Genomic DNA, 57,671 nt, shown 5'->3' on the forward strand with positions numbered 1-57,671 from the left:
ATTGACATGATGGCTTTGATTTGATCCAGATGATGTTGTTCATGTAAAGCGATGGTTTCAGCTAATACTTGGACGGTCATCACTCCTTCTTCCGGATGCAGACCGGATTGTTCCCATATATCTTTTTCTAATAGCCGAAGCGTGTTGTTTCTTCTCTCTTTCATCCGTTTGATCAATGCTTTGATCTCCTCTGCGTTATACCATTCATACGCTCTTTCTTTCACATACCTTTCAGGATCATATGATTGAAAGGGCGTGTGATGATCTGATATCGCCTGTTCTATCCGCTCTGACCAGACTTCTTCTGTGTCATACAAATGCCCGGTGAGCTGCTTGATTGACCATTTCTCCTCCCCTAAAGATCGATCCAGTGTATAATCATCACAAGCCTCCACTAGCTTCTCTAGTTCACTCATACTTTCCTGAAGCGATGTGATGATGTCTGTTTTTGTTAATTTCCCAGTTTCCATTTAATTTTCTTACCCCCCTTCAAATAAATATAAGTCTTCTTTAATATCATTTTCTATTTATTAAATAGAAGCCCTATCATCAAGATAGAGCTCTTCATTACATCTACTTATTTTTTCTCTAATAAAGCATGAATCGTTGATTCTAGCAATTCTGGCAAAATGCCAAAAGAGAACGGGACGTGCAGCCGCTCTGTCCATTTGTGCGGGTCCTTTCCTAGTGGACCTACGTTGATGACTGGAACGTAAAGGGCTTCCTTTTCTCCTTGCGGTAAAGAATAGCCTTTTTGGTAAAGCGGCATATTGGTTGTATAATGACCTACTTCCTGCTTCTCGAGCTGTAAGTAACTTAAATCAGACAATCCCGGGAAATATTTCACTTCCTCTACTTCAAGTCCATATACCTCTTTTGCCTCTTTTTGAATCTTCTTGAATGTCTTCTGAATATGCGGATCTTCTGTTGAGGACACAGAAGGGTAAAATGGCGGACTATAAAATAGAACAATCAGCGGGCCTTCTTCCTTACATAGCGTCGTCAGCTCCGAGACAATTTTCGTTGAAAAATCTCGATCTCCAAGTTCACCTCGGTTGGCGAATGCATAGTTGACAATGCGCTCGACTTCCTGTTCACCAGAGCGTTCTGCGGCTTTTTGATACAGCTCGTGATACGTAAGAACCGTCACCTGAGTGTCAATTGGAGTAAAGTGTTTAAAGCGCTGAAAGTCCGCTGTTTTTTGCTGAAGATTGGCCTCGATTTGGTCTGCTGCTTGTTTCGCAGTTTCATAGAGAAGTCCGTGCAGTTCTTCACTTGAACGTTTCATCATGAGCACATTAAATAAAGATACGGCTGTGTGAGGTGTTTGAACGGAATAGGCTTCTTTCAAGTCCTTTTGCATTAAGTTCGTTGGAGGCGGCGTTACTTCACCATCTACTTCCTCACAATAATCACTATTGAGCTCTAACAGCCGGTTTAGTTCAGATACCATAAAATTCGCATTTAATCCTGAGAAAGGCTCTCCTACATGTGTTTCAATCCCTTTACAGAAAAATCCGGCTAATACCTTTCCTATACTGCCTGTATACATATAATGATGTTCATCCCCTGGATACTTTTCAAACATCGGCTCACTGTTTAAACACGCGGTATAGTCAAGATCATGTTTTTCTCTAAGCTCTTTTAATTTCGGCACAGCCTCAAGCATTCCTTGTGAATTCACTTCTTCATCAGGAACTGTGACGAGCAGGACATTTCCATCAAATGTTCCTGTCATCGCTCTTTCCAGCATAGAAAGCTGCACGGTGAGACCTGCTTTCATATCCATGGCCCCTCTTCCAAACAGCCAGTCGCCTGAAGCAAGGTCCTCTCTTGCCCTCTTTGGAAGAAGCTCACTTTTTTGCGAAAAGGAAGCCATTAACTCTTCAGGCTTGCATGCCATGTTTTGAAATTCGCCGTAATCTTCTGTATCGACTACATCAAAGTGACTAAGAAGCAGCACGGTACGCCGCAGCGTACTGCGCTTCACAAGTGCCGTTAAATAATACCGGCCATCTTTCATCGGATGCAAAGCCAAATGATCAGGGTTCTGCTCAAAATAAGGCCGCTCCCTTAGCAAATAATATAAATATTCCGCTAACGCGACTTCTCCTGTTGTACCTGATATGCTTTCATACTGCATAAGAGCTGTCAGGAGCTCCCTTAGTTCACTCTCTGTTTGCCATTTCATCCGTTCTCCCCCTTTGATGTCTCTATCTCTCCATTATACAAAAACGTGTATAAAAGCTATATTCTTTGAGCACCTTTTATGACGAAAGTTTGAATGGCTGTTATAATCGGCTATACAATTCCATGAGGAGGCGAAGGTATTTGGAAACAAAACTCTTTTCACCTTGGACATTAAAAGGTGTTACACTGAAAAACCGCATCGTGATGTCCCCGATGTGTATGTATTCATCCTATGACCGTGATGGGAAATTACAGCCTTTCCACTTCACACATTATATTTCCCGTGCACAAGGTCAGGCTGGTCTCATCATGGTGGAAGCAAGTGCTGTATCTCCTGAGGGAAGAATTAGTGATCAAGACCTCGGTATTTGGAGCGATGAGCACATCGAAGGATTCGCTTCATTAAACGAACAAATCAAAGCGTACGGAACGAAGACAGCCATCCAGCTAGCCCATGCAGGACGTAAGGCTGAACTTGATGGAGACATTCTTGCACCATCAAGCATCCCATTTGATGAAACATCTAAAACCCCTGTCGAGATGTCTGTTGATCAAATCAAAGATACCGTTCAGGCGTTTCAGGATGCAGCTGTACGGGCAAAAAAAGCGGGTTTTGACATCATTGAAATTCATGGTGCACATGGCTATTTAATCAATGAATTTCTTTCACCGCTGGCGAATCACCGAACAGACGACTATGGCGGTTCACCAGAGAACCGTTATCGTTTCTTAAGAGAAGTCGTAGACGCAGTCAACGCCGTATGGGACGGACCTTTATTTGTCCGTGTGTCAGCTTCTGATTACACGACAAAAGGACTTGATATTGCAGATTATATTGGGATTGCCACTTGGCTCAAAGAGCAAGGTGTCGACTTAATTGATGTCAGCTCAGGTGCTGTCGTGCAGGCGAAAATCAACACATTCCCCGGCTACCAAGTAACATTCGCAGAGAAAATAAAAGAAAGTGCCGGCATTCAAACAGCAGCTGTCGGTCTGATTACATCTGGTGTACAGGCAGAGGAGATTTTACAAAATCAGCGTGCGGATTTGATCTTTATTGGCAGAGAATTTTTACGGGATCCATACTTCCCGAAAACAGCTGCTCAAGAGCTCCGTACATCCATCGAAAGCCCGCGTCAATATGATCGCGCTTGGTAAAAGCTCTTAGGAAAAAAGGTGTCTATTTTTCGAAATAGGCATCTTTTTTGTTTTTAAGAGAAACATATCTGCCTTTTGTGCCGTCTTTTAGCTAAAGAACCACTTAGAGGAGATGGAAGAATGAATTCGGCAATGATTGAAAAAATGTATCATATAGATGGACACCACTTTTATACAAAACATCGTCAAGGCAAAAGGCAAGCCACGATTATCTTTGAAGCAGGCTACGGCATTTCTAGTGACACGTGGTCGAATATGGCACGTGATATTGACCCAGAGCTTGGGGTTTTCTTATACGACCGTTTAGGAAATGGAAAGAGCAGTGAGAGCGGTGAAGGAAGAACCTTGCATGACCTCGCTGATGATTTAGATGCACTGCTGAAAGAAGCCAATATTCAGCCGCCATTTCTTATTGTCGCTCACTCATTTGGCTCTCTTGTCAGCCGGTTATGGGCAAGCCGCAGAGGAGATGATGTCATTGGTATGGTGCTGTTAGACCCGGCAAGTGAGGAGCAAGAGCAGGTGATCCTGCCGCTTTTATCAAAGGAAGAACGCACTTCATATATGGCGCAGTTTACAGCAGAATGTACGCATGAGGACTTTCAGCAAATGCTAAGCACAATCAAAGAGGAGCAAACCCATTATGGAATGATGCCGCTTCTTGTCATTTCATCAGGTAAGAGCCGATTGTTTCACCCAGCTCATGAAGCTTGGCTCAGACTTCATAAACGCATGCTGTCTTTGTCATCCCAAAGCGGATGGATTCAGGCGCAAAACAGCTCGCACTATATTCATCATGATGAACCGCATATTGTACAGCTTGCTATCTATGATGTATGGTGCGCAGCCAAACAACCTGTCTCCTATTATCAAACTGCTAATTAAAATAAAAAACTCCTTGACCCGTTATGAGTCAAGGAGTTTCTTTTATTTATGCCGTTGGAGCAGATTGACTTTTTTCTGAAAGCAGCTTTTCAATACTGACAAGCTGAACACATAATGTAAAGATGTCAATCGCTTGCTCTAGTTCTTCAAGAGTCGGGAATGTTGGTGCAATGCGAATGTTACGATCAAGCGGATCTTTTCCATATGGGTATGTTGCACCTGCACCTGTCATTGTGACACCTGCTTCTTTTGCTTTTTGCACAACAGCTTTTGCACAATGATCAAGTGTATTTAAACTAATGAAATATCCGCCATTTGGCTTGTGCCATTCAGCGATATCTTTTCCGCCAAGTTTTTCGTCAAGAATGGAAAGAACGAGGTCAAATTTTGGCTTAATGATCGCTGCATGCTTTTTCATATGTTCCTTCAAACCTTCTGGATTTTGGAAGAAACGAAGATGTCTTAGTTGATTAATTTTGTCTGGTCCGATCGTTTGAATCGATAATTGCTTTTGAGTGAAGCTTACATTGTCAGGGCTAGACGCCATCAGTGCAACACCTGAGCCTGGGAATGTAATTTTAGACGTAGACGCAAACATAAACACACGGTTCGGGTATCCTGCCTCTTCAATTGCTTGAAAAATATCTTTTAACGTATCAGGTGTATCCGTTAGATGGTGGACTGCATATGCATCATCCCAAAAAATGCGGAAGTCGTCTGCTTTTGTTTTCATTGAAGCTAGGCGGTCAACGACTTCATCTGAATACGTAATACCGTCTGGATTGCTATATTTAGGTACACACCAAATGCCTTTAATCGCTTCATCTTCTGCGACCAATTTTTCTACCTGATCCATATCAGGTCCATCAGCCTTCATATCGACCGTGATCATCTCTATGTTAAATAGCTCACAAATGGCAAAATGACGATCATACCCTGGGCTTGGTGCAAGGAATTTTACCTTTGGCAGCTCTCCCCAAGGTGTTTTGCTGTCACATACGCCGTGAGTCATCGCACGTGCAATGGTATCATGCATCATATTCAGGCTTGAATTACCACCGATGATGATTTGTTCTGGCTTTAAATTGAGTACATCTGCAAAAAATTTCTTCGTTTCAGGAAGGCCTGTCAAGCCGCCATAGTTTCGCACATCTGTGCCATCTTCAGCTGTCATTGCATCCTTTGATGTCACAACATCGAGCATGCCCATAGACAAATCGAGCTGTTTTGGTGAAGGCTTCCCTCTAGACATGTCTAAGTGCAAGTTTTTACTTTTGTAAGTTTCATACTCATTTTGTAGTGCCACATATAGGTCATTCAATTCTGCTTCACTTAATGCTGTAAAACCGCTCATCTTTGATTGTGCCTCCCGTATTCTTCATAGTTTAATTCGTCATTTGTTTTTTCTTCACCATTTTACCACTACCTGAAAAAGAGCGTCATCATAAATATCAAAAAAATCACACAACTTTTTTTGACGATTCATCCAATTTTTACAGGGTGCGTTCAATGGGGAAAGAAGAGAAATCATGTGCAGCTTCTGTCAGCGGGAATATATCGCGGGCTTCTTTCAACAGTTGTTTCAGTGCCTCTTCTCCTTGGTAACGTGCACTTATATGGGTCAAAATGAGCCTTTTTGCGCCTGCTTCCTCTGCTGTTTTCGCTGCTTGTTCTGTTGTACTGTGATAATAATTGTAGGCTAAATCTGCATCTTCTTTACCGAATGTTGCTTCATGGACTAACACATCCGCATTTTTGGCAAGCCTTGTTATATTCTCGCACAAACGGGTATCTCCTGAAAATGCAACGATTCTCCCTTTTTTAGGGGGTTCCAAATAATCGGTTCCATCAATGGTTCTTCCATCTTCGAGTGTCACGGTTTCCCCATTTTTCAACTTCTGATACAAAGGTCCAGGTTTTACACCGATTTCTTTTAGGTCTTCGGCTTTTAATGAACCAGGCATATCTTTTTCCACAACCCGATAGCCGTAAGCTGGAATCCCGTGAGAGACTCTTCTTGCTTCTACTTGAAAGGTATCGTCTTCAAACACGACCCCTTCATCTATTTCTATGATATGCAACGGATATGTCAAATGCGTTTGAGTAGCTGAAAGTGCTGCGTTCACAAAGGCCTTAATGCCCTTTGGTCCATAGATCGTCAATTCATCCTCCCCGCCTTGAAAGGATCTGCTGCCAAGGAGTCCCGGAAGGCCATATACATGATCACCGTGCATATGTGTTATAAATATTTTCTCGATCTTTCTCGGTTTAATCGTTGTATGTAAGATTTGGTGCTGCGTTGCTTCTCCGCAATCAAAAAGCCACACTGCATTTCTTTCTTCTAAAAGCTTTAGCGCTGTGCAAGTGACGTTTCTTGTTTTTGCAGGAATGCCTGCACCTGTTCCTAAAAAGAGCAGTTCCATTACTTTTCCTCCTAAAGCCGGTATACAATATCTTCATTCATATAGAATACATGAAGACAAGGTAAATGTGAATTCAGCGGAATTTTTGAAAAAAGTGAAACGAGAGCAGAAAAAGTCGAATCAAATGTTTGCTTTACGAACAATGAAGCTTTAAAATAAAGAAAATGTACATACATTCTCGGTTTTTACAACAATGCTACGAATAAAGTGAGGTACTTCTCGTGAATACAGAAACTAACAACCCTAAAGCAGTCATTGTCATTTTTGGCGCAACAGGAGACCTTGCCAAACGCAAGCTCTACCCTTCTATACATAGACTTTATCATAGCGGAAAGCTAGGTGATCAATTCGCTGTTGTCGGAGTTGGACGCCGTCCATGGTCTCATGAGGACCTCAGAGCTGTGGTAAAGGAATCTGTTTCTTCTGATGATGCAGAAGCGAAAACAGAAGAATTCATTTCACATTTCTATTATCACGATTTTGACGTATCAAGCCCTGCTTCCTATCAAGCGCTTAACACGCTTCTAACAGGTCTTGAAGATACGTACAGTATTCCAAATAACCGCATGTTCTATTTAGCTATGGCACCGGAATTCTTCGGAACGATTGCGAAGTTCCTAAAGAGTGAGGGCGTATCAGAAACAACCGGCTGGTCACGACTTGTCATTGAAAAGCCATTTGGGCATGATCTGCCAAGTGCCAAAACATTAAATGAAGAAATTCGTGATGCATTCACAGAAGATCAAATTTATCGTATTGACCACTACCTTGGTAAACAAATGGTTCAAAACATTGAGGTCATCCGCTTTGCGAATGCTATCTTTGAACCGCTTTGGACAAACCGCTATATCTCAAACATTCAAATTACATCCAGTGAATCCTTAGGGGTTGAAGACCGGGCTCGATATTACGAAAATTCTGGTGCACTAAGAGATATGGTCCAAAACCATATGCTTCAAATGGTTGCCCTTTTAGCAATGGAGCCGCCAATTAAACTCAATACAGAGGAAATCCGCAGCGAAAAACGGAAAGTATTGCGCGCTCTTCGTCCTTTTTCTAAAGATGAGGTCGATCAATTCTTTGTCCGCGGACAGTATGATACTGGTACGATTGATGGCAGCGAGGTTCCTTCTTATCTGAAAGAGCAAAATGTTGACCCGAACTCAAACACAGAAACATTTGTGGCAGGGAAACTGCTGATTGATAACTTTAGATGGGCCGGGGTGCCATTTTACATTCGGACAGGAAAACGGTTAGAAAAGAAATCTACTCAAATCGTAGTTCAATTTAAAGACATTCCAATGAACCTATACTATGGAAACGGAAATGCCATGCATCCAAACTTACTCGTCATTCATATTCAGCCAGATGAAGGCATCACCCTTCACCTGAATGCTCGCAAGCTCGATGGCGGCACGTATGCGAAACCGATTAAGCTTGACTACCAAACAAACTATAACGACATCATGAATACACCAGAAGCATATGAAAAGCTGATTCATGACTGCTTGCTAGGCGATGCAACAAACTTTGCTCACTGGGACGAGGTGGCACTTTCTTGGAACTTCGTTGATCCGATTTCTGAGAAATGGGCAGAAAGCAAAACATTAAAACCAAACTATCCTGCTGGTTCTATGGGACCGAAAGAAGCTGATGAGCTTCTAGAAAAAGATGGATACCATTGGTGGAATATATAAAATCAAATGAAAAAAGAGCAGTCTCCCTTGGGGGTTCTGCTCTTTTTTTAACGTCCTGTTTTCGTGATTTCAACCGTTGAAAAGTCAAATTTATCATAGCGATGATGGCTAAATGAGTATTCAAACGGCTGCCCTGCGTTTAAATAAGCAACCTGCTCGACTTCAAGCACAGGATCTGTTGGGTCACACCCTAAATACTGCTGATCCAGCTGATCTGATTTAGCCGCCCTAATTTTCTTGTGCGCACCTGCTATTTTTAAATGAAGCTCATTTGAAATGTAGCCATAGATAGAACCCAGTAGAACTTCTTCATCTATGCCCTTAATGAGATTGACAGGCATAAACGTTTTTTCTAATACGTAAGGCTCTTCATCCACAAGACGGAGCCGGATGATATCATAAACAGGTGTGGTTGAGTCAATAGATAGATGGGCTGCCACCTCTTCGCTTGGAAAATGGACATCAAAATGAATGATTTGAGTCGTGACGTTTTTATCCGCCATGACCTTTGTGAACCCTTTATTTTCATGGCCTGATACATTGATTGCCCCTTGATTGAGCGCTGCCTTTACAATAAATGTACCGTGGCCTCTTTTTCTAAAGAGCAGACCTTCTGCAACGAGAAGATCAAGCGCACGTTTCATTGTCATTCTGCTGCATTGAAATTCGGCGGCAAGCGAGTTTTCATCTGGAATGGGTTGATCTTCTGGATAATAGGCTGTTCCTATTCGTTTTCTGATTTCTTCTGAAATGAGTTCGTACTTCTTCATCTCACACCACCAACTGACTTGTTTTTTCATAGCGCTTTATTCTAGAAGGAAATATGGCGTTTTTTAGCCTTCCTCTCATTTTACACTAAGGGATGTGAGCTTAAAAGGTGCCAGCCATTTTTGTTTCATCCACTTACCATCACATAAGAAAAATACTTGCTCTTTTCAAGGAAAGAGCAAGTATTTGGATTAAAAACCGTTATTCTTTGAAACGGATTGAAACCAGTATCCGCTTTTCTTAATCGTTCGTTTCCCGTCTTTTTGAAGATCAACTGAGACAAATCCATAACGATTTTTATATGCATTCGACCAGGACCAGTTGTCCATAAAGGTCCATAGATGATAGCCTTTCACATTGCTTCCTTCTTGAATGGCTTGATGCACCCATTTGAGATGCTCAGAAATAAAGTCAATGCGGTAATCGTCATGAATCATTCCTTCTTCATCCTTAAACCGCTCTTCTCCTTCGACGCCCATTCCATTTTCAGAAATAAAGCATTCAATATTATCATAGTCTGTTTGGACTTTTTTCAATATGTCGTAAATGCCCTTTTCATAGATTTCCCAGCCTCGGTACACATTCATTTTTCTTCCCGGCATCTCAAAAGAATCAAAATAATGGTTCGGCATAAATGGTGCTTGAGGATGCGGCATATGCTCTTTCGCTTTCACTCTTCTTGGCTGATAATAGTTGATGCCAAGAAGATCAATCGTATTCTCTCGAATGAGCTCAAGGTCCCCTTCTTCCATACTTGGCATAAAGCCTTCTTTCTTTAAGACTTCTACTAGCTTTTCCGGGAAATGCCCCTTCACCGCAGGATCTAAGAAGGAACGGTTAAAGAAAGCATCGGCCATCTCTGCTGCTTCTACATCGCGCGGATGCTGGCTTCGCGGGTACGAAGGAGTCAGGTTTAGGATGATGCCAATCTTACCGCCTTGCTGCAGCTTTTTATAAGCCGCAATCGCCTTCGCATTTGATAAAAGTTCATGAAAACCGACCTGTACAGCCTTTTGGAAATCAACTTCGTTTGGATAATGAAAGCTATACATATATCCGCCTTCTACAGGAACAATCGGTTCGTTATGGGTAAACCATTTTTTCACCCGGTCGCCAAATAATTGGAAGCATAATGTTGCATAGCTCACATAGTCGTCAACCACCTGTCTGTTCACCCAGCCGCCTTTCTCCTGCAGTGCCATTGGCATATCGAAATGGTATAGGTTCACAAACGGCTCGATATCATGTGCAATCAGTTCATTGATCACATCATTATAAAAAGACACCGCTTCTTCATTCACAGCACCTGTTCCTTCTGGTAAAAGGCGTGACCATGAAATCGACAGCCGAAATGAATTGTGGCCAATTTCTTTCATGAGACGGATATCCTCTTTATATTTTCGATAAAATTGAGATGTCACGTCTGGTCCTACGCCATCAAAAAAACGAGTTGGCTCTTGTTCAAACCAATGATCCCAAATGTTCGGTCCCTTTCCATCGCCAGGGACGCTGCCTTCTGTTTGCGTCGCAGAAGCAGAAGATCCCCACCAGAAACCTTCTGGAAATGTATATGATTGCTTATTAGTTTCCATCGACATGTATTGAGTCTCCTTCACCTTTGATGTTTGCTGCCTTCGTTTTTTCTGTTGTCGTTATTTTTTCATTTTTCACATTCATACGGTCAATAAATTTCAGGAACGGGAACCAAATGACAAACACAATCATCAGGTTAAACAACTGAAGCAGTCCGCCCGCTAGTGAATTTGTTGCCATCATTCCGCTAATAAAGATCGGCACTGTCCATGGGATATTCACGCCTGTCGGCGGCGGTACAATCCCTGATGCCATCGCAAAATAAGTAATACATGTAATGACCATTGGCGCCAAAATCCACGGAATGAGAATAAGCGGATTCATGACAATCGGTAAACCGAAGATAATCGGTTCATTGACGTTAAATAATCCTGGTCCTAAGCCTAGCTTGGCTACTTGTTTTAATTGCTTACTTTTCAGGAAAATTAAAATCGTAAACACAACAGCAAGCGTCATACCGGTTCCACCCATTCCAACCGTATAGATTTCAATAAACTGCTTGCTGATGATATTAGGAACCTCACCTGTTTTTGTGTAGCTCTCTAGGTTTTGAATGGACAATGTATTCCAAATCGGATCCATGACAGAGTTGATAATAATTTGGCCATGAAGCCCAAAGAACCAAAGAATTTGTATAAAGAAAACAGCGATCAACGTCGGAATAATACCGCTTCCAAGACCGACAAGCGGCGCCTGAATGGCATGATAAATCAAATCATGCATATTTGTTTTGAAGCCTTGTGTAATGATGATATTAATGAGCAAAAAGGTTGTAAGTGTCAAAGTAGCCGGGATCAGTGCAGCAAAAGACTTGGAAACAGCTGGCGGAACCCCTTGCGGCATATTGATCACAAATTTCTTTTGGACAAAATAACGATAAATTTCAGCAGACAAAAAGCCTGTGATCATTCCTAGGAACATCCCCTTTGCACCTAAACGATCAACTGGGATAACGCCTGCAATCGTTGCACCGCCTTCTTGTTCTAGTAAAAACGGAGTTAGAAGCAAGAAAGAGGCTAAAGCAATCACGCCGCCAAAGACAGCTTCTACATCATAGCTTTTTGATAAATAGTAGCCAATCCCAAATACAACAAACACACTCATAATGCTGATGGTCGCACTCGGTGCGATATTCAGTGCAGACTGGACGCCCTCCAGTACGGTTTTACTCATGATTTTATCTAAAAATGGCAAATTCATCAGCACAACCATAATGGAACCAAAGATGGTGAGCGGGAACGCAAGCATAAAGGCATCACGTAATACGCCTAAATAGCGGTTGTTGTTCAATCTCCCAGCAATCGGAACCAAAATGGCACTTATTTTATCAAACATTGGTTTCCCCCCTTGTTTACACCCTTTATTGTTTCAGCGATTGGAATATCGGCAGAAGCTCTCCCACAAGCTCCTTGATGGTAATGGTCGACATTAAATGATCTTCAGCGTGCATGAGCAATAAGGAAAAGGATGTTGTTTCTCCGCCTGCCTCTTTCTGCACGAGTTGAAAATGGATGTCATGTGCAAGCCGTAAATCTTCTTCCGCTTCTTTCATATGACTAAAAGCTTCTTCTTCTAGACCTTCTCGATATTGTTTCAGAGCCTGAAGCAATTTGCTGCGTGCATTCCCGCTGTGTAAGATCAATTGAAAGCTCACTTGTTCCTCCGTGAGCCCTTCCAGTGTTTTCTTTTCCATCCTTTAAGATTCCCCCATCAATGTAAGTGCCTGTTCATATGCTTTTTGTCCATCGGCAAGCCCGTATGCCTGCATATCAATGACTTCTACCTCAATCCCGTATTTTGTTGCTTCTTTTTGGAGGTCTCCTTTTAAAAAGCTCATTTGCGGTCCGATTAACACAACATCTGCATTCGCCATTTCTTTTTTTGCTTGATCTTGACCAACTGCCCAAATTTCTGCTTCGTCCCCAATTGAATCGGCATGTGCTTTCATCTTTGTCACTAGTAAACTCGTAGACATTCCCGAACTGCATGCTAATAAAATACGTTTCATTTCTCTCACCCCATTGTTGTAATAAAAGCGCTTCCAATTAATATTATATATTTTTATTTTTAAATGTCTAGACATTTAATTTCATTTGTCTGTATTTAATATAAAAAAGAGCGTACAATACGCTCTTTTTCTTAATTATCTTATCCTTTTCCTGCCTGGAACCCAGGATACTTTGTCATGCCGCCGTCTACATATAACGTCAGGCCTGTGACATAGCTCGCCTCTTTTGATGCCAGCCAGACAGCGCATGCTGCCACTTCTTCCGGCTTTCCAATATAACCGATTGGAATCAGCTCAATTACGCCTTTTTTCAAGGCTGGATCATCGAATTTCTCCGCATTAATCGGGGTATCAATAGCGCCTGGTGCAATGCTGTTTACACGGATTTTTTTAGGGGCATATTCAAGCGCCAATGTTTCTGTCAAAAGCTTGGCGCCTCCTTTACTGGCTGCATAATGCACGAAATGAGGCCAAGGAATTTGCTGATGAACCGACGACATATTAATGATCGAGCCTTCTATCCCATGATCTGTCATATACTTCAGTGCATCACGGCACCCTAGAAACATGCCTGTTAAATTGGTAGACATTACTTTGTTCCAATTATCCAGCGTCATTTCTGTAGAGGGTACTTCATTTTCTATGCCTGCGTTATTGATCATCACATCAAGACTGCCGAATGTATCAACGGCTTTATCAATCATCGCCTGCATATCCTCTTCCTTAGATACGTCTCCCTTGATTTTCACAGCCTGTCCGCCATGTTTTTGAATTTCTGCAATGGTATCATCCGGATTTTCTTTATCAGAGAAGTAATTAATCACCACATTGGCTTTTTCTTGTCCAAATCGGCGGGCCATCGCTTGACCAATCCCTGTACCTGCACCTGTAATCAGAACTGTTTTTCCTTCTAAATCTGGATACATTCGTGTAACCTCCTATTTTGTAAAGCCTAGCAGCACACCGCCTGCAATAATCATCAAGCAGCCTGCAATGACAAAGCTTGTTCTAGATGCTTTCTCTTTTAATAAATAAATGCCGCCTAGTGTTGAGATGACAATCCCTGTTTGTGACATCGAAAAGCTGACGGCTATGCCGATTAATGGAATGGCCAAAAGCAGACCAAGATTTCCTGTTGACCAAACAAGACCGGCAATGATATTTCTAAACGTATATTTACTAAATGGGTCCTGTTTTAAACTAATTGCTAAGGATGAAAGCAGCATACCGACAGATTGCGGGACAAGTGCAGACCAGCCATCAATATCAAACCATCTTAAAATGACGACATATCCGACGTAGCCAACGGTTGAGATGAGCAGAATAATGATCCCTTTTTTAAAATTGCCTCTGCCATTCTCGCCGCCATTCTTTTTTTGACCGAGCGATGTCATGACAACACCTGCAATGATCAGTAAAATGGCGCAGGAACCAATGAGTATGACCGTCATTGTCTGCCATTCTTTGAAGACCATGACGCCAAATAGCGTCGTGCTCACAAGCTGCATGCCCGTTGATAAAGGAACCGCTTTAGACACACCGAGAAAAGCAACACTTGAAAGCTGATTCATTTGTCCAATACTCCAGAAGATGCCTGAAATGACGGAAACCGCAAAAATAAGCGGTGTCAGCTCTGGCATTTTAATGAAAAAGGCAGCAATCGAAAATAAAAACGCGCCGAGCGTAATGCCAAGGGTTTGCTGATACGCATTCCCGCCTAGTTTGACACTGATGAGAACAATACTTCCCCAAAATATCGCTGGGAGAAGAGCATATAAGATGCCCACTTCTATCCCTACTTTCTTGTCTTTTTTACATAGCATCCCTCTTTTTCACATTTTTAGCCGAAAAGATGCAAACAAAAAAACCTTACCAAAGGTAAGGTTTTTCAGTCGTTCTCTATTTATTTCATCCATTCAGTATGGAATACGCCTTCTTTATCTGTACGCTCATACGTATGTGCACCGAAATAGTCACGCTGTGCTTGAATTAAATTCGCTGGAAGGACAGCTGTGCGATAGCTATCAAAGTAAGCAAGTGCACTTGAGAATGAAGGAACAGGCACTCCTTGTTCCACTGCAAGTGAAATGACTTTACGAAGTGATGATTGATAGTTTTGAGCAATATCCTTAAAGTATGGATCAAGCAATAGGTTTTTCAGTTCAGGATTACGGTCATATGCTTCTTTAATTTGTTGTAAGAAGGCTGCACGAATGATACATCCGCCGCGGAAGATCATCGCGATTTCACCGTATTTCAAATCCCAGTTATATTCATCAGACGCTGCTTTCATTTGCGCAAAGCCTTGTGCGTAAGAGCAGATTTTACTCATGAATAGGGCTTTTCTAACTGCTTCGATCAGCTCTTGTTTATTCTCAGCTGATTGCGCTGGCTCTGGACCTTCGATCAATTGACTTGCTTCCACACGCTCATCTTTCATTGCTGAAATGTAGCGCGCAAAAACAGACTCAGTAATGATTGGAAGCGGGACACCTAGATCAAGTGAGCTTTTGCTTGTCCATTTTCCAGTTCCTTTTTGACCAGCTTTATCTAAGATCACATCCACAAGCGGCTGGTTTGTTTCCTCATCCACTTTTGTGAAAATGTCAGCTGTAATTTCAATTAAATAGCTGTCAAGCTCGCCTTTATTCCACTCTGAGAATACTTCATGAAGCTCCCCTGCTGATAATCCAGCAACATGCTTCAAGATAAAGTATGATTCAGAGATCAATTGCATATCTCCGTACTCGATACCGTTATGAACCATTTTGACATAATGTCCTGCTCCATCTGGGCCGATATACGTTGTACAAGGCTCGCCATCTACTTTCGCAGAGATCGCTTCTAAAATTGGTTTTACTAGCTCATGCGCTTCTTTTTGACCGCCTGGCATAATGGAAGGACCTTTTAGCGCGCCTTCTTCACCGCCGGAAACACCTGTACCAATGAAGTGAATACCACTTTCTGCAAGCTCTTGGTTACGTCTTTGTGTATCCTTGTAATATGTATTTCCACCATCAATTAAAATGTCACCTTTCTCTAGGTGAGGAAGTAATGATTGAATGGTTGCATCTGTTGCTGCACCAGCTTTTACCATTAAAAGAATTTTACGCGGTGTTTCAAGCGACTGAACAAATTCTTCGATGCTGTATGTGCCAACAACGTTTTTTCCTTCTGCTTCTTGAAGAAACTCTTCTGTTTTGCTGCTAGATCTGTTATAAACGGATACGGAGAAACCGCGGCTTTCAATATTGAGGGCAAGGTTTTTCCCCATAACGGCTAGTCCAACCACACCGATTTGTTGTTTTGACATAATTCTGACGTCCCTTCTAACACACTATATTGATTACTGCTGAAATGATGTACCCTTTGAAATTACCACAACATCACCTCTTTTATCAAGTTTTCAGGCTAGTCATTTCCTCTTTCGTCCTGAAAAAAATCTTTATTAAAACTTGTCCCGCTTGTTTTGCTCTCTTTTTCCTTAATGGTGATCCCTCTTTGCACCAATGACTTTCCATATTTTTCTTTCAGTCCATCTAAAATGGTTTGGAGAGGCTCTTCTTTTGCATCTTCTGTATATGAAAATAAATCAAGCTGTTTAACAGCTGCTTTTCGTTCGACAAGGTCTGTCCCCGTCACACCTAAGAGCCTCACTGGCTGGTCATTCCAATGTTTAAGGAATAACTGCTTTGCCGCTTCAAATATGTCTTCCTTTCGATCCGTTGGATTTGTGAGCATGACACTTCGCGTGATATTTTTCCAGCTTGCATACCGAATCATGATGAGCAGCCGGTTCGCCATCACTTCTTTTCTCCTTAACCTTGCACTCACAGATTGTGACAGCTTATCAATTAACGTGACAAGTTCATCTGAATCATCCGAATCATGAGGAAGAGTAGATGAATTGCCGACGGATTTAAATTCGTATATTCTTTCTGGGTCTACGATGCCGTCATGTTCACCATTCGCCTTTTGCTTTAATCTCGGTCCATTAATGCCAAGCAATTCTTTTAGCGTATACTCATTCGCTTTCGCTAAATCTTCAATGGTATGAATTCCGATTTTTTTTAATTTCTCTGCCGTTTTTTGTCCAACCCCGTGCATATCACCAGCAGGGAGCGGCCAGAGCATGTTCGGAACATCTCGTTTACGCAATATGGTGATGCCCATTGGCTTTTTCCAATTTGACGCCATTTTCGCTAAAAATTTATTCGGTGCAATGCCGATACTTGAAGGAAGCATCAGCTCCTCTACAAGCCTTGTTTGAATATCATGAGCCGTTTTTACCGCATGCTCGGCATATGGCGTATGTGTTAAATCAATATAGCCCTCATCAATCGATACAGGTTCGACTAAATCACTGTATTCTCTTAGTATTGTAAACATCTCTTGTGAGGAGCTGCGGTACCGGTCAAAGTTCGGTGTGCGGACAATGAGTCCCGGACATAACCGCTTCGCCTCCCACAAGGGCATCGGGGGCTTCACACCTAGTGCTCTTGCCTCGTAGCTGCACGTCACAACAATCCCTTTACGCTCTTTTGCATTTCCGCTGATGGCTAATGGTTTCCCTCGCAAAGAAGGATCATACGCCATTTCTACATTGGCATAAAAAGCATTCATGTCTATATGAAAAATAATATTTGACATTGGCATAACCCCATTTTCTTGTCTACCTAAATTTTGATCAGCTATTTTTGATTATACATTGATTTATTTCATCTTTCCTCAAAAAAACCTTCTCAAAAAAAGAGAAGGTTTCACGTTCATTTACACTTTTTCTTCAAGTATACCATGTTGATATTGAATGTCCTCATATGTGAATACTTCATTTTTTTGATGATGTAAATGTTTTACAACCGGAGTGGGCTGCTGATGAAAATTCATACTCAAACTTTGATTGGAGTAGTGTCCAGCCGGATCAATATAATACTTGTAATCAATGACTCTTTCTACATCAATTTCAGCGTAAGCAATTCCTTCCGTTTCAGCAGGAACCATATCACTGATCGGTTCCCCGTCCGGCCCGTAAATGCACGTATGCCCGCTCTTAAATGTTTCAAAGTAATCTCTTTGCTCCTGCGTTAAACAAATCATTTCTTTCATTTCTTCCGTATATATAGATGATGTCATCAGCACAAATGTCTGTGTCGCGATGGCATAATATCTGCTTGAAATTTCATCGTCAAAATAACCTGGCCAAGAGGCTACATGTACTTGCTCATTTTGAGCATTCATCGCCATAAGATCAAGCGGGACTTGATGCTCCCAGCACATCAATCCGCCAAGGTTTCCAATGTCAGTATGAAAGACTGGCATCATACTTCCACTTCCATCCCCCCAAATGAGTCTTTCTGCTACAGAAGCTCTCATTTTCCGGTGTTTTCCTATTAAATCCCCATTTGGATTAAACCAAAGCTGAGCTAAATAGAGGGAGCCGCCATCTTTTTCACTGCATGATATACAAACGTACGTTTCATTTCTTTTTGCTGCCTCACTGATTTTTTGAATGGCTAAGCTAGGGATTTCAACTGCATTTTTATATAATTCATGATAGAACTTTCTCGTATATTCTGGATGACCAATAAAAGCAAACCAAGGATAACCAGGTAAAAAAGCTTCTGGGAATGCCACAAGCTTTGCACCATTTGAAGCTGCCTCGTCGATCAGTTCACATGATTTCTCAACGGTTGCTTCCAAATTTAAGTAGACAGGTGCTGCTTGTACCGCCGCTGCTCGAAACTTTGGGTAAATACTTGTCATATTCAAAACCTCCATTTCTTTTATCCCCCTCATTATAGGATAGGAAATATGAAGTTTGGATGACATTTACTATTTTATACAAAATAAGGAATTTTATTTAATAGAGAAAACACGTGGTTGTGTTAGACATTTAACCATGTGTATAGTACACTGTGAGTAATGAAATGGATGTGATAATCATGATTATTGATACATTCAATGAAGTCTTTTTCCTTGTTGAATTCTTTACGATTATTCTTCCAGCGCTGACGGCCATCGGCATTGCGTTTTTACTAAAAGACTGCCGTATGAACGAACACCTTGGTGGACATCGTTTGGAAGAGTTGGACGCATCTTGCTTGAATCGAACAGACTTTCTGTTTATCATATACGATCGCATTACAACTTGGATTAGTAAAGTCATTCGAATGAAAAGATCATCAAATGATGATGAAGACCATTCGCTTCCTCTCACTAATTAAATTTTTTAATCATGAGGAGGAAACGAATTGAAACGTTTATTGACTGTTTTTACGACTTTTTGTTTGATGATGATTGCGTCACCTGCATTTGCAGCGAGTGCGCAAACGAATACGAGCTCTGATGGGTTTTTCCATCATTATTTTGTTCAGCCTTTTTCTGAGCTGATCATTTGGCTTGCGAACTTTTTCCATGATGATTATGGTTTATCCATTATGTTTGTCACCTTGATTGTCCGCCTGCTGATTTTCCCGCTTTTTGCGAACCAATTTAAGAAGCAACGAGTCATGCAGGAAAAAATGGCACTGGTGAAACCTCAGATTGACCAAATACAAAGCAAACTGAAGAAAACAAAAGATCCTGAAAAACAAAAAGAACTGCAAATGGAAATGATGAAAGTATATAAAGAGAACAATGTGAACCCGCTGGCAATGGGCTGTCTGCCTATGCTGATTCAAATTCCAATTGTTCTTGGCTTTTACTCGGCGATCCGCTCAACACCTGAGATCGCAACTCATACGTTCTTATGGTTTAACTTGGGACAAACCGATTTATTGGTGGCAGTCTTTGCAGGGGCTATGTATTTCTTGCAATTTTATGTCACACAAAAATATGCGAAGCAATCGGGCACCCAGACAGAGGCTGCGCTGAAGCAAGCGAAAGTAATGGGCATGATTTTCCCAATCATGATGCTGTTTCTTTCAATCAATGCACCCGCTGCTCTTCCTTTATACTGGATGACAAGCGGACTATTACTCACGATTCAAACGATTATTTTAAATGTCATGTACCAAAAATCAAAAACGAAAGCTGCGGCTAACGAACAAGCCAAACCAGCTGCTGAATAAAAATAAACCCCTTATCTTTAGATAAGGGGTTTTTCATTATGCCAATTCTTCTTTCAACCGGTCTGGCAATTGATCAAGGTCCTCAATTTTCCCAAGGAACTTATTTGGGTCCACTTGTAAAATCATTTTGTTTTCTCTCTCCACAACGCCGAAGAAATATTCAGAGGCCTTCGTGTTCATATGAAATGGCTTGATCTCGCTTTGCTCGATATCGATGATATCTTTTGCATCTGAGACAAGACAGCCAATCATTTGATCGTTTACTTCAAATAGCAGCACCTTGGACTGCTCGTTCACATCAAGAGGCTTGCCGTGTAGCATCACGCCTGTGTCACTGACAGGAATGACCTCTCCTCTTAATGACATCAGCCCTTTAATTTCTTTTGGAAGGTTCGATACTTCTTGTAAGTAAGGGACCTTCTCAATCGAACGAATATGCTCTACACTGATGCCAAACTCCTCTTGCCCCACCTGAAAAATAATAATCTTTTGCGTGCTCACAGAGTCTCCTGCCTTTACGATGGATTTGTCGTTTCTTCGATAATGGCGAGAACCATTTCAGCTGTTTTGACTAATTCTTCAATCGGCATTTTCTCATTTTTCGTATGAATATCTTCATATCCAACAGCTAGGTTGACAGTTGGGACGCCGTTGCCTGCAATGACGTTTGCATCACTGCCTCCGCCGCTCGTCTGCAGTTCTGAAGGACGGCCAATTTTTGCTGCCGCTTTTTTCGCCACTTCTACGACTTGATCGCCGTGTGAGAATTTGAAGCCTGGATACATGATGTCAATTTGTACATCGGCACTTCCGCCCATTTCTTTAGCGGTTTTTTCAAAGGCTTCTTTCATCTTCGCTACTTGAGCTTCCATTTTTGCTGGTTCTAAAGAGCGTGCTTCCGCCAAAATATCGACTTGATCGCACACAATATTCGTTTGTGTTCCGCCTTCAAAACGGCCGATATTCGCCGTTGTTTCTTCATCAATCCGGCCAAGCGGCATGCTGGCAATTGCTTTTGATGCAATGGTAATCGCAGACACACCTTTTTCTGGCGCGACGCCTGCGTGAGCGGTTTTTCCGTAAATCGTTGCGCGTACTTTTGCCTGTGTTGGTGCAGCTACAATAATCGTGCCAACCTTGCCATCTGAATCAAGGGCATAGCCGTATTTCGCTGTCATCAAATTCGGATCTAACGCTTTTGCTCCAACAAGTCCTGATTCCTCGCCTGCTGTGATCACAAATTCAATTGTTCCATGCGGTAAACTTTTCTCTTTCAGCACGCGGATCGCCTCAAACATAGCAGCAAGTCCTGTTTTATCGTCAGCACCAAGAATCGTTGTTCCATCTGTTTTCACATAGCCGTCCTCAATGACTGGTTTTACGCCATTCCCTGGTACAACTGTATCCATATGAGAAGTGAAATAAATTGTATCTGCCTCTTGATTCCCTTCTAAAGTACAGACAAGATTGCCTGCACCGTGGCCTGTTGCCGCTTTTGAATCGTCTTCAATCACTTTTAGACCAAGCTGCGAGAATTTTTCTTTTAATACTTCAACAATTTTCTCTTCGTGTTTTGTTTCTGAATCAATCTGAACTAATTCTAAAAATTCGTCTAGTAGGCGTTTTTCATTGATCATGATGATGCTCCTCCTCTTATAGCGGCATGTTGCCATGCTTTTTTAACGGTCTATCTTCTTCCTTACTGCGAAGCACATCAAATGAGCGGATCAATCGCTCTCTCGTTTCAGCTGGCATAAAAATATCGTCTATCAGACCTGCCTGAGCCGCTTTCCATACACTTGGTTTGTTTTCAGACTTGCGCGAAGCAGGATGAACGATTTCGTCTGCGAACGTTTTCCCCATGACATCAATTTCGGCTTCTGGCCATGCATAAACAAAGTCAGCGCCTAAGCCCTTGCTATTCATCGCGACATATGCACCGCCAAACGCCTTTCTTAAAATCACAGTGATTTTTGGAACGGTTGCTTCAGCGTACGCATATAAAAGCTTTGCCCCATGGCGGATAATTCCCGCATGCTCGGCTTTTTCTCCTGGTAAAAAACCAGGGACGTCCACAAGGGTTAAGATTGGAATATGAAACGCATCACAAAATCGAATAAACCTGGCCGCTTTATCGGCAGCGTCAAGATCAAGGCTGCCTGCCAGCACCTTTGGCTGATTGGCAACAACACCAATGGAGGCTCCTTGTAATCTGGCAAAACCTGTGACAATATTTTTTGAGAAACAAGGCTGCGTTTCAAAGAATGAGTCTGGATCGGTTATCGCTGTCACCACTTGTTTGACATCATAAGTTCGTGATGGATCCTTTGGCAAGATGCTGCCTGGATCGGCGGTATCATGCTTTCGCGTCCCAGCGCGTGTGACAGCCTGCTGTTTCGTTTGTATGTACGTTAAAAGAGTTCGAACCGCTTCTAACACGTCCTTCTCATCTTTCCCAGTATAGTGCACATTCCCGCTCGTCTGATGCTGAACACTTGCACCGCCAAGACGGTCAGGACAGACCGTTTCTCCTGTTGCCTTTTCTATTACTTTCGGACCAGTTAAAAACATATGAGCTGTTTGCTCTGTCATGAAGACAAAATCAGTCAATGCAGGAGAATAAACTGCACCTCCAGCACATGAACCTAAAATAACAGATATTTGCGGGATTCGACCAGAGTACAGCACATTCCGTTTAAAAATCTGTCCGTATCCTTCTAATGATACCACACCCTCTTGAATTCTCGCACCACCTGAGTCTTTTAGACCGATGACCGGCATCTGATTTTTAGCTGCCAAATCCATTAAAGAGACAATTTTTTTTGCATGCATTTCGCCTAATGAGCCCCCATATACGGTTGCATCTTGTGCATAAACACAGACAGGCTTACCGTGAATGAGTCCCGTTCCAATGACGACGCCGTCACCAACATGCTCTGACAGACCGCCTGTTGCAAATGACTGAATTTCCATCAAGCTGCCCTCGTCAAGAAGTTCATGCAGCCGCTCTCGAACCGTCAGCTTTCCTTTGCTTCTGTGAGCCGCTGCTCGTTTTTCGCCGCCGCCCATTAACGCTTTATTCCGCCATTCAGACAAGTCATTGAACGATTCATTCATCGCAATATTTCTCTCCTTTCAAGGACCCGCACAATTCAAATAACACACCTGACGTTTCTTTAGGTGAAATAAAGGCAATCTGCTTTCCGCTGGCGCCCATCTGTGCTGTTTTTTGGAGAAGCTGCACGCCAAGGTGATCGAGACGGCTAAGATCCGTTTGAATGTCATCTGACTTTAACGCAATATGATGAAGGCCCTCTCCTCTTTTTGTTAAAAAGGTATGTAGTTTACTGCGGGCTGAGATGGGCTCAATTAATTCAATGTGCAGATTATCAAGTGAAGCGAAGGACGCTTTAATCTCCTGCTCAGGAATCTCTTGTATGTCTGAAAAATGCCAGTTAAATAGCTGATGAAGCGTTTGAGATGTTTCTTTAATAGAAAAGACGGCAATGGCAATATGATCGATTTGGTTCATCCGTTCACTTCCTTTGCTGATCACTTGTCGCATATGAAAAAACCAGATAAAATAAAGACAAGTGCGCTTGTCGCAAAAATCTTCGGTTATAGGGGTGCGATATGTCTCAAAAATTCATGAAATTTATGGTATTGCTTATGATTAGCCTGCTGTTAGTTTCTTCACTTTTAGCAGGAGCAGCAGCCTTTTTATAAGGTTTGAATAAAAGCAGACAAGCAGGTGATTCGCGATATCAACGAATGGCCTGTTTGTCTTTGGCAAGTGTTTCAAAGGAAGCACTTGATTTTGTAATCCATACCTTGGTGCCAATTGGAAGCTGATCAAACAAAAGCTCTACATCTTGATTATGAAGTCTCACACAGCCTGCCGTGATAAATTTCCCAATCGATGTTTCGTCACTCGTTCCATGAATTCCGTAGGTTCTGCCATCTGTTCCTCGTGCATCAAATCCAATCCATCTTCGCCCAAGAGGATTATTCTTCGCACCGCCTTCAATATTCTTTCTTCTGTAATAGGGATCTTTCGCTTTGATCATAATCGTAAATTCACCTTCTGGCGTTAAATCCGCTGTTTTTCCTGTTGAAGCAGGATATACTTTTTGGATTTTTCCTTGATCAATGAAGGCAAGTTCATTCGTTTGTTTATTAATAATGACAAACGGGTCACCTGGAAGCGGGTTTTGTCCAAGCGGCCAGATAGGTGAAAGGGACATGGTCAGTACGGTATAAAATAAAAGACGCATAGGCTCCTCCTTTTTCATTAGATTGACCAATGAAGGAGGAACTCATGCGTCTCTATTCTTTCATCCCTTTAAAATAGCTTTTCAGTACTAAATATTGTTCCATTTCACCAAGGAAATGAAAGAGTGCCGCTCTTGCCTCAAATTCTTCTCTTGTTTGCGGGAGCGGAAGTGCTTCGAACTCTTCTTTCATATCAATGAGACGTCTTAAAAACTTATGCGCTGTGTTCCCTGGGTGAATATGTTCGCGTAAGTCTCTAATGTATTCTGCAATGATTTGTCCATGCTCCGTTGTGACAGAAATCGACGTAATTTTGGGCAGCACACGCTCAATGATTTCAAATTGCTTTTGTCTCATGTTGAAATAATGGTAATACAGGTTTTCATGTCTTAATACATGGTTTTCAACATCACGATATGCAAGAGCTTTCGCTTCTTTGATCAATTGATGTGTCTCTGGTATTTCTTTTCCTGTCCAGTCTTGTTTCCCTGTCATTAAGTATTGCTCGATTTCCTCAAAGATTTTAGCAAAGTTGGCTTCAATCTGTTCGCTGTAGCGTTTGAGTTTTTTATCAACACTTGGCATATAGAGGTTCATAATCAGCGCTACCCCAACACCAATGGTAATCAGCAGCAGTTCATTCCAGATGAGATGCAGGGTAATCCCGCCAGACATGTATAAATGGAGAATGATGACTGAACTTGTGACAATCCCTTCTTTAATTCGAAGCAAAACCGTTGTCGGAATAAAGACAAGCAGCATCAAACCGATCACAAAAGGATGATACCCAATCAGATCGAAAAATAAATAAGAAAATAAAATAGCAAGACTGCATGCTGCAAAGCGGGCTCCCGATGCTAAGAGGGATCTTTTCTTTGTCACCTGAATACACAGGATCGTAATAATCCCGGCAGCTGAATAATTTTGCAAGCCAAGCAATTGTGCAATATAAATAGCGATCGCTGTTCCTAATGCTGTTTTCAGCGTTCGGTAGCCGATTTTAAACATGATGTGATTCACTCTTTTCTGTCTTGTTTCCATTCATTTTTGTGAAATGATGAACTTTTTTTACTTTCCCCATTATAATCAAAAAAAGAAGGAGATGTTAAGTCTCCTTCTCTTATTTCTTTATAATATTTTTTGTAAGAAGTCTTGCGCACGCTGTGAAGACGGTGATTCAAAAAATTGCACAGGGTTTGCATCCTCTACAATTTTCCCATCATCCATAAAGATCACGCGGTCAGCCACTTCTTTTGCAAAGCCCATTTCATGTGTGACGATGACGAGTGTCATTCCAGATTGAGCCAGCTCTTTCATGACTTCTAATACTTCCTTGACCATTTCTGGATCTAGAGCAGACGTTGGTTCGTCAAACAGCATAATGTCTGGTGTCATCGCAAGCGCACGCGCAATCGCCACACGCTGCTTTTGACCGCCGGACAAACGGTTAGGGAAATCATCTTTTTTCTCTAAAAGCCCTACCTTTTTGAGCAGGTCTTCAGCTTGCTTGATACTGTCTTCCTTCGATTGATTCTTCACATTCATTGGCGCATACGTGATATTTTCCAGCACGGTTTTATGCGGGAAGAGATGGAAATGCTGAAACACCATTCCGATGTTCTCACGCACTTTTAGTGCATTCGTTTTTGGATTGGTGATTTCGGTGTCCTTAATTGTAATGACACCAGAAGTCGGCTTTTCAAGTAAATTCATGCAGCGGAGGAACGTCGATTTTCCTGAACCAGATGGTCCAATAACCGCAACAACTTCCCCTTCTTTAATGGTGGTGTCGATCCCCTTTAAAACTTCGTTTTTACCAAAAGATTTTGTGAGTTTCTCTATTTTAATCATTTGATTTTAACTTCCTTTCCACCGATTTGCCGACAAAGGTGAGAACAAGCACGATGACATAATAGATAAGACCCGCAAAAATAAGCGGTTCAAGATAATTATACGTGACGGCCCCTGCTTGATAGGCTCGTCTCATGACATCACCCAGTCCGATGACTGTTACAATCGCTGATTCTTTTGTCAGTGTAATCGTTTCATTCACAAGTGCAGGTGAAATATTTTTAAACGCCTGCGGAAGCAATAAGTCCTTCATCATTTTAGCATAAGGGATGCCTAAAGCAACGGCTGCTTCTTTTTGACCTTTATCAATGGCATTAATACCCGCACGAATAATTTCAGATACGTATGCCGCCGAGTTGAGTGAAAAGGCCGCTACAGCAGCCCAGTATTGGTCGATTTGAAACCCAAGAAGCTGAGGCAGACCAAAATAAATAATGAGCAATTGAAGCACAAGCGGTGTGCCTCGGAAAATTGACGTATAAAAATCTGCAAGCCAAATGAGCGGTTTAAACACACTAATTTTACAAAGCGTTAATAAAATTCCTAAGATAAATCCAAGTAAAAGGGATACCACTACTATAGAAAGCGTGACCTTAAGTCCTTCTAGAATAAAGGGCATCTGAGGTATTACATCTTTAAAATCAAACATGACATTCTCCTTTTTTTTGCCTTCATACAAAACAGGAAAAAAGTTCAACATGAGTTGAACTTTTCAGCGCTTTTCTACTTGATTTTCTGGAATGACGCTGATCCTTTTCCTGACTTACTTTTCATCAGCAAACCATTTTTTAATTAATTTATCAAGTTCGCCATTATCTTTCATTTCTTTTAATGATTTATTAAATTTCGCTGTTAAGTCGCTGTTTTTCTTGAATGCAATGGCTGAACCTTCGTTTGAGCTGTTCAATCCAAATGCTTGGAAGTCTTTTTCCTTTTTCAAGTAACCAGCAGCTACTTTATCTTCAATAATTGCTGCATCAAAACGGCCTGCTTTAATCTCTTGAATGATATCAGAAATTTTATTACGGTCTTCAACTGTTAGGTTATATTTCTTTTGCAGTCCATTTGCTTCATCCTGTTGAATAGAACCTAATTGAACGCCGACTGTTTTGTCTTTTAAATCTTTCTCTGCCTTAATACCGCTAGATTTCTTTGATACAACCAAGTTTTTAGCATTGTAATAAACATCAGAGAAATCAACTTGCTTTTTACGTTTTTCTGTAGGTGTCATTCCTGCAAGGACAATATCAGCTTTGTTTGTTTTGAGGGCTGATACAAGGCTAGCAAAGTCCATATCTTGAATTTCTAGCTTGTAGCCGTTCTTTTTCGCTAGTGCTGTTGCAAGATCTACATCAAAACCGACAATTTTATCTCCGTCTTTTGATTCAAATGGCGGATAATCTGCTGATGTTGCCATCACGAGTGTCTTGTCATCTCCTGATGCGTTTGAATTATTAGAAGAAGTTCCGCAAGCTGCGAGTGCAGCTGCAAGACCAGCTGTCATAAGTAATAATAACCACTTTTTCATATGATGATGCCTCCCAGTATTTAAAATCATGTATTGTTTTGAATATTTATTCACTATAATGTATTTTAAACACTTTCTTTTTAAGATGCAATAGTATTTTGCTAAAATTATTTTGATTCTATTGTCTTATAAAACAAAAAGCAGACCGATCTAAAGACCGGACTGCTTTATATTTATTCATTCAAAAGTCATATGTTAGATTTCTTCGCAATGCTCATCAAAAGCGGCTTGTAGTTTTGACACAACTTCCATTGGCTCATGCCCTTCAATTTCATGACGCTCGACCATTTTGATGATTTTTCCATCTTTTAATAAGGCAAAAGATGGTGAAGATGGCGGAAAGCCTTCAAAGTATTCACGGGCTCTTGCCGTTGCCTCTTTGTCCTGTCCAGCAAACACTGTCAGCAATTGATCTGGACGCTTATCGTAATGAACAGAATAGCCGGCAGCTGGTCTTGCAATACCGCCTGCACAGCCGCATACTGAATTCACCATGACAAGTGCCGTTCCTTTTTTAGTCAGTGCTTCGTCTACTTCTTCAGCTGATGTGAGCTCAGTGTAGCCCGCCTGCTTAATTTCTTCTCTCGCTTGTTTCACAATATCATTCATAAATAAATTAAAATCAATATTCATGTCTGTCCACTCCTTTTGCGTACCAAAACCATTTTAACTCCATCATATCAAGGAAAACGCCTGCGGGCAAATGTGTTGTCTTTTCCTTCGCCCCTTTTTCCGCACATCGTTTATGAGCTGTCAAATTGGGGAAAAGTGATGATAAAGAGATGAAAGGGAGAACTGCGTGATGGCACAATTTAAAAAAGCGATGCTCATTTATAATGGAAATGCCGGACAAAAAAACATGGAAAAAACACTCGGTCAAACAGTGCCTCTTCTTTCTCTACATATTGATGAACTCATTTTGAAACCAACAAAGCAGCCAAATGATGCTTATGATTTCTGCCGTCAAATTGATGAGACGGTGGAGTTGCTCATCATATTAGGCGGAGACGGTACCGTGCATGAATGCATGAACGGCATTGGCGGTTTAGAAAAAAGGCCCGCTGTAGCGATATTACCAGGCGGGACATGCAATGATTTTTCTAGAACACTAGGTATTCCTCAACAAATGCAAAAAGCCGCTCAAATGATTGTAGACGGCAAAGAGAAAAAGGTCGACTTAATCAAAGCAGAAGATCGATACGTGTTAAACTTTTGGGGAATTGGGCTGATCGCAGACACGTCCAACAATATTAATGACAAAGAAAAAGCCGTACTTGGCAAAATCAGCTACTTCACAAGTGCGCTGCGCACCCTGCAGCAAACAGATCCTTTTCACGTACGCATTGAGACAGAAGAGGAAAGCTGGGAAGAGGAAGCTGTCATCGTTCTTGTCATGAATGGACATTTTATCGGTACAAATAAAATTGATTTGCCTCATGCAGCCATAGATGATGGAAAAGCAGAAATCTTAATTTGCAGAAATACGAGTTTCTCTGCTTTAAAAGAAATCTTCTCAATGAACCGGGAAGAGCTGGAGGATTTCACCGGCGATCTGTCTCTCATTCAAGCGTCCAGTATTCATATCCACACAAAAGAGGAAATGGATGCTGATACAGATGGTGAGGTTTATATGACGGCCCCCTCTTCTTTAGAAGTGTTAAAACACCATTTGACCTTTATTGTTCCAGCAGAATAAAAAAACGCCCGACATCATTTTGATTCGGGCGTTTTTTTGATATAGCGTCTGTATAAATATTCAAGTGCATATCCGAGAAGCGTTCCGGCGAGAAGTGATATTCCTAAAAAGCTATTGGCTGCTCCTTTAAACCCGCCGACAATCAGCAGACAGTACACGATTTGAATGATTGAAACGATCGATATGATAAGCAGTAATCGTTCAGGATGATTGCGTGATTTAGAAATGTACCGCAGAAAAGCGAACGCAATCGCTGTGATAAACATGAGACCAATCGTGAGAAAAGCAAAAAAATCTAGTCCAGACATATCATCGCTCCTTTCTCCTAGATGTGGAAATCCCCCTCTCATGCCAGGAGGGGGAAAATGATTGTTTTAATAAACAGATGTCTGCTCGTCGATGCCTTCAAGGATTTGTTTAATTCGTTGAAGGAATCTGCCGCATACAAGACCATCTAGTACTCTGTGATCTAATGAGAGACAAAGATTGACCATGTCTCTTGCCGCAATCATTCCGTTTACGATCATTGGACGCTTCACGATCGATTCTACTTGTAAAATCGCCGCTTGCGGATAATTAATGATTCCCATTGATTGTACCGAACCAAATGATCCCGTGTTGTTGACAGTGAAGGTACCGCCTTCCATATCACTTTGCTTGAGCGTTCCTTGTCTCACCTTAGACGCCAGCTCATGAATTTCTTTGGCAATGCCCTTAATGGTCTTTTCATCCGCATCCTTAATGACTGGAACAAATAGAGCGTCATCTGTAGCGACAGCAATCGAAACATTGATTGCTTTCTTCTGCACAATTTTATCTCCGGCCCACATGCTGTTCATTTCAGGGAATTCCTTTAAGGCCTGAGCCACTGCTTTGACAAAGAACGCAAAGAACGTCAAATTAAAGCCTTCTTTTGCTTTAAACTGATCCTTCAGCTGATTTCTTCTTGTCACAAGATTTGTCACATCAACTTCCATCATCGTCCATGCATGCGGAATTTCATGTTTGCTTCTCAGCATATTGGCCGCGATTGCCTGGCGGATCGGCGTGACTGGCAGCTCAACATCACCAGGCATAGAAGGGACGGCAGGTGCCGCTTTTGCTTTAGATGGCTGCACAGGCTCCGGTTGAACGGCTCGTTCATTGACAGGTGCTGTCTTCTCTTTGACGCCGCCGTTTTCAATGAGCTGCAGCAAATCTTTTCTAGTGATTCGGCCGCCTGCTCCTGTACCTTGAACAGCCGCTAAATCAATGCCATGCTCATCTGCTAAACGAAGAACGGCTGGAGAATAACGTTTCTTTTGACTTTGATTCTCATTTGTTTGATCTGCTTCAGGCACTTCGCTTTGCTCAGGTGCTGCTTCTTCTTTCACACTCTGCTGCTCGCTTCCTTCGACATCTATTTCACAGAACACTTCTCCTACTTGCAGCGTTTCGCCTTCCTCAGCCGATAGCTTTGTAATCGTTCCTGTAAAAGATGACGGGACTTCTGCGTTCACTTTATCCGTCATGACTTCCGCAATCGGATCGTATTTATTCACATGATCGCCAGGTGAAACGAGCCATTTGCTAATGGTTCCTTCTGTTACACTTTCACCCAGCTGAGGCATTTTCATTTGTTCAATTGCCACTTTGAAACCCTCCTCTTTCTTAAAACGCCGCTAGCTCTCTCATTTCAGCTTCTACCTTATCCGGGTTGACCATGAAGAATTTCTCCATTGTCGGCGCATAAGGCATTGCCGGAATATCTGGTCCTGCCAGGCGTTTGATTGGTGCGTCTAAATCAAATAAGCAATGCTCCGAAATGATTGCCGCAACCTCACTCATGATGCTGCCTTCTTTTGTATCTTCCGTTAACAGAAGCACTTTCCCTGTTTTAGAAGCCGCTTCTATAATCGCTTCCTGATCAAGCGGATACACTGTTCTCAAATCGAGAATATGAGCGGATATGCCGTCTTTTGCAAGGCGGTCTGCTGCTTGCAGCGCAAAATGGACACAAAGGCCATATGTAATGACCGTGATATCATCGCCTTCACGCTTCACATCTGCTTTTCCAATCGGAAGAGTGTAATCCTCTTCAGGCACTTCTCCTTTAATCAGGCGGTATGCACGTTTATGTTCAAAGAACAATACAGGATCTGGATCACGCACTGCAGCCTTTAAAAGTCCTTTGACATCATAAGGTGTAGAAGGCATCACAATCTTCAAACCAGGCTGGTTAGCAAAAATAGCTTCGACCGATTGTGAATGATAAAGTGCCCCGTGTACTCCACCCCCGTAAGGTGCGCGGATGACCATTGGACAGCTCCAATCATTATTTGAACGGTATCTAATTTTTGCAGCCTCTGAAATGATTTGGTTGATTGCAGGCATAATGAAATCCGCAAATTGCATTTCTGCAATTGGGCGCATTCCATACATCGCTGCCCCAATACCTACACCCGCAATGGCTGATTCTGCAAGAGGTGTATCCATGACGCGCGCTTCTCCAAATTGCTCGTAAAGACCCGCTGTCGCTTTAAATACGCCGCCTTTTTTCCCGACATCCTCTCCGAGCACAAACACTTTCGGATCTCGCTCCATTTCTTCTTTCATCGCCAGTGTAATGGCGTCTATATATGACATAACAGGCATTTTTCTTCCCCCTTACTCCGCATACACGTAACGAAGTGCGCTTTCTGCATCAGCATAAGCTGCGTTTTCCGCTTCATCAGTAGCTTCGTTTACGATTTGCATAATTTCTTTTGTCATCTCTTCTTTCATTTCAGAAGTCATGACCTTTCCTTCGATTAAATACGTTTCATATTGGATGAGCGGATCTTTCTTTCTTGCTTCGAGCACTTCTTCTTTTTCTCGATAGCTTGAATCATCGTCATCACTTGAATGCGCAGTTAAACGGTAAGAGATTGTTTCAATCAATGTCGGGCCTTCGCCTCTAGCCGCACGGTCTCTCGCCTCTTTGACAGCGGCATATACTTCAAGCGGATCATTTCCATCTACAGTGACGCCAGGCATCCCATATCCAATCGCACGATCTGAAATGCGTTCACAGGCTACTTGTTTATCATATGGCACGGAAATCGCATACTTATTGTTTTCACACATGAAAATAACAGGCAGTTTATGCACAGCAGCAAAGTTAGCACCTTCATGGAAATCACCTTGGTTTGATGAGCCTTCACCGAACGTGACAAAGCTGACAAAGTTTTTCTGCTCTAATCGTCCAGCAAGGGCAATTCCCACCGCGTGTGGAACCTGCGTTGTGACAGGTGACGACCCAGTCACAATTCGATTTGCTCTTTGCCCAAAATGCCCTGGCATTTGTCTTCCGCCTGAGTTTGGATCGTCTTGTTTTGCGAAACCAGACATCATTAAATCTTTTGCTGTCATCCCAAAAGCAAGGACAACCCCCATATCACGATAGTAAGGTAAGACGTAATCTTCTTCTCTATTAAGAGCAAATGCAGCGCCGACTTGCTGCGCTTCCTGCCCTTGACAAGAAATGACGAATGGAATTTTCCCGGAACGGTTTAAAAGCCACATCCGTTCATCGATTTTTCTTGCTAGAAGCATTGTTCTGTATATATCAATTGCTTGTTCATCTGATAATCCTAATTCCTGATGACGCATGTTACTCATCATGTTTCCCTCCTTGATTAAAAATGGATCGCCTTCCCGTCAACAGCAAGGGCTGCCTCGCCAATCGCCTCTGATAAGGTCGGATGCGGGTGTATCGTCTGCCCCACTTCCCACGGGGTTGCATCAAGTACTTTGGCCAATCCGGCTTCAGATATCATATCTGTTACATGAGGACCAATCATATGAATTCCTAAAATATCATCTGTCTTTTGATCGGCAATGATTTTGACGAATCCATCAGACTCCCCGTACACAAGCGCTTTTCCAATCGCCATAAATGGAAATTTCCCTATTTTGACTTCAAAGCCCTGCTCTTTTGCCGCCTGTTCAGTGAGTCCAACACTAGCGGTTTCTGGGTGAGAGTAAACACATTTAGATACGAGCGTTTCATCGAGCGGCTTTGGATCTTTCCCAGCCATATGTTCTACAGCAATCATACCTTCGTGAGAAGCGACATGTGCCAGCTGAAGCCCGCCAATGACATCTCCTATTGCGTAAATATGCGATTCTTTCGTTTGATAATGTTCATTCACGACAATGCCTTGTTTTTCGGTTTGGATGTCCGTGTTTTCAAGACCTATGCCTTCGATATTAGGTACTCTGCCGACTGAAAGAAGGAGTTTTTCCGCTTCAAACGTCTGAATGTCTCCATCCTTTTCCGCTTGAATTGTCACGAGATTTTCCTGCTTTTCTACGCTATCTGGCAGTACCTTCGCATTAGTCACAAAAGTGATGCCTTTTTTAGATAATAGCTTTTCCATTTCTTTAGAAATGTCATGATCCTCTGTTGGCAAAATGCGGTCTGCAAACTCAAGCACAGTGACGTTCACACCAAAATCATTGAGCATGGAAGCCCACTCGATTCCGATCACTCCGCCTCCGACAATCAGCATTGACTGCGGAAGCTCTGGCAGTTCAAGTGCATCATCTGAAGTGAGGATGTGTGTTCCATCTGCTTCAAGCCCTGGCAGCACACGCGGTCTTGATCCTGTCGCGATGATAACTTGCTTTGGAATGAGCATTTCATTTTCCTCTCCATTTGCCATTTCTACGGAGATCGTTCCTGGCATTGGCGAAAAGATAGATGGACCAAGAATACGGCCGATCCCTTCATATACATCAATTTTTCCTTGTTTCATTAAATGTTTGACGCCGCCTGCTAGTTTTTCGACAATCTCTGTTTTTCTTTTTTGCACATTGGCAAATTGCAAGGCAATGCCGTCTGCCTCAACACCAAAATCAGCTGCGCGTTTGACGGTTTGATAAACTTCTGCACTTCTGAGCAGCGCTTTAGACGGGATGCAGCCTTTATGAAGACATGTTCCGCCGAGCTTTTCTTTTTCTACAACTGCTGTTTTCAATCCAAGCTGTGAGGCACGGATGGCCGCTACATAGCCGCCTGTGCCTCCACCAAGAATGACGAGGTCATATTCAGTTGCCATGACTTGTCACTCCTTTCTTTTCCTGTTGATCATTTGGGTATTCTTTCGGTGATTCTTCTTCTTTTAAAATACGAAGCGCACCTTCTGCTAACGATTGAAGCTCATTTTCACCTGGATAGACGACAACATCTGAAATCCAGTCAATATAGCCGCGAATACTTGACGTAATTTGTTTGCTGTACGCAAGTCCGCCTGTTAATACAATGACGTCAACTGCTCCTTTTAAGACAGCGCTAGCCGCACCAATTTCCTTGGCAATCTGATAGCACATCGCTTCATAAATGAGCGCCGCCCGCTCATCACCCGCTTCAATCATGCGTTCCACTTTCACAGCGTCTGTCGTGCCAAGATAGCCCGCAAGCCCGCCTTCACCAATAATGCGTTTGAGCATTTCCTCTTGGGTATACTCACCCGAAAAACAAAGATTCACAAGATCACCTGTCGGCAGGGTTCCCGCGCGCTCAGGGCTGAAAGGACCTTCGCCATGCAGACCGTTATTGACATCGATGACTTTTCCTTTTTCATGAACACCAATAGTGATACCGCCGCCCATATGAGTAATAATCATGTTCAAATCTTCGTAACTTTTTCCAAAAGAAGCCGCTGTTTTTCTTGCGACTGCTTTTTGATTTAATGCATGAAAGATGCTTTTTCTTTCAATCGTTGGCAGCCCTGAAATACGAGCAATTGGTTTTAGTTCATCCACTACAACTGGGTCGACAATAAAAGCTGGGATATTCAGGCCAAGTGCAATTTCTCTCGCGATGATTCCGCCGAGATTGGATGCGTGCTGGCCGGCATATCCTTCTTTTAGGTCTTCCACCATTTGCTCATTGACTTCATATGTGCCTCCTTCAATCGGACGAAGGAGACCGCCCCGCGCGCAAACTGCATCAAACTTTGAGATATTCATCCCCTGTTCATGCAGTGTTTTCAAAATGGTTTCTTTACGGAATGAAAATTGATCAATGATATGAGGAAACTGCTTTAATTCCTCATCTGTATGTCTTAGTGTCGTTTCAAAAATAGAACGTTCATTATGAAACACACCAATTTTTGTTGAAGTAGAGCCAGGATTAATCGTGAGAATACGCCATTCTTTTGTCAGCAAAAACAAAACCTCCGTTTCAACTCATTCTTCAAATTAGCGACGGCTTAAAATATGTTGACCATTTTGCAAGAATTGACTTCTTGATTTGCGCATTCTTTCAATTCTCTCTTCAGCCAATCGGTCTGCCGCTTTATAAGTAGGAATGGCATCACGGTTTGAAATTTCAATCACACGTTCAATATTTTGATAAATGCCTTCGACTTTTTTCATCGCACGATCTGCATTATAGCCATAAAGCTCATCAGCAACGTTAATCACACCGCCTGCATTGATCACATAATCAGGAGCATATACAATCCCCATTTCATGGATAAGGTCACCGTGATGCGTTTCTCTTAGCTGGTTATTTGCTGCACCGGCAATCACCTTTGCTTTTAACTTAGGAATGGTCACATCGTTAATGGTTGCACCAAGTGCGCACGGTGCATAAATATCACATGCTTGATCGTAAATATCGTCAGGGTCGACTGCTTTTGCGCCGAAGTCTTCAACAGCCCGCTTGACAGAGTCTTTGTTGATATCTGTGACAATGAGCTGCGCGCCTTCTTCATGCAGATGTTTACACAGGTTGTAAGCGACATTTCCAACACCTTGGACGGCAATTGTTTTTCCTTCTAATGAATCGGTCCCAAATGCTGCTTTGGCAGCGGCTTTCATCCCTTTGTATACACCGTAAGCAGTGACTGGAGACGGATTTCCGGATGAACCAAATGCAGGAGAAATCCCTGTGACAAAATCTGTTTCTTCATGAATGAGATCCATGTCTTCTACCGTTGTACCGACATCTTCTGCCGTAATATAGCGGCCATTCAGCCCTTGAATGTAACGTCCAAATGCACGGAACATTTCTTCATTTTTGTCTTTTCTCGGATCGCCGATGATGACCGTTTTTCCGCCGCCAAGATTAAGTCCTGCTGCCGCGTTTTTATAAGTCATTCCTCTTGCTAGACGCAGTGCATCCTCAATGGCTGCTTCTTCGTTTTCATACGTCCACATTCTCGTTCCGCCTAGTGCCGGCCCAAGTGTTGTATCATGAATCGCAATAATCGCTTTTAAGCCAGACTGCTCATCCTGACAAAATACAAGCTGTTCATAATCGTATCGTTCCATATATTTAAAAAGTTCCATTGTGTTATTCCTCCTATTACTTCCGCTTAATTTGATGTACAGATGGCAAGCGCAATTGAATAAAGCTTACTTTCGGCTGAATCAGACCGGCTTGTTAAAGCAATCGGCGCCTTCGCTCCTGCCACCACAGCTCCCACCTTTGCATGTGCAAAGTAGATGAGAGATTTATAAAGAATGTTCCCTGCTTCAATTGTTGGCACAAGCAAAATATCTGCATGGCCGGCTACATCACTCGTAATATTTTTATGAGAAGCTGCCGTTTGAGAAATGGCATTGTCTAAAGCAAGAGGCCCATCAATCAGGCAGCCAGAAATTTGCCCCCGCCGATTCATTTGCGCAAGACTTGCCGCAGTCAAAGTTGAATCCATTGCCGGATTCACGACCTCCACCGCAGAGAGCACTGCAACCTTTGGCATGTCGTTTCCGACAGCTTGTGCTACTTGAACAGAGTTGATCGTAATCTCCTTCAGCATATTTAAATCGGGCGCGATGTTCATCGCAGAATCCGTGACATAAATAAAGCGGTCAAAGCCCGGTACTTCAAATGCCGCGACATGTGATAGGACACTTGCCGTCCTGAGCCCATATTCTTTATTCAATACCGCTTTTAAAAGAACGGCTGTCGGGACATGCCCCTTCATCAAAATATCTGCATGCTTCTCGCTCACTGCCTGAACGGCAATTTTGGCAGATTCTTCGGGAGAATCAGAATGAATAATATCTATCCAGTCCTCATTGATTTCATGCTGCTTCACTAGCTCCTTCAGGTTGCGTTTGTTCCCAACCAGGAGAAAGCGAGCGACCTTTCGCTTAATTGCCATCTTGATGGCATGAAGCACTTCTTCATCTTCTGCATGAGCCACAGCCGCCGTTTTATTCTGCAACTGGGCGGCTTTCATAATCAGATCGTCAAGCTTCATATATGCCCACCTTTCCTTGTGCTCGGTTCATGTTTTATATGCAAGTTCCGTGCCAGTTTGAAATGCAGTGAATATGAGGCAATTCGCATGACATTCGTGCAATCTTTTGCAGGTTACATGCATTTTATTGCATGCTATCTTTTGCAAGTTGATATTTGTCCATTTTATAGTAAAGGTTCCGAATGCTGATCCCTAACGTTTTCGCTGTTTTCGTGCGATTAAATTGATGCTTTTCAAGGGTTTGTTTAATCAGCTGCGCTTCAAATGCCTCAACAGCATCCGAAAGCGTCTCTCCCTCAAATTGACTGACAGTCAGTTCCTGTTGCTCTTTTTCTTCCTGATCTTCTGACTCCATGAAAGAAATATGCCCTTCATCAATCCATTCTTCTTGCGGGTTCAAAAAGATCATGGCTCGTCCAAGTACATTTTCAAGCTCTCTTACGTTTCCTGGCCACTTATATGATCGCAGTCTATTAAGTGCCTGTTCCGTTAACCCGCTCACGTTCCGTCCATAGTCTAAATTGATCTTTTGGATGAGACGTTTACTTAACGAGTCAATATCCTCAAGGCGCTGCCTTAGCGGCGGGATGGAGATCGGGTATCTGTTCATTCGATAATATAAATCTTCTCTGAACTTTCCTTCCGCCATCGCTTTTTCAATATTGACATTTGTCGCCGTGATCACACGAACATCGACCGGTATAGCCTTTGTTCCGCCTACTCTTACTATTTCTTTCTCCTGCATCACACGAAGCAGCTTCGCCTGTGTACTTGGCGTCATTTCGCCAATTTCATCTAAAAAAATGCTGCCTTGATTCGCCTCTTCAAACAGCCCTTTTTTCCCGCCCCGCCTTGCACCAGAAAACGCTCCTTCTTCATAGCCAAAAAGCTCTGACTCTAAAAGGGTCTCAGATAAGGCCGCACAGTTGACCCGTACAAAGCGATTATATTTCCGGTCACTTTCATTGTGAATGGCGTGCGCAAACAGCTCTTTTCCAGTACCTGATTCTCCCCGGAGTAAAATCGTGGCTGGTGTTTTTGCGCCAAGCTTTGCCTGCTCTAGCGCCACAAGCATTTGCTCACTTTCTCCAATGATGTCTTCAAAAGTGTACTTTGCTTCAAGTGTCCGGATGAGCTGCCTTGCTTTATTTAATTCATTCGTGAGTGATTGAATTTCTGAAACGTCATGAATGACCCCGACACTGCCTTTTAAAATGCCATCAACGATGACTGGCGCTACGTTGACAATCACATCTTTTTTATTCGGTCCGACTTTCATTCTGACGCCTCGAACGGGTCTCCTTGTTTCAAGTACCTTCAAATGCATGCTTTCTCCTTCAGAAATATCTGCACCTGCTGGTTTCCCCACAACTTCTTTATCTGTTAATCCAGTCATTTTCGTATAAGCCCGGTTGATTAAGATCCCTTTTCCCTGCTCATCAACAACTGATATGGCTTCATCCGACGATTGAATGATCGCCTCCAGCATCGTTCGTACTTCTTTAAGATTGGTCACTTCCTCCGCAAGCTCAACGGCATCTGTAATATCTTTAAAGATGGATAAAGCGCCTAGCATTCTCCCCGCGTCATCAATAATTGGCAAACGCGTTGTCACAATTTGTATTTGCTGATTCAGAAATTGTTTTTGATTAAATTCTGGCTCTCTCGATCTTAAAATGTCGGGAAGCTTTGTATTTGGGATCACTTCTCGTATATGACGGCCAATCGCATCTTTTTGCGAACATCCAACCATTTTGGCCGCTGATCGATTAAACAGGACGACTTCTTCATCCATGTTTATAAAAATCATCCCGTCGTTCGTTGCATTAAAAATGCGGTCATGCTTATAGGTTTGTTCCTTTAATATTTGGATCAGCTGCTGTTTTTCTGACATTAATTCTGATATAACGTAAGCCATTGAACTTGGAACAATGACTGCGTGCTCTGGCTTTTTTTCAATCAGTTCTTTCAGCACTGCTGAACTGCCTGTTGTTTCAATGATGATATCAATGTCATCTTTTATGTATTCTTTCCAATCCGTTGTCGTATCAATTCCATTCTTTTTCGCTTCTACCATCCCCGGTGCCTCAAGATCAAGGTCGGCGATCGCAATGATTTGAATCGTATTTGTTTTCAGCAATGTTTCAAGCAATGCTGATCCACCTTGTCCTGCACCGACAATCAAGACTCTCTGCATCCCGTTACCCCTTTATATGAAAAAATTTGCACACCATATTTTTCCGTTGCAAAAAATTGCACAACTCTTATATTACCACGTTTTCCTTTCTTGACAAAATATTTTTTGAATTAGACAATGGAAGTAAATGACGTTTAAGGGGACATTTGATGGGGAGAATACTTGCACTAGTGATTATTTTAATACCTGGCGCGCTTGCAGCACTTGGGATTAAGCTGCTGCGCGACACTGTTTTCGGCATCATCATTGCACCATTTCCATATTTATGGCTGCAAGGAATTGCAGGGTTGTTATTTTTAGGGGGAGGTCTTTATGTAGTGGCTGGCTTTATTTTATATAGAGACCGTAAACGAAATAAAGTGACTGCTCGCTTTAAGCAGAGATAAAACGTGAAAAAAGACCCGCTGATTTAGAGCAGGTCTTTATTTCATTTCTTCTCTTATTTTCACGGCTCGGTCAGGAAAATCAGTAAAAATGCCATCGACACCTAAGGAAAACATGTTTTTCATTTGCTTTTCACTATTTACTGTAAACGGCCTGATCACTTGCTGAGATGCATGGAGAGCTGCCACAACCTCTTTGGTCACGCCGGCACCCTTGATATTTGGATGGTAGCCCCTTGCTGGTACTGTTTTTATATACATCTCCGGCTGATGAATCACATCCATTGTGAGAACCGCAAGTTCAACATGTGGCATCAGTTTGTGAAAAAGAGCTAAACTGCCGTGATGAAACGATGAAACAAGTACACGGTCTTCTATTTGAAAATGCTCGATTTGTTTTTTTACTTTCTCTTCGATACCCGGATATCGATAAATGGAGTTTTTTAGTTCAATATTGATGATCAATGATGATTGCTGCGTCACTAGCTCTAATACTTCCTCCAAAAGAGGAATGGATACAGCACCGGTTTCTTCGTAGAAAGAATGACTCGCATCTCCCGCTTTTAATTCTTCATATGTATGGTCTTTCACTAAACCTTTCATGTTCGTTGTTCTGTTCAGTTTCTCATCGTGAATGACAGCAAGTCTGCCGTCTTTCGTCAGCTGAACATCCAGCTCAATTCCGTCAGCTCCCGAATGGAGTGCATGCTCGAAGGCTATCATAGTGTTTTCAGGATAAATGCCTTTAAAGCCTCTGTGTGCAAAAATTTTCGTCATAGGTCACCTCTAAATATGATGCTTCCTTACATTATGACGTGTCTTTTTTCGTTTTTCCAGTTTTGAGCGCATAAAAAAAAACCTCTTCTGATTCATACGAAGAGGTTGACAGATAAATTCGATCACGTAATCGCTCTGATGGCTTGCTCTGTCGTCTCTGCGTCAAGAGCAAAAAGGGAAGAAACAACTGCGACTGCTGTAACAACGGTTACACCTAACAACAACTTTTTCATAAGATAACCTCCACTTTCTTTTGAAGTATTTGTGCATCGAATTTCTTTTCAAGAAAACGAATGGCATTTTGATAATCATTTCGTTCCTTGAAGTATTTCGATATTTGTTCAGACAAATCCTCAAGCTCCACATATAATCTATTTTTTTCTATGTAGTCTAATTTTTCTGAGAATACGTCTGCTGCCCCACTATTCTCGCACATCAAATCTAAAATTTCAAATTTTACTATATATTCATTATTTTGGATATCGCAACTATACAAAATACCCTCTTTAATATATTCCCTCGCCTCTTGATCTCCTAAATGAACCAAGGCATTGGCCAGAACATATAAAGATTGGATGTAATAATGGCTATTGTCACGGTGAATTTGAATGCCCATTCCTTTTTTGGCATAATGTGCGCTTTTTTCATAATCATGCTTTGCATAATAAAGAACCGCTAAATTGTGATAGCATTTCCCAATCAGCACTTCATTGTTAATGCGCTTACTTTTCTCAAGTGCTTCTTTATACTTTTTTTCTGCTTCATCGAATTGGAACAAATCAATGCAATTACTTGCATGTAAAATTAAGCTGTCAATCGCCTGCGCTGTGTACTCTTCATGCGCTTTGAATGTATCGATGGCTTTTTTAATATGATTAATGGATATGAAATTTTGTTTCAGTTCGTAATAGATTGAAGCAACCTTATGGTGAAAAGTTCCTACTTCCAGGTCTTCATTCACACGTTTTAGCCGCTGTTCTGCAATTTTGTAAAAGCTAATGGCTTCATCATACTTTTTCACATATGCAGCATATTGGCCTTTGTAAAAGTAAAAATAAAAATTAATAATGTCATCTGCCTTCTCATCGAGCGTTCCGACACTTTTCATAATTTGATTGGCTTTTTCGATATTTCCAAGTAACATTTCATGTCTGCCGTCAACAAGCTGATAATAAAGGAGAACTTCACGGTCTTCATCTGTATTTTTTAGCAAATTCTGAATTTTCTCTTTATAGACAGCAGATTTTTCTAAGTCATTCTGAGAAATGACCCTCGTCCACTTGCTAATTTCGTTCGCAACCTCAGCAGAGTGGATTTTCAGCTTTCCCATAACCTCACCCTCTTCTTTTCATTATTATAGCATAGTAAAAGAATGTGAAAATTATTAAATTCGACAATGGGAATATTCAGTTCAAATGGCACAATCTCTAAGAAGCCAGTGACTTTAAAACGCCAACCAATCAGGTCAATAGAAATAGAACTTTCGATCTCGTTTGCTTTAATTACCAAATCCATGAGACCTTTTCCTCTCATCCTTTTTCTTACGAATGAGCGTTTTCTTCTTCTATTTTGAAGAATTCATGATCGATTGGCGCAGCTGATTACCACTACTTTATGTCTTTTTTATTTTTTTCATGCTTTATTTTTCATTTTATTCTGAAAATAAAGCAGCCCGTTTGTCCAATTTAAACATTAAGATGATTTTATCAACCTAACCAATTTTTGACAACATGTTTCAAAATAAAAAAACGTCTCAATGAAGAAACGTTTTTTCATGAAAAAGATACTAGCTTGCTCTATGCTCTAAACGCAGACGATCAGCTACCATGGCAATAAATTCTGAATTGGTTGGTTTCGCTTTTGACATGCTGACAGTATAACCAAAGAGTGAGGAAATGGAATCAATGTTTCCTCTGCTCCATGCGACTTCAATGGCATGACGAATCGCTCGTTCTACCCTGCTGGCAGTCGTGTTAAATTTCTTTGCAATGTCTGGGTACAACACTTTAGTGATGCTTCCGAGAAGCTCAATGTCATTGTACACCATAGAAATTGCTTCTCTTAAGTATAAATAGCCTTTAATATGAGCGGGCACGCCAATCTCATGAATAATGGTCGTAATGCTCGCATCTAAGTTTTTACGTTTCGGTTCAGGTTTGTTACGAAGAACACTGTTTTGGATTGATGAAGAGCGATGGGTAACTTGTGTGCCGTTTCCACTGACTTGACGAATATGACCTACTAGGTTTTCCATATCAAATGGCTTTAAAATGAAATAGGATGCGCCCAAATCAACTGCTTTTTTCGTGACATCTTCTTGTCCAAATGCCGTTAGCATAATCACACTTGGCTGTTTTGTCATTTCATTGTTTTCACGGAGGCGTTCTAGTACAGCAAGACCGTCTAAATGAGGCATAATAATGTCTAAGAGGAGAACGTCGGGCTCTTTATCTTTAAATAATGTCAGGCATTCCTGACCATTATACGCCACGCCAAGTACTTCCATATCTTCCTGTCCCTCAATATACTCTGTCAAAAGGCCAACAAGCTCTCGATTGTCATCAGCTACACACACTTTAATTTTCTCCACGTTCTTTCCTCCCCAATGTCGATTCCTTTAGTCTTTTGCATTTCTCTTCTGAGTGTTCAATTCGACAAAACCATGCTATCCCCTTTAAAAAACTTTAATTTTCCGAATAATAGAGCATTATCTAGCTTTTTCTACGTTTTTCTTAACGAATCGACGATTATTGCAATTTGACAACATGCTTTTTTCCATTTTGTCGAAAAATCTCTTTTTCCTTATTTTATAACATGATGGAAGAGAAAGAAAGGGTAGAAAAAAACTGCCGGAAGATTCGCGGCAGTTTTTATGATCAGCTTGCTTTTTTGTTTTTTTGATAAAGGTCGATTCCTGCTTCTGACAGCATCCATTCAATGTGTACGCCGTACCCGCTAGTCGGATCATTGACGAATACGTGTGTGACAGCTCCAATGACTTTGCCATTTTGGATGATGGGGCTTCCGCTCATTCCTTGGACGATTCCGCCCGTTTTGCTTAAGAGCCGCTCATCTGTTACCTTCAATACCATTCCTTTAGTTGCTGGGAATTTCTGCGGTGTTGTGCTGACGATTTTAATATCAAACTTCTCCACTTTATCATGATCCACAACGGTTAAAATTTCTGCTGGGCCTTCTTTTACTTCATTTGATAAAGCGACTGGAAGTGGTTTATCTGCTACATGATTTTCAAGCTTTTCGGTTAACGTACCAAAGATTCCAAAAGGGCTGTTGCGGGAGATATCTCCTATTGTTTTTCTTTCGGAAGAGAATCTCGCCAATTTTTCTCCAGGATTGCCTCCTGTGCCTTTTTCAATCGATGTCACGGTTGATCTAACAATTTCACCATTGTCGACAACAATTGGTTTTTTTGTATCCATGTCAGAAATCACATGCCCAAGGGCACCATATTTTTTAGATGAAGGTTCAAAAAAGGTCATCGTGCCGATTCCTGCTGCAGAATCACGAATGTAAAGACCAATTCGATAGATGCCTTCACTTGCATCTTTTGCGGGTGTTAATGTTGTTTGAAAGGTTTTATGATCTCTCTTTATGAGCAAACGAAGCGTTTCACCCGTTTTCCCTGCTTTCTGAATAAATGGGGTGAGGTCATTCATTTTCTCCATTTTTTGACCATTGATTTCAATGATCATATCCCCTGATTGAATGCCTGCGGCTTCACCTGGTGATTTTTTGCCGTCTGCTGTTGTGATTTGATGAAAACCTACAACGAGAACTCCTACAGAGTGGAGCTTGACGCCAATGGATTGACCTCCAGGAATGACTTTTAATTCAGGGAGAACGTCAACTTTTGTTTTCTTAATAGGAAATCCTTTAAAATCATAAACAATTTCGGCTTTTCCCGCCTTTTGTCCTGTAATATCCAGCTGATTCTTTTTCTCTGAAAGGCTAAAGGCTGGTGAAGAAGCATTGGCTGACGCTTCAATCGATGTGTCAATTGAGTGCTTCTGTTTTTCAAATACAGCAACATTTGTTGGAATGCTGATGTATTCCTTCACTATGCTCATAAACCCTGTACTTATTAAAGAAACAAGGAGAATCACACCAATGGCTTTTCTCATCTTTTCGGGCATTCATTTTTCACTCTCCTCGCTCCTTACCCACACCAGAACACTCATGTTTTGGCTACATCTTTACTTTTGCCTTCTTCGAGAGGATTTATAACCGGCAGCTTTAGAAAATGATTGGATAAATTGATAAAAGAAAAAGACGATTTTATGGGTATATACGCCGGCTTTTACACAACATAAAAAAAGGCAGCTGATGATTCAGCTACCCTGTTGTTTTGACATCATTTGCTTGGTGCAATAGTTCTTTTGCATGCTGTTTTGTCAGCTCAGTCACTTCCACACCGGCAATCATCCGACCAATTTCACTCACTTTTTCTTCATGACTTAATGGTTTGACACTCGTCAGTGTTCTGCCCGCTTTCGAGCGTTTCGAAATGAAGAGATGTGTGTCAGCCATTGCGGCTACTTGAGGCAGGTGTGTAATGCAGAGCACTTGTGATCCAGACGCAACTTTGTAAATTTTCTCAGCAATGGCTTGTGCCACTCTGCCGCTGACGCCTGTATCAACTTCATCGAAAATAATGGATGTGACGTCTTGTTTAGCTGAGAAAATACTCTTCACAGCGAGCATGACACGTGAAATTTCTCCACCTGAGGCTACTTTCGATAAAGATTTCATCGGTTCGCCTGTATTTGTAGAAATGACAAATTGTGCTTGGTCGATTCCATTTTTCCCGAGCTGCACAGGTTTTCCGTCTAATAGCGGACAATCGGTGCTGCCAAATGGCGCATATCGAACAGAAAAAGCTGTGTCAAATGATGACTTCTCCATATACAAATCCTTGAGCTCTGTTTGAATTTGCTTCGCTAGCTTTTTGGCCCATTTTTTACGCAGCTCCGAAACGTTAAGTGCTTCGAGCAGGGCATCACGGCTCATCGCATCTAATTTATTTTTGAGCGTCTGCAGATGGCTGTCTCGATTTTGGATTTGATCTATTTCTTCTTCAATCTTCGCCGCATACTCCAAAATTTCCTCAACGGTTGTGCCGTATTTTCGTTTTAGCTGCTTCATTTCATTCAGCCTGGATTCAATAAAATCAAGACGAGCCGGATCGAATTCTAATTGATCCAGCATGCTCCGCATTTGGAAGGTTGAATCCTCTAATAAGTAGTAGGAGTTCGACACTTGTTCAGATAGCTTTTTCAAATCATCGTTGATCTCAGACACCTGCTCAAGCTCGCTTGAAGACATACCAACCCAATCTAGTCCTCCTTGCTCATTACGCAAGGCGTTATATGCGTTTTGGAGTGAGGAATAGATTTTTTCGTAGTTGCTGATTTGATGACGTTCTTCCTGAAGCTTCTCATCTTCTCCCGGCTCTAATTGTGCCGCCTCAATCTCCTCTAGCTGAAATTGCAGTAAATCTAAGCGGTGCACCATTTCCTGCTCATTCTCAGACAGCTGCCTTAGCTTTTGGGCCGTCTTCATATATTGATCATATGCTTCTTGATACTGCAAGAGAGCCGGTGCAATGTCTTCTGCACCAAATTGATCGAGCAAATGCAGATGATTTTCATCTTCCATGAGCAGCTGGTTATCGTGCTGTCCATGTATATCAAGCAAAAGCCGTCCTACTTCCCGTAAAAGTGAGATGGTGACAAGCTTTCCATTAATCCGGCAAATGCTTTTCCCGCTGTTATTAATATCACGGCGGAGGATCATCATTTCATCTGATGCGTCAATTCCCTGCTCTTCGCATAGAGCAAATACAGGGTGATCGGCTGGTACAAGAAAAAGCCCTTCCAGCTCTGCCTTTTTTTCACCGTAGCGGACAAATTCAGAGGATCCTCTTCCTCCCACGAGAAGTGAGACAGCGTCAATCATGATGGATTTTCCGGCACCTGTTTCCCCCGTTAGAACCGTGAGTCCTTTTTCAAATGAAACCGTTAACTCTTCAATGATTGCAAAGTTTTTAATGGTTAGTTCTGCTAACACTCATTTGACACCTCTTTTTGTAAACCTGATTCTTTATAGAAGCTCTAAAATTTTGCTCGAAACTGTCTCTGTATCATCTGGGGTGCGGCAAATGATTAAAATCGTATCATCCCCGCAAATCGTTCCCATAATTTCTTCCCAATCTAAATTATCCATTAAAGCACCAATCGCCTGAGCATTACCCGGCATTGTTTTCAGAACAATTAAATGACTGGCAGCATCCATTTTAATAAATGCATCCATTAGGGATCGCTTCAGCTTTGACAGCGGGTTAAACCGCTGATCTGCAGGAAGACTGTATTTATATGTTCCATTGTTCGTCGGAACTTTCACTAAATGCAACTCTTTAATATCCCTAGAAACGGTCGCTTGTGTGATGTTATATCCATCGGCTTTCAAAATATCGACCAATTCATCTTGTGTTTCAATTTCTTGGCTTGCAATGATTTCTCTTATTTTAATATGCCTTTGACCTTTATTCATATTTGACCCCCCTAGGCGTTTCATTCTCAGTTTGTCTTTACGTTCTATGTTATATGATGCACACTTCAAAAAACAAGCATTACGTGAGATACGACCAATTCTTGTCTTTTGACCATGTAAAAAGGAATAATAGCGAGCTATTATTCCTTTTGTTTCAATGATTTCATGTGTCAGCCGGCTCAGGGCTGTTTTTCTTTTCTTTCAATACGGAATGGGCTTCCTTGACGACCTTCTCAAGTTCTGAAGCAGGAAGTGCCGCATTTTCTTCTTGATCAGGATGAAGCACTAAATGAAGCAGAAATTCAATATTTCCATCTCCACCAGTGATAGGCGAAAATGATACATCCTTTACATCATAGCCTTCTTTTGCAGCAAATTGATTCATCTCTTCTAGTACACCAAGGTGGACAGACGGCTCACGCACGATGCCTTTTTTCCCAACAAGCTCTCTGCCTGCTTCAAATTGAGGCTTGACGAGCGCAATACAGTCACCACCCGGAACAAGAATATGCTTTAAAGCCGGCAGAATGAGTTTGAGTGAGATAAAAGATACATCAATCGATGCCACTTCTGGCAATCCTTCAGTAAAATCAGCTGGAACGGAATGGCGGAAATTGGTGCGCTCCATGACGATGACCCTGTCATCCTGCCTTAATTTCCACGCAAGCTGATTGTAGCCAACGTCTACAGCATATGATTTGACTGCTCCATTTTGAAGAGCACAATCTGTAAATCCGCCTGTTGATGAGCCAATATCAATCAGCAATTTCCCTTCAACTGTCAGATCAAATTCTTTAAGCGCTTTTTCAAGCTTTAACCCGCCGCGGCTTACGTATTTGAGAGGGTTCCCCTTCACTGTAAGCGGCGTATCACGAGCAATTTTCTCGCCTGGTTTATCCAAACGGGTTTCATTTGAGTAAACGATCCCTGCCATGATGGCACGCTTTGCTTTCTCTCTTGTTTCCATTAGTCCTTGTTCGACTAATAAAACGTCAAGTCGTTCTTTCTTTGATGTCATGATCCAATTCCTTTTCTTGGTGCTGCTGGAAGCAGGTCACGTAAAGTCTCAGCAACCTGTGCTTTCGTCAGTCCAATTTCTTCAAGCAGGGCATCAACACTTCCATGCTCAATAAATTGATCTGGGATACCCATACGTTCTACTTTGATATGTGATGCTTTCTTGTCGTGTAAATATTCTAATACGCTGCTGCCAAACCCGCCTTGAAGCACAGCTTCTTCAATCGTTAAAATCGGAATCCCTTCAGAAAGAATGTCATGTAGCATCGCTTCATCAAGCGGCTTAATAAACCGAGCGTTGACGACACGAATTGATTTCCCTTCTTTTTGAAGTTCCTCAGCTGCTTGCAGCGCCATTTTAATCGTCGTTCCGAATGTTAAGATGACGGCATCCTTCCCTGGACGAAGAACCTCCCAGGACCCAATCGGAATGGTTTTCAGCTGTTCATCCATTTTCACGCCAAGACCATTTCCGCGCGGGAAACGCATGGCAATAGGACCGTCATCATACTGAATGGCTGTATTGACCATGTGCTGGCCTTCATTTTCATCCTTCGGCATCATGAGCACCATATTCGGCATATGACGCATGAAGGCAATATCAAACACACCTTGATGCGTTTCTCCATCTGCACCGACAAGACCCGCACGATCAATTCCGATAAAAACATTGAGGTTTTGGCGGCAAATATCATGCAGCACTTGATCATAAGCTCTTTGCAGGAATGTTGAATAGATTGCTAAAAATGGCTTCATATCCTGCGTCGCAAGCCCAGCTGCCATTGTTGCTGCATGCTGCTCAGCAATTCCTACATCAAACATTCGCTCTGGAAATTCCTTTGCAAAGCCTTCAAGTTTTGAGCCAACAGGCATCGCAGGCGTGATGGCCACAATTCGCTCATCTTTCCGCGCAAGCTTTCTGATTGTTTCACTGACAAGACCACTCCATGACGGTGCAGCAGCTGCTGGTTTTACAAAATCACCTGTATCAATTTTGTATGGACCTGTGCCGTGCCAAGTCCCGATTTTATCGGATTCTGCCGGCTGATAGCCTTTTCCTTTTTTCGTGATGACATGCAGCAGGACAGGACCTTTTGTTTTCTTTGCATATTCAAGGTTTTCAAAAAGATCTTCATAAGAGTGTCCATCAACAGGACCTAAGTAAGTGAATCCCATTTCCTCAAAGAACATGCCAGACACTAGTAAATACTTGAGGCTGTCTTTAATACGTTCTGCTGTGGCAGCAAGCTTTCCGCCTACAGCTGGGATCCGCTTAAATAAATACTCGAGCTCGTCCTTTACCCATTGGTACTTGCCTGCTGTGCGCAGTCTGCCAAGCATGGTGTGAATTGCACCGACGTTTGGTGCAATACTCATTTCATTATCGTTTAAGATAACGATCATGTCTTTCTTTTCATCACCGATATGATTCAGAGCTTCAAGCGCCATACCTCCGGTTAATGCACCGTCTCCGATAATCGGCAGGATATATTCATCTGTCCCTTTAATATCCCGCGCCGCCGCCATACCCATCGCGCCAGATAATGACGTTGAGCTGTGGCCTGTTTCCCAAACATCATGCTCACTTTCATTTCGTTTAGGAAAACCGCAAAGTCCTTTATATTGACGAAGTGTATCAAACTCCGCCCCTCTTCCAGTTAACAGCTTGTGAACATAAGACTGATGTCCAACATCCCAAAGGAATTTGTCTTTCGGGCTGTCAAATACTTTATGAAGGGCAACCGTGAGTTCAACGACACCCAGGTTTGGACCGATATGCCCGCCAGAGTTAGCCAAGGACTCAATTAAAAACATGCGAATGTCAGCACTAAGCTCCTCTAATTCTGCATTTGACATTCCTTTTAGAAACGTTGGATTTTTTATTGATAAAAGATCCAATCAGGATCAACTCGCTTTCAACAAAATTTCTATCTACATATATAATGCCTTATTCCTATGAAAACCAAGCGGGAATAAGAGTTGTCTCATCATGATAAACTGTTTACAGTTTACCACAATTGCTCGAAGACCCTCAAATCTAGGCTGTTTTTAATGATCTCTTGAGGCGATCAGATCACATAACTCATGCAGCAATTGCTGCTCTAATTCAAGATTTGAGACAATTTCTTTTGCACGTGTGATGTGCTCGTGCAGCTTTTCTTTTGCTCCTGAAAGCGTTAATAAAGAAGGATATGTCGACTTTTCATTCGCTGTATCAGAGCCGACTCGTTTTCCTATTTTTTCTTCGCTTCCTTCGAGGTCTAAAATGTCATCACGGATTTGAAAAGCAATGCCAATATGATAGCTGAATTCTCTTAGTTTTTCGATATCGTCATCTGATGCTCCTGCCAGCATTGCACCTGCTGTGACGCTGAATGTGAGAAGCTTTCCTGTTTTCCGGGCATGAATGGATTCTAGTTCAGCAAGCGGGACTTGTTTTTGCTCTGCTTCCATGTCATCAAATTGACCGCCAACCATTCCTAGTGCACCTGCTGACCGCACAAGCTCATCTACGATTCTAAGCTTTTGGTCAGAAGTGACGCTGCTAGATAGCTGCGATGTAATGAGGCGAAAGCTTTCCGTTAAAAGTGCATCACCAGCGAGAACCGCTGTTGCTTCCCCGTATACTTTATGGTTAGTCGGCTTTCCTCTGCGAAGGTCATCATCGTCCATGCAAGGAAGGTCGTCATGTATCAAAGAATACGTATGAATCATTTCTACAGCACAGCCAACCGGTATGCCATCTTCTTCGTTTTTTCCGTAAGCATGTAATAAAGCAAGAACGAGAACAGGGCGAAGTCTTTTCCCTCCAGCTTCAAGAGAGTAAAGCATCGAAGATTTTAGTTCTTCTGGAATCTTCAATTCCTGAACATATGTAAATAAATACTCTTCAATGGCCTGTTTTCGTGTTGTTAAAAAATCCTGCAAATTACTTGTCACCAGCATCTGCCTCCTTCACCGAGAAAGGAGCCAGTTCACCGTCCTCTTTTAAAATGAAATCCATCTGCTTTTCAACGTGCTGTAATTTTTCATGGCAAAGCTTTGAAAGTGTCATGCCTTCTTGGAAATAATGAATGGCTTGCTCAAGTGGTACATCTCCTTCTTCGAGCTTCCCAACGATCTCCTCAAGACCTTTCATCGCTTCTTCAAATGTCATTTGTTCTTCTTTTTGTTTATTTGATTCTGTCATGATGATTGCCCCTCCTTCTCAATAACCTCACAAATCAGACGTCCATCCTTCATGGTGATAGCCAATTGATCCTTCGTATCGACTTGGTTCACACTTTTAATCAGTTCATTGTCTTTATAGGCTAAACTGTAGCCTCTTTCCATCACTTGAAGTGGATTTAATGCATTTAGTTTACCAAGAACAGATTGGAACTGCGAATGAATTGTTTTCATTTGCACATTCATGCTGCGGATGAGCTGTTCTGTTTCATTGGTGTGGCGTTTTTTCGCCTGCAGCAGCTGCTCTTTTGGATGAAGCGGCTTCAGCCTGTATGTCTGGCGGTCTAGTTGACTGCGTTTTTGTTCAATTTGTCTCGTCAGCTGTTTTTGAAAACGGTCAAATACCAAATCGAATTGCTGCTCTTTTTGCTCCTGCAATCGTTTTGGAAAACGGAAGGCATAAGAGGATTGCAGCGCCACAAGACGGTCTTTCGCTTGTGATGTTCGGTTCTTCACGGCCCTTGTAAGCCGAATGTCGATGGATTTGATTCGTTCTATTAAATCGGCTGTGCTTGGAACAGCGAGCTCGGCTGCTCCTGTTGGTGTGGGTGCTCTCATGTCTGCAGTGAAATCACTGATCGTAAAGTCCGTTTCATGCCCCACTGCAGAAATGATTGGAATGTCTGATGCGAAGATTGCTCTTGCGACAGCTTCTTCATTAAAGGCCCAAAGTTCTTCGATCGAACCGCCTCCTCTTCCGACAATCAAGACATCACAGATCTGTTTTTCATTTGCTTCTTTGATCCGCTCTACGATTGAACGGACGGCATTTTCACCTTGGACAAGCGCCGGAAGCACAATGATTTTCGCCTGCTGATAACGCCGGTTAATCGTTGTGATGACATCTCGAACAGCCGCTCCTGTTGGGGATGTAATGACACCAACAACCTCTGGATATTCAGGAATTGGTTTTTTATAGCGCGCATCAAATAAGCCTTCACTTGCCAGCTTTTTCTTCAGCTCTTCATAAGCGAGATGAAGAGCACCAACACCATCAGGCTGCATTTCTTTTGCATATAATTGATAGTTGCCGCTTGGTTCATATACTTGAATCCCGCCGCGTACAAACACTTTCATTCCGCTTTTTGGTGAAAAAGGCAGCTTTGCTGCGGAACGCTGGAACATGACGGCTTGCATGCGTGCGTTTTCGTCTTTTAAGGTGAAGTACACATGACCTCTTGAATGAATCTTCACATTGGATAACTCACCTTTGATCCAAATATCTTCTAAATGCGGATCAACATCAAATTTTCTTTTTATGTATTTTGTAAGGGCTGTGACCGTCACAAAGGCTTTTTCACTCATGACGTATTCCTCCTCTTCAAAAACGCACATTCATCCACCGGCAGCATGCGGGTGGATGAATGGATAAAGCTTATGCTAATGTACGTTTTGCTGATTTAACCGTATTATGTGCAAGCATAGTAATCGTCATTGGACCGACTCCGCCAGGGACTGGTGTGATGTAAGAAGCTTTTTCTTTCGCTTCTTCAAAATCAACATCCCCAACAAGCTTCCCAGTATCTAAACGATTGACTCCTACATCGATGACAATTGCACCTTCTTTGATTTGGTCAGCTTTTATAAAGTTTGCTCGACCGACGGCAACAACTAAAATGTCCGCTTTTAATGTATGTTCTGAAATATTCGCCGTTCTTGAATGGCAGTAAGTAACCGTTGCATTTTCGTTTAACAGCAATTGTCCCACTGGTTTGCCGACAATATTGCTGCGCCCTACAACAACCACTTCTTTTCCAGAAAGACTAACACCCGTTTTGTTCAGTAATTCAACAATGCCTGCTGGTGTACAAGGTAGGAATGTATCTTCTCCAAGCAGCATTTTCCCGATATTTAATGGATGGAAACCATCTACATCTTTCTCAGGTGAAATACGTTCAATAACGGCTTTTTCAGAAATATGTTTTGGCAGTGGAAGTTGAACAAGAATCCCGTGGAATTGATCGTTCGCATTGTACTGATCAATCAGCTGAAGCAATTCTTCTTCTGTTAAAGAAGCATCTAAATGATCAAGCTGAAAGTGCATGCCCATTGCTTCTGCTGCTTTTTTCTTCCCGCGTACGTAAGAAAGTGAAGCCGGATCATCACCGATTAGAATAACGGCAAGACCAGGTGTGACTCCTTTTTGTTTTAGCTCTTCTACTTCTTTTGCTAATTGTTCACGTTTTTCTTTTGCTGTTTCTTTCCCATCGATGATTGTTGCTGTCATGTCGAATCCTCCTATTGCTGCTTTAGGTCGTTTTTAATGTTCGAAAGTACACCATTTACAAATTTCGGTGCTTTATCATCGCCGAATAATTTGGCGAGTTCAATCGCTTCATTCATTGAGACACTAACTGGGATGTCTTCTTGATACACCATCTCGTAGACAGACAGCCTTAAAATGGCTCTGTCTACGTTTGCAATACGATCGAGTTTCCAATTCACTAGATGCTGCGAGATCATGTCATCAAGCTTGTCCTTTTGTTCAAGCACACCGAAAACCAGTTCCTCGAAAAAAGGATCTGATTCTTGTTCATCCAGCGCATGTGTAATGGCCTCTTTCGGATCAATATTGCTCACATCAATTTGAAATAATGTTTGTAGCGCCTTTTCTCTTGCAGTTCTTCTTTTCATTATTTACTCCTTTAACCACTTTATCCGCTTGTCGTTAAGCCATACAGAGATCATAACATATTTTGACCGTGGTCGCACCAAGATCCATGCGAGCTGTGACGAAAAACGAATCAATCCACGCGTCACGTTATCAATATTCGGAAATTACTCAAAAATGGGCTTTAAAAAACCAAAGAGGCAATGCCTCCTTGGTTTCACTTGAACCCTTTTTTACATTTCTTGATCTACTTCAGCCTCAGGTGCTTTTGTTTCAAATTGAATGCCAACGACATGAATGTTAATTTCATTAATCGTTAAGGCAGTCATGTTCAAAAGGGTTTGACGGATATTTTCTTGTACAGCAGTGGATACCTTTGGAATGGATAGGCCAAATTCAACCACACAATACACATCGATTGTGATGCCTTCATCAGAGACATCTACTTTTACACCTTTACGGTGATTTTTCTTACCAAAGCGTTCTGCTACATCAGCAGCGAAATTGCCGCGCATTTCGGCAATGCCTTCGACTTCTGAAGCGGCGATCCCAGCAATGACTTCAATCACTTCTGGTGCAATTTGCACTTTTCCCAATTGATCTTCATCAAGGTTCATTTCAAGCAAATTGTTTTCTGACACGATCATTCACCTCCGAAAGCTGTGATTATTTCATGATTTGGTATGTTTCTAAAAACTTCGTATTAAAGTTACCGCTCACAAATGTTTCATGCTCGAGCAATCTAAGGTGGAATGGAATCGTTGTGTAGACTCCTTCAATGACGAATTCTTGAAGCGCACGTTTCATTTTCGCAATCGCTTCTTCTCTTGTCTTACCATATGTGATCACTTTTGCAATCATGCTGTCATAATATGGCGGAATCACATAGCCCGGATAAGCGGCAGAATCAACACGTACACCTAAACCGCCTGGCGGAAGATACATTTTAATTTCACCGGCTGAAGGCATGAAGTTTTTCTCTGGGTTCTCTGCATTGATGCGGCATTCGATCGCCCAGCCTTCATATACGACATCCTCTTGTGTAAGAGAAAGCTTCTCACCTGATGCAACCTTGATCTGTTCTTTGATCAAGTCTACACCTGTGACCATTTCTGTCACAGGATGCTCTACTTGAATACGAGTATTCATTTCCATGAAGTAGAACTTCTCTTCATTATAATCATAAATGAATTCGACTGTTCCAGCACCTGTGTATTCAACAGCTTCTGCTGCTTTTACAGCTGCTTCACCCATTTGCTCACGGATGTCTGCATTTAGTGCTGGTGATGGCGTTTCTTCAAGAAGCTTTTGCATTCTTCTTTGGATCGAGCAATCACGCTCTCCTAAATGAATCGTATTGCCATGCTGATCTGCAAGCACTTGAATTTCCACATGTCTAAAGTCTTCAATGAACTTTTCTAAATAGACACCAGGGTTCCCAAAGTTTTGCGCCGCTTCCTGCTGCGTGATGGTGACTCCGTTAATAAGCTCTTCTTCTGTACGAGCCACACGGATCCCTTTACCGCCTCCGCCTGCAGTTGCTTTAATAATCACAGGATACCCAATACTTGCTGCTGTTGAAACAGCATCATCAAGATCTTTTACAATTCCTTGAGAACCAGGGACGATCGGAACGCCTGCATTCTTCATTGTTTCTCGCGCGACATCTTTCGTTCCCATTTTGGAAATCGCTGACGCAGTTGGTCCAACAAAGATTACATTACATTCCTCGCAAAGCTCTGCAAAGTCTGCATTTTCTGCTAAAAAGCCGTATCCTGGATGGATGGCATCTGTCCCTGTTAATTTTGCTACGCTGACAATATTCGTGACATTTAAATAACTATCTTTAGAAGCAGTCGGTCCGATGCAATATGCTTCATCAGCCATTTGTACATGCAGCGCATCGCGATCCGCTTCAGAAAATACCGCAACAGTTTCAATTCCAAGCTCTTTACAAGCGCGGATAATTCTAACTGCGATTTCTCCTCTGTTTGCAATTAATAGCTTTTTAATCATGATCGTACTCCTTACTCTGCTTTCACTAGAAAGAGGGGTTGTCCGAATTCTACAAGCTGACCGTTTTCAGCTAATACTTCGACGATTTCACCTTTTACTTCTGCTTCGATTTCATTAAACAGTTTCATCGCTTCCACGATACATACAACAGTGTTTTCCTTCACCTTGGAACCTGCTGTCACGTATGGATCTGCTTCTGGTGAAGAGGAAGCATAAAATGTGCCAACCATTGGGGATGTGATTTTATGCAGATTTTCAGACGCAGCTGCCTCTTGTGCAGGGGCTTCGGTCTGAGCTGGAGCTTGTGCTTTAGGAGCTTGTTGAGCTGGAGCTGCTTGGACTGGAGCCACTGGTGCTGGTGCCGCAACTTGCTGAACGACTTCTTTATTTTTCTTCAGTTTGATTTTTGCACCTTCGTTTTCGTACGTAAACTCATCGATAGTAGAGTCGTCAATTAATTTAATCAGTTCATGAATTTCTTCGATTTTTAACATGGATTTGCACCCCTATGTATGGATTTATCTTTTTATTATAGGCTAGTACTAAAAGTACATACTATAACCATCTTACAGGAGGATTTCGATGAATTCAACTACTATTGTGGTGAAGCGCCTCGCATAAGCACCTTGGAGAGGGCGTCAAGCCGCATCAAAAAACGCCCTTTTCCGCAAAGGGCGCCAGTTCATTTTTTATTGATTAGTGGGCTCAAAAGTGACAGCTACGTTATCAAGACCTCTCATTTCTTTTGTGACCATATCAATAATATCGGCCGCTTGAGATTTTGATTTTTTATCAGAACGAACCGTGATGCTCACTTTATCCCCTTCAGCACTTACGAGCGCATCTTTATAGCCTTTTGTTTTGATCAATGTCTCAAGCTGACGCTCAGTTCCTTCTGCTTCACTGAGCGCTGTCATTTGATCGTATGCTTCACTTTTTTCTTGTGCTGTTGCATCGTCACTGGAGACAATTTCGTTGTATTCTTCGCGCTGCTTGCTTCGTTTATCTTCAAGCTCTAGTCTGTATGTTGTAAAAAGCTCATCGTCTGTTTGCTCTGACACAGCCTTTCCTTCTTCACCGCTTGTTTCGATATCCTCTTGTTTGCCGTTTGTTTCTTTGTCAGTGGATTTCTTATCAGCGCCTTTTTCCATGCCTTTGTCCGTCCCTTTTTCTGTTTCAACTTTTTTCTCTTCAGTGCCTTTTGATTTCGTATCTTCTACTGTCACTGCATTTTCACCCTGTGGAGACATGATATAGTACACACTTAATACGACAACTAAACTTAGCATCGTTAATAGCCAAACCGTTTGTTTTTTTAACATCATTCCGAATCCTCCTTGATTTTTTTAGGGGCAACAGCCACTCTATGGCTCGGTACATCAAGCACTCGTGTAACCGCTTCAATGATGGTTTTCTTTATTTGAACGTTGTCTACTCCTTGAGCTACAACGAGGACACCTCGGATTTCTGGTTTTTTCGTTTGAACAACGACT

Annotated in this window: 59 protein-coding genes (2 of these 59 only partly in view); 8 read left to right on the forward strand and 51 right to left on the reverse strand. The window is 42.0% G+C overall.

From position 1 onward, the window contains the following. Both MHI08_RS10865 and MHI08_RS10870 read right to left on the reverse strand, forming a co-directional pair. Window positions 1-470, reverse strand: the 5' portion of a protein-coding gene (locus MHI08_RS10865) for a DinB family protein (protein ID WP_056767249.1). The gene continues 10 nt to the left of window position 1, outside the view; only the first 470 of its 480 coding nucleotides appear in the window; it begins with the start codon at window positions 468-470; its stop codon lies beyond the left edge, outside the window. Window positions 471-577: 107 nt separating this feature from the next. After that, window positions 578-2,191 (reverse strand): M20/M25/M40 family metallo-hydrolase, encoded by a 1,614-nt coding sequence (locus MHI08_RS10870; protein WP_056767253.1) that lies wholly within the window; start codon window positions 2,189-2,191, stop codon window positions 578-580. Between the two features lie 140 nt (window positions 2,192-2,331). Between MHI08_RS10870 and namA the strand changes: the two genes are divergently transcribed. Both namA and MHI08_RS10880 read left to right on the forward strand, forming a co-directional pair. Next, a complete protein-coding gene (namA, locus tag MHI08_RS10875) occupies window positions 2,332-3,348 on the forward strand; it encodes an NADPH dehydrogenase NamA (RefSeq protein WP_082580757.1) in 1,017 nt (338 codons plus the stop codon). A 120-nt stretch (window positions 3,349-3,468) separates the two neighbouring features. After that, a complete protein-coding gene (locus tag MHI08_RS10880) occupies window positions 3,469-4,233 on the forward strand; it encodes an alpha/beta hydrolase (protein WP_024422899.1) in 765 nt (254 codons plus the stop codon). A gap of 46 nt (window positions 4,234-4,279) precedes the next feature. On the opposite strand, the gene MHI08_RS10885 is transcribed toward MHI08_RS10880, so the two are convergent. Then, complete coding sequence (locus MHI08_RS10885; RefSeq protein ID WP_176967010.1) at window positions 4,280-5,587, reverse strand: aminotransferase class I/II-fold pyridoxal phosphate-dependent enzyme; 1,308 nt, start codon at window positions 5,585-5,587, stop codon at window positions 4,280-4,282. 139 nt (window positions 5,588-5,726) lie between these two features. Then, window positions 5,727-6,656 (reverse strand): ribonuclease Z, encoded by a 930-nt coding sequence (gene rnz / locus MHI08_RS10890; RefSeq protein ID WP_024422900.1) that lies wholly within the window; start codon window positions 6,654-6,656, stop codon window positions 5,727-5,729. Window positions 6,657-6,877: 221 nt separating this feature from the next. Here rnz and zwf point away from each other — a divergent pair, with 221 nt between their 5' ends. Next, on the forward strand, window positions 6,878-8,353 hold the full coding sequence (gene zwf, locus MHI08_RS10895) for a glucose-6-phosphate dehydrogenase (RefSeq protein WP_024422901.1): 1,476 nt from the start codon (window positions 6,878-6,880) through the stop codon (window positions 8,351-8,353). 47 nt (window positions 8,354-8,400) lie between these two features. On the opposite strand, the gene MHI08_RS10900 is transcribed toward zwf, so the two are convergent. The 10 genes from MHI08_RS10900 to MHI08_RS10945 all read right to left on the reverse strand — a co-directional run bounded on the left by MHI08_RS10900 (window position 8,401) and on the right by MHI08_RS10945 (window position 18,485). Further along, complete coding sequence (locus MHI08_RS10900) at window positions 8,401-9,123, reverse strand: GntR family transcriptional regulator (RefSeq protein WP_024428032.1); 723 nt, start codon at window positions 9,121-9,123, stop codon at window positions 8,401-8,403. Window positions 9,124-9,312: 189 nt separating this feature from the next. Further along, entirely contained in the window at window positions 9,313-10,719 is a 1,407-nt protein-coding gene (locus MHI08_RS10905; protein WP_029706057.1) for a glycoside hydrolase family 1 protein, read from the reverse strand. Beyond that, complete coding sequence (gene celB, locus MHI08_RS10910; protein ID WP_034622356.1) at window positions 10,703-12,049, reverse strand: PTS cellobiose transporter subunit IIC; 1,347 nt, start codon at window positions 12,047-12,049, stop codon at window positions 10,703-10,705. Before celB ends, MHI08_RS10905 begins: the two co-directional genes overlap by 17 nt. Window positions 12,050-12,074: 25 nt before the next feature. Then, window positions 12,075-12,407, reverse strand: coding sequence for a PTS lactose/cellobiose transporter subunit IIA (locus MHI08_RS10915; RefSeq protein WP_024422904.1), 333 nt, complete (start codon window positions 12,405-12,407; stop codon window positions 12,075-12,077). Window positions 12,408-12,410: 3 nt separating this feature from the next. Further along, window positions 12,411-12,722, reverse strand: a complete 312-nt coding sequence (locus MHI08_RS10920) for a PTS sugar transporter subunit IIB (protein WP_024422905.1) — start codon at window positions 12,720-12,722, stop codon at window positions 12,411-12,413. A gap of 140 nt (window positions 12,723-12,862) precedes the next feature. After that, window positions 12,863-13,648, reverse strand: a complete 786-nt coding sequence (locus MHI08_RS10925) for an SDR family oxidoreductase (protein WP_034622353.1) — start codon at window positions 13,646-13,648, stop codon at window positions 12,863-12,865. 12 nt (window positions 13,649-13,660) lie between these two features. Then, a complete protein-coding gene (locus MHI08_RS10930) occupies window positions 13,661-14,509 on the reverse strand; it encodes a GRP family sugar transporter (protein WP_342500195.1) in 849 nt (282 codons plus the stop codon). A gap of 116 nt (window positions 14,510-14,625) precedes the next feature. Then, entirely contained in the window at window positions 14,626-16,035 is a 1,410-nt protein-coding gene (gene gndA, locus MHI08_RS10935; protein WP_024428028.1) for an NADP-dependent phosphogluconate dehydrogenase, read from the reverse strand. Between the two features lie 98 nt (window positions 16,036-16,133). Beyond that, a complete protein-coding gene (locus MHI08_RS10940; protein ID WP_024422908.1) occupies window positions 16,134-17,378 on the reverse strand; it encodes a DNA polymerase IV in 1,245 nt (414 codons plus the stop codon). Window positions 17,379-17,492: 114 nt separating this feature from the next. After that, window positions 17,493-18,485 carry a carbon-nitrogen hydrolase family protein gene (locus MHI08_RS10945; protein ID WP_103131968.1) on the reverse strand — a complete coding sequence of 331 codons (993 nt, stop codon included), beginning with the start codon at window positions 18,483-18,485 and terminating at the stop codon, window positions 17,493-17,495. A gap of 179 nt (window positions 18,486-18,664) precedes the next feature. Here MHI08_RS10945 and MHI08_RS10950 point away from each other — a divergent pair, with 179 nt between their 5' ends. Both MHI08_RS10950 and MHI08_RS10955 read left to right on the forward strand, forming a co-directional pair. Then, window positions 18,665-18,946, forward strand: coding sequence for a hypothetical protein (locus tag MHI08_RS10950; RefSeq protein ID WP_024422910.1), 282 nt, complete (start codon window positions 18,665-18,667; stop codon window positions 18,944-18,946). A gap of 66 nt (window positions 18,947-19,012) precedes the next feature. Next, window positions 19,013-19,792 carry a membrane protein insertase YidC gene (locus MHI08_RS10955; RefSeq protein ID WP_046312291.1) on the forward strand — a complete coding sequence of 260 codons (780 nt, stop codon included), beginning with the start codon at window positions 19,013-19,015 and terminating at the stop codon, window positions 19,790-19,792. A 36-nt stretch (window positions 19,793-19,828) separates the two neighbouring features. On the opposite strand, the gene MHI08_RS10960 is transcribed toward MHI08_RS10955, so the two are convergent. From MHI08_RS10960 to mce, 4 genes are read right to left on the reverse strand one after another with little or no spacing between them, the layout of a single operon-like run. Continuing rightward, on the reverse strand, window positions 19,829-20,293 hold the full coding sequence (locus tag MHI08_RS10960) for a chemotaxis protein CheW (protein WP_024422912.1): 465 nt from the start codon (window positions 20,291-20,293) through the stop codon (window positions 19,829-19,831). Between the two features lie 14 nt (window positions 20,294-20,307). Next, the gene (locus tag MHI08_RS10965) at window positions 20,308-21,429 is read right to left on the reverse strand and encodes a M20/M25/M40 family metallo-hydrolase (RefSeq protein WP_056767275.1); all 1,122 of its coding nucleotides are present in this window, start codon (window positions 21,427-21,429) and stop codon (window positions 20,308-20,310) included. A gap of 16 nt (window positions 21,430-21,445) precedes the next feature. After that, window positions 21,446-22,909, reverse strand: coding sequence for an acyl-CoA carboxylase subunit beta (locus tag MHI08_RS10970; protein WP_342499624.1), 1,464 nt, complete (start codon window positions 22,907-22,909; stop codon window positions 21,446-21,448). After that, window positions 22,902-23,324 carry a methylmalonyl-CoA epimerase gene (mce, locus tag MHI08_RS10975; RefSeq protein WP_041106807.1) on the reverse strand — a complete coding sequence of 141 codons (423 nt, stop codon included), beginning with the start codon at window positions 23,322-23,324 and terminating at the stop codon, window positions 22,902-22,904. The genes MHI08_RS10970 and mce overlap by 8 nt, the downstream gene beginning before the upstream one ends. A 101-nt stretch (window positions 23,325-23,425) precedes the next feature. Here mce and prli42 point away from each other — a divergent pair, with 101 nt between their 5' ends. Next, window positions 23,426-23,518: a stressosome-associated protein Prli42 gene (gene prli42, locus MHI08_RS10980; RefSeq protein WP_149126490.1), complete on the forward strand. Its 93-nt coding sequence runs from the start codon at window positions 23,426-23,428 to the stop codon at window positions 23,516-23,518. 38 nt (window positions 23,519-23,556) lie between these two features. On the opposite strand, the gene MHI08_RS10985 is transcribed toward prli42, so the two are convergent. From MHI08_RS10985 to MHI08_RS11010, 6 genes are all read right to left on the reverse strand, one after another. Continuing rightward, entirely contained in the window at window positions 23,557-24,066 is a 510-nt protein-coding gene (locus MHI08_RS10985) for a L,D-transpeptidase (protein ID WP_041106809.1), read from the reverse strand. Between the two features lie 52 nt (window positions 24,067-24,118). Beyond that, window positions 24,119-25,072 (reverse strand): aromatic acid exporter family protein, encoded by a 954-nt coding sequence (locus MHI08_RS10990; protein ID WP_075623462.1) that lies wholly within the window; start codon window positions 25,070-25,072, stop codon window positions 24,119-24,121. A gap of 120 nt (window positions 25,073-25,192) precedes the next feature. Then, window positions 25,193-25,915 carry an amino acid ABC transporter ATP-binding protein gene (locus MHI08_RS10995; protein WP_041106813.1) on the reverse strand — a complete coding sequence of 241 codons (723 nt, stop codon included), beginning with the start codon at window positions 25,913-25,915 and terminating at the stop codon, window positions 25,193-25,195. After that, window positions 25,908-26,564 carry an amino acid ABC transporter permease gene (locus MHI08_RS11000; protein WP_024422919.1) on the reverse strand — a complete coding sequence of 219 codons (657 nt, stop codon included), beginning with the start codon at window positions 26,562-26,564 and terminating at the stop codon, window positions 25,908-25,910. Before MHI08_RS11000 ends, MHI08_RS10995 begins: the two co-directional genes overlap by 8 nt. A 114-nt stretch (window positions 26,565-26,678) precedes the next feature. Continuing rightward, the gene (locus MHI08_RS11005; protein WP_024422920.1) at window positions 26,679-27,443 is read right to left on the reverse strand and encodes a transporter substrate-binding domain-containing protein; all 765 of its coding nucleotides are present in this window, start codon (window positions 27,441-27,443) and stop codon (window positions 26,679-26,681) included. Between the two features lie 195 nt (window positions 27,444-27,638). Continuing rightward, on the reverse strand, window positions 27,639-28,076 hold the full coding sequence (locus MHI08_RS11010) for a BrxA/BrxB family bacilliredoxin (RefSeq protein ID WP_024428021.1): 438 nt from the start codon (window positions 28,074-28,076) through the stop codon (window positions 27,639-27,641). A gap of 169 nt (window positions 28,077-28,245) precedes the next feature. On the opposite strand from MHI08_RS11010, the gene MHI08_RS11015 reads away from it, so the two are divergent. After that, the gene (locus MHI08_RS11015) at window positions 28,246-29,139 is read left to right on the forward strand and encodes a YegS/Rv2252/BmrU family lipid kinase (protein WP_034280279.1); all 894 of its coding nucleotides are present in this window, start codon (window positions 28,246-28,248) and stop codon (window positions 29,137-29,139) included. 14 nt (window positions 29,140-29,153) lie between these two features. Here the strand turns inward: MHI08_RS11015 and MHI08_RS11020 are convergent, their stop codons facing one another. The 9 genes from MHI08_RS11020 to MHI08_RS11060 all read right to left on the reverse strand — a co-directional run bounded on the left by MHI08_RS11020 (window position 29,154) and on the right by MHI08_RS11060 (window position 39,576). Further along, the gene (locus MHI08_RS11020; protein ID WP_024428019.1) at window positions 29,154-29,447 is read right to left on the reverse strand and encodes a YesK-like family protein; all 294 of its coding nucleotides are present in this window, start codon (window positions 29,445-29,447) and stop codon (window positions 29,154-29,156) included. 66 nt (window positions 29,448-29,513) lie between these two features. After that, a complete protein-coding gene (locus MHI08_RS11025; protein WP_087975825.1) occupies window positions 29,514-30,770 on the reverse strand; it encodes a dihydrolipoamide acetyltransferase family protein in 1,257 nt (418 codons plus the stop codon). A gap of 19 nt (window positions 30,771-30,789) precedes the next feature. After that, window positions 30,790-31,773 (reverse strand): alpha-ketoacid dehydrogenase subunit beta, encoded by a 984-nt coding sequence (locus MHI08_RS11030; RefSeq protein ID WP_024422925.1) that lies wholly within the window; start codon window positions 31,771-31,773, stop codon window positions 30,790-30,792. Between the two features lie 12 nt (window positions 31,774-31,785). Further along, on the reverse strand, window positions 31,786-32,778 hold the full coding sequence (locus MHI08_RS11035) for a thiamine pyrophosphate-dependent dehydrogenase E1 component subunit alpha (RefSeq protein ID WP_087975824.1): 993 nt from the start codon (window positions 32,776-32,778) through the stop codon (window positions 31,786-31,788). A 17-nt stretch (window positions 32,779-32,795) separates the two neighbouring features. Beyond that, complete coding sequence (lpdA, locus tag MHI08_RS11040) at window positions 32,796-34,220, reverse strand: dihydrolipoyl dehydrogenase (RefSeq protein ID WP_087975823.1); 1,425 nt, start codon at window positions 34,218-34,220, stop codon at window positions 32,796-32,798. Then, complete coding sequence (gene buk, locus MHI08_RS11045; protein ID WP_087975822.1) at window positions 34,210-35,337, reverse strand: butyrate kinase; 1,128 nt, start codon at window positions 35,335-35,337, stop codon at window positions 34,210-34,212. The genes lpdA and buk overlap by 11 nt, the downstream gene beginning before the upstream one ends. Before the next feature lie 27 nt (window positions 35,338-35,364). Then, a complete protein-coding gene (gene bcd, locus MHI08_RS11050) occupies window positions 35,365-36,459 on the reverse strand; it encodes a branched-chain amino acid dehydrogenase (RefSeq protein ID WP_003215658.1) in 1,095 nt (364 codons plus the stop codon). Between the two features lie 26 nt (window positions 36,460-36,485). After that, window positions 36,486-37,379: a phosphate butyryltransferase gene (gene yqiS / locus MHI08_RS11055; protein WP_041106819.1), complete on the reverse strand. Its 894-nt coding sequence runs from the start codon at window positions 37,377-37,379 to the stop codon at window positions 36,486-36,488. A gap of 124 nt (window positions 37,380-37,503) precedes the next feature. Continuing rightward, window positions 37,504-39,576 carry a sigma-54-dependent Fis family transcriptional regulator gene (locus MHI08_RS11060; protein WP_076840983.1) on the reverse strand — a complete coding sequence of 691 codons (2,073 nt, stop codon included), beginning with the start codon at window positions 39,574-39,576 and terminating at the stop codon, window positions 37,504-37,506. 149 nt (window positions 39,577-39,725) lie between these two features. Between MHI08_RS11060 and MHI08_RS11065 the strand changes: the two genes are divergently transcribed. Next, window positions 39,726-39,962: a DUF2627 domain-containing protein gene (locus MHI08_RS11065; RefSeq protein WP_024422931.1), complete on the forward strand. Its 237-nt coding sequence runs from the start codon at window positions 39,726-39,728 to the stop codon at window positions 39,960-39,962. Window positions 39,963-39,998: 36 nt separating this feature from the next. Here MHI08_RS11065 and MHI08_RS11070 read toward each other — a convergent pair whose 3' ends face one another. The 18 genes from MHI08_RS11070 to spoIIIAG form a co-directional block, all read right to left on the reverse strand. Further along, on the reverse strand, window positions 39,999-40,736 hold the full coding sequence (locus MHI08_RS11070) for a glycerophosphodiester phosphodiesterase (protein ID WP_024422932.1): 738 nt from the start codon (window positions 40,734-40,736) through the stop codon (window positions 39,999-40,001). 229 nt (window positions 40,737-40,965) lie between these two features. Further along, window positions 40,966-42,066, reverse strand: a complete 1,101-nt coding sequence (locus MHI08_RS11075) for a Rap family tetratricopeptide repeat protein (RefSeq protein WP_024422933.1) — start codon at window positions 42,064-42,066, stop codon at window positions 40,966-40,968. Window positions 42,067-42,522: 456 nt separating this feature from the next. Further along, window positions 42,523-43,326 (reverse strand): sporulation transcription factor Spo0A, encoded by an 804-nt coding sequence (spo0A, locus tag MHI08_RS11080; protein WP_024422935.1) that lies wholly within the window; start codon window positions 43,324-43,326, stop codon window positions 42,523-42,525. 286 nt (window positions 43,327-43,612) lie between these two features. Continuing rightward, on the reverse strand, window positions 43,613-44,890 hold the full coding sequence (gene spoIVB / locus MHI08_RS11085) for a SpoIVB peptidase (protein ID WP_025092993.1): 1,278 nt from the start codon (window positions 44,888-44,890) through the stop codon (window positions 43,613-43,615). Window positions 44,891-45,089: 199 nt separating this feature from the next. Then, complete coding sequence (gene recN / locus MHI08_RS11090) at window positions 45,090-46,823, reverse strand: DNA repair protein RecN (RefSeq protein WP_025092992.1); 1,734 nt, start codon at window positions 46,821-46,823, stop codon at window positions 45,090-45,092. A 33-nt stretch (window positions 46,824-46,856) separates the two neighbouring features. Beyond that, window positions 46,857-47,306: a transcriptional regulator ArgR gene (argR, locus tag MHI08_RS11095; protein ID WP_024422938.1), complete on the reverse strand. Its 450-nt coding sequence runs from the start codon at window positions 47,304-47,306 to the stop codon at window positions 46,857-46,859. Window positions 47,307-47,469: 163 nt separating this feature from the next. Next, window positions 47,470-48,324: a TlyA family RNA methyltransferase gene (locus MHI08_RS11100; RefSeq protein ID WP_025092991.1), complete on the reverse strand. Its 855-nt coding sequence runs from the start codon at window positions 48,322-48,324 to the stop codon at window positions 47,470-47,472. Next, window positions 48,321-50,222, reverse strand: a complete 1,902-nt coding sequence (gene dxs / locus MHI08_RS11105; protein WP_285708888.1) for a 1-deoxy-D-xylulose-5-phosphate synthase — start codon at window positions 50,220-50,222, stop codon at window positions 48,321-48,323. The genes MHI08_RS11100 and dxs overlap by 4 nt, the downstream gene beginning before the upstream one ends. A 150-nt stretch (window positions 50,223-50,372) precedes the next feature. Next, window positions 50,373-51,263 carry a farnesyl diphosphate synthase gene (locus tag MHI08_RS11110; protein ID WP_326483857.1) on the reverse strand — a complete coding sequence of 297 codons (891 nt, stop codon included), beginning with the start codon at window positions 51,261-51,263 and terminating at the stop codon, window positions 50,373-50,375. Further along, window positions 51,253-51,513, reverse strand: a complete 261-nt coding sequence (locus MHI08_RS11115) for an exodeoxyribonuclease VII small subunit (RefSeq protein WP_003215880.1) — start codon at window positions 51,511-51,513, stop codon at window positions 51,253-51,255. The genes MHI08_RS11110 and MHI08_RS11115 overlap by 11 nt, the downstream gene beginning before the upstream one ends. Continuing rightward, on the reverse strand, window positions 51,510-52,856 hold the full coding sequence (gene xseA / locus MHI08_RS11120; protein WP_056767306.1) for an exodeoxyribonuclease VII large subunit: 1,347 nt from the start codon (window positions 52,854-52,856) through the stop codon (window positions 51,510-51,512). The genes MHI08_RS11115 and xseA overlap by 4 nt, the downstream gene beginning before the upstream one ends. A gap of 70 nt (window positions 52,857-52,926) precedes the next feature. Beyond that, window positions 52,927-53,778, reverse strand: a complete 852-nt coding sequence (gene folD, locus MHI08_RS11125; RefSeq protein WP_024422943.1) for a bifunctional methylenetetrahydrofolate dehydrogenase/methenyltetrahydrofolate cyclohydrolase FolD — start codon at window positions 53,776-53,778, stop codon at window positions 52,927-52,929. Window positions 53,779-53,789: 11 nt separating this feature from the next. Next, a complete protein-coding gene (gene nusB / locus MHI08_RS11130; RefSeq protein ID WP_012010530.1) occupies window positions 53,790-54,185 on the reverse strand; it encodes a transcription antitermination factor NusB in 396 nt (131 codons plus the stop codon). A 210-nt stretch (window positions 54,186-54,395) separates the two neighbouring features. Next, entirely contained in the window at window positions 54,396-54,803 is a 408-nt protein-coding gene (locus MHI08_RS11135) for an Asp23/Gls24 family envelope stress response protein (protein ID WP_024422944.1), read from the reverse strand. 25 nt (window positions 54,804-54,828) lie between these two features. Beyond that, the gene (accC, locus tag MHI08_RS11140; protein WP_024422945.1) at window positions 54,829-56,178 is read right to left on the reverse strand and encodes an acetyl-CoA carboxylase biotin carboxylase subunit; all 1,350 of its coding nucleotides are present in this window, start codon (window positions 56,176-56,178) and stop codon (window positions 54,829-54,831) included. 11 nt (window positions 56,179-56,189) lie between these two features. Next, window positions 56,190-56,672, reverse strand: coding sequence for an acetyl-CoA carboxylase biotin carboxyl carrier protein (gene accB, locus MHI08_RS11145; RefSeq protein ID WP_149126483.1), 483 nt, complete (start codon window positions 56,670-56,672; stop codon window positions 56,190-56,192). A 195-nt stretch (window positions 56,673-56,867) separates the two neighbouring features. Further along, a complete protein-coding gene (locus MHI08_RS11150; protein WP_024428006.1) occupies window positions 56,868-57,500 on the reverse strand; it encodes a SpoIIIAH-like family protein in 633 nt (210 codons plus the stop codon). Further along, window positions 57,500-57,671: the end of a stage III sporulation protein AG gene (gene spoIIIAG / locus MHI08_RS11155; RefSeq protein WP_024428005.1), read on the reverse strand. It continues 500 nt past the right edge of the window; the window shows 172 of its 672 coding nt (coding positions 501-672); its start codon lies beyond the right edge, outside the window — the gene reads right to left on this strand; the stop codon is at window positions 57,500-57,502. Before spoIIIAG ends, MHI08_RS11150 begins: the two co-directional genes overlap by 1 nt.

Origin of the sequence: Bacillus sp. FSL M7-0791, from assembly GCF_038627085.1 — a bacterium.
In the GTDB taxonomy this organism is placed as follows: domain Bacteria; phylum Bacillota; class Bacilli; order Bacillales; family Bacillaceae; genus Bacillus; species Bacillus safensis.

Bases quoted from the DNA above. Each gene is read 5' to 3' on its own strand.
- MHI08_RS11100 (WP_025092991.1), bottom strand. From the start codon at position 48,324: ATGACATCAAAGAAAGAACGACTTGACGTTTTATTAGTCGAACAAGGA.
- MHI08_RS11070 (WP_024422932.1), bottom strand. From the start codon at position 40,736: ATGACGAAAATTTTTGCACACAGAGGCTTTAAAGGCATTTATCCTGAA.
- MHI08_RS11065 (WP_024422931.1), top strand. From the start codon at position 39,726: ATGGGGAGAATACTTGCACTAGTGATTATTTTAATACCTGGCGCGCTT.
- MHI08_RS10995 (WP_041106813.1), bottom strand. From the start codon at position 25,915: ATGATTAAAATAGAGAAACTCACAAAATCTTTTGGTAAAAACGAAGTT.
- MHI08_RS10940 (WP_024422908.1), bottom strand. From the start codon at position 17,378: ATGCCAATGTCAAATATTATTTTTCATATAGACATGAATGCTTTTTAT.
- MHI08_RS11150 (WP_024428006.1), bottom strand. From the start codon at position 57,500: ATGTTAAAAAAACAAACGGTTTGGCTATTAACGATGCTAAGTTTAGTT.
- celB (WP_034622356.1), bottom strand. From the start codon at position 12,049: ATGTTTGATAAAATAAGTGCCATTTTGGTTCCGATTGCTGGGAGATTG.
- accB (WP_149126483.1), bottom strand. From the start codon at position 56,672: ATGTTAAAAATCGAAGAAATTCATGAACTGATTAAATTAATTGACGAC.
- MHI08_RS10990 (WP_075623462.1), bottom strand. From the start codon at position 25,072: ATGTTTAAAATCGGCTACCGAACGCTGAAAACAGCATTAGGAACAGCG.
- MHI08_RS10950 (WP_024422910.1), top strand. From the start codon at position 18,665: ATGATTATTGATACATTCAATGAAGTCTTTTTCCTTGTTGAATTCTTT.
- prli42 (WP_149126490.1), top strand. From the start codon at position 23,426: ATGTCTCAAAAATTCATGAAATTTATGGTATTGCTTATGATTAGCCTG.
- gndA (WP_024428028.1), bottom strand. From the start codon at position 16,035: ATGTCAAAACAACAAATCGGTGTGGTTGGACTAGCCGTTATGGGGAAA.
- MHI08_RS10920 (WP_024422905.1), bottom strand. From the start codon at position 12,722: ATGAAACGTATTTTATTAGCATGCAGTTCGGGAATGTCTACGAGTTTA.
- MHI08_RS11075 (WP_024422933.1), bottom strand. From the start codon at position 42,066: ATGGGAAAGCTGAAAATCCACTCTGCTGAGGTTGCGAACGAAATTAGC.
- MHI08_RS10965 (WP_056767275.1), bottom strand. From the start codon at position 21,429: ATGATCAATGAAAAACGCCTACTAGACGAATTTTTAGAATTAGTTCAG.
- MHI08_RS10945 (WP_103131968.1), bottom strand. From the start codon at position 18,485: ATGACAAGTATTTACCCAAAGTTTCGAGCAGCGGCGGTACAAGCAGCA.
- MHI08_RS11030 (WP_024422925.1), bottom strand. From the start codon at position 31,773: ATGCCTGTTATGTCATATATAGACGCCATTACACTGGCGATGAAAGAA.
- argR (WP_024422938.1), bottom strand. From the start codon at position 47,306: ATGAATAAAGGTCAAAGGCATATTAAAATAAGAGAAATCATTGCAAGC.
- rnz (WP_024422900.1), bottom strand. From the start codon at position 6,656: ATGGAACTGCTCTTTTTAGGAACAGGTGCAGGCATTCCTGCAAAAACA.
- MHI08_RS11010 (WP_024428021.1), bottom strand. From the start codon at position 28,076: ATGAATATTGATTTTAATTTATTTATGAATGATATTGTGAAACAAGCG.
- MHI08_RS10900 (WP_024428032.1), bottom strand. From the start codon at position 9,123: ATGAAGAAGTACGAACTCATTTCAGAAGAAATCAGAAAACGAATAGGA.
- MHI08_RS11035 (WP_087975824.1), bottom strand. From the start codon at position 32,778: ATGAGTAACATGCGTCATCAGGAATTAGGATTATCAGATGAACAAGCA.
- nusB (WP_012010530.1), bottom strand. From the start codon at position 54,185: ATGAAAAGAAGAACTGCAAGAGAAAAGGCGCTACAAACATTATTTCAA.
- MHI08_RS11115 (WP_003215880.1), bottom strand. From the start codon at position 51,513: ATGACAGAATCAAATAAACAAAAAGAAGAACAAATGACATTTGAAGAA.
- xseA (WP_056767306.1), bottom strand. From the start codon at position 52,856: ATGAGTGAAAAAGCCTTTGTGACGGTCACAGCCCTTACAAAATACATA.
- lpdA (WP_087975823.1), bottom strand. From the start codon at position 34,220: ATGGCAACTGAATATGACCTCGTCATTCTTGGTGGAGGCACAGGCGGC.
- accC (WP_024422945.1), bottom strand. From the start codon at position 56,178: ATGATTAAAAAGCTATTAATTGCAAACAGAGGAGAAATCGCAGTTAGA.
- folD (WP_024422943.1), bottom strand. From the start codon at position 53,778: ATGACAGCAACAATCATCGATGGGAAAGAAACAGCAAAAGAAAAACGT.
- MHI08_RS11020 (WP_024428019.1), bottom strand. From the start codon at position 29,447: ATGTCTGGACTAGATTTTTTTGCTTTTCTCACGATTGGTCTCATGTTT.
- mce (WP_041106807.1), bottom strand. From the start codon at position 23,324: ATGAACCAAATCGATCATATTGCCATTGCCGTCTTTTCTATTAAAGAA.
- MHI08_RS10970 (WP_342499624.1), bottom strand. From the start codon at position 22,909: ATGAATGAATCGTTCAATGACTTGTCTGAATGGCGGAATAAAGCGTTA.
- MHI08_RS10915 (WP_024422904.1), bottom strand. From the start codon at position 12,407: ATGGAAAAGAAAACACTGGAAGGGCTCACGGAGGAACAAGTGAGCTTT.
- MHI08_RS11005 (WP_024422920.1), bottom strand. From the start codon at position 27,443: ATGAAAAAGTGGTTATTATTACTTATGACAGCTGGTCTTGCAGCTGCA.
- MHI08_RS11000 (WP_024422919.1), bottom strand. From the start codon at position 26,564: ATGTTTGATTTTAAAGATGTAATACCTCAGATGCCCTTTATTCTAGAA.
- MHI08_RS11015 (WP_034280279.1), top strand. From the start codon at position 28,246: ATGGCACAATTTAAAAAAGCGATGCTCATTTATAATGGAAATGCCGGA.
- MHI08_RS10885 (WP_176967010.1), bottom strand. From the start codon at position 5,587: ATGAGCGGTTTTACAGCATTAAGTGAAGCAGAATTGAATGACCTATAT.
- MHI08_RS10880 (WP_024422899.1), top strand. From the start codon at position 3,469: ATGAATTCGGCAATGATTGAAAAAATGTATCATATAGATGGACACCAC.
- MHI08_RS11060 (WP_076840983.1), bottom strand. From the start codon at position 39,576: ATGCAGAGAGTCTTGATTGTCGGTGCAGGACAAGGTGGATCAGCATTG.
- yqiS (WP_041106819.1), bottom strand. From the start codon at position 37,379: ATGAAGCTTGACGATCTGATTATGAAAGCCGCCCAGTTGCAGAATAAA.
- MHI08_RS10905 (WP_029706057.1), bottom strand. From the start codon at position 10,719: ATGTCGATGGAAACTAATAAGCAATCATATACATTTCCAGAAGGTTTC.
- spoIVB (WP_025092993.1), bottom strand. From the start codon at position 44,890: ATGCCCGAAAAGATGAGAAAAGCCATTGGTGTGATTCTCCTTGTTTCT.
- MHI08_RS10925 (WP_034622353.1), bottom strand. From the start codon at position 13,648: ATGTATCCAGATTTAGAAGGAAAAACAGTTCTGATTACAGGTGCAGGT.
- MHI08_RS10985 (WP_041106809.1), bottom strand. From the start codon at position 24,066: ATGCGTCTTTTATTTTATACCGTACTGACCATGTCCCTTTCACCTATC.
- MHI08_RS10870 (WP_056767253.1), bottom strand. From the start codon at position 2,191: ATGAAATGGCAAACAGAGAGTGAACTAAGGGAGCTCCTGACAGCTCTT.
- bcd (WP_003215658.1), bottom strand. From the start codon at position 36,459: ATGGAACTTTTTAAATATATGGAACGATACGATTATGAACAGCTTGTA.
- MHI08_RS10955 (WP_046312291.1), top strand. From the start codon at position 19,013: ATGATGATTGCGTCACCTGCATTTGCAGCGAGTGCGCAAACGAATACG.